General features: G+C 73.6%; 46 protein-coding genes and 1 pseudogene (1 of these 47 running past the window's edge). 22 read left to right on the forward strand and 25 right to left on the reverse strand.

Annotated elements, in window-relative coordinates; translation table 11 throughout:
* Window positions 1–79 carry the 5' portion of a helix-turn-helix domain-containing protein gene (locus ACFVXH_RS17425; RefSeq protein ID WP_387824463.1) on the reverse strand. 824 nt of this gene lie to the left of the window's left edge, so the window shows 79 of its 903 coding nt (coding positions 1–79); it begins with the start codon at window positions 77–79; the stop codon falls past the left edge of the window.
* Between the two features lie 117 nt (window positions 80–196).
* On the opposite strand from ACFVXH_RS17425, the gene ACFVXH_RS17430 reads away from it, so the two are divergent.
* A complete protein-coding gene (locus ACFVXH_RS17430) occupies window positions 197–1,261 on the forward strand; it encodes an aldo/keto reductase (RefSeq protein WP_387824466.1) in 1,065 nt (354 codons plus the stop codon).
* Between the two features lie 223 nt (window positions 1,262–1,484).
* On the opposite strand, the gene ACFVXH_RS17435 is transcribed toward ACFVXH_RS17430, so the two are convergent.
* Window positions 1,485–1,751 (reverse strand): hypothetical protein, encoded by a 267-nt coding sequence (locus ACFVXH_RS17435; protein WP_387824469.1) that lies wholly within the window; start codon window positions 1,749–1,751, stop codon window positions 1,485–1,487.
* A complete protein-coding gene (locus tag ACFVXH_RS17440; protein ID WP_387824472.1) occupies window positions 1,751–2,098 on the reverse strand; it encodes a glycohydrolase toxin TNT-related protein in 348 nt (115 codons plus the stop codon). Before ACFVXH_RS17440 ends, ACFVXH_RS17435 begins: the two co-directional genes overlap by 1 nt.
* 201 nt (window positions 2,099–2,299) lie before the next feature.
* Between ACFVXH_RS17440 and ACFVXH_RS17445 the strand changes: the two genes are divergently transcribed.
* Entirely contained in the window at window positions 2,300–3,448 is a 1,149-nt protein-coding gene (locus ACFVXH_RS17445; protein ID WP_387824475.1) for a protein-L-isoaspartate(D-aspartate) O-methyltransferase, read from the forward strand.
* A gap of 315 nt (window positions 3,449–3,763) precedes the next feature.
* Here ACFVXH_RS17445 and secD read toward each other — a convergent pair whose 3' ends face one another.
* Entirely contained in the window at window positions 3,764–6,097 is a 2,334-nt protein-coding gene (gene secD, locus ACFVXH_RS17450; protein ID WP_387824478.1) for a protein translocase subunit SecD, read from the reverse strand.
* A gap of 177 nt (window positions 6,098–6,274) precedes the next feature.
* A complete protein-coding gene (locus tag ACFVXH_RS17455; RefSeq protein ID WP_074003569.1) occupies window positions 6,275–6,709 on the reverse strand; it encodes a hypothetical protein in 435 nt (144 codons plus the stop codon).
* Window positions 6,710–7,229: 520 nt separating this feature from the next.
* On the opposite strand from ACFVXH_RS17455, the gene ACFVXH_RS17460 reads away from it, so the two are divergent.
* Window positions 7,230–8,018, forward strand: a complete 789-nt coding sequence (locus ACFVXH_RS17460) for a TIGR04222 domain-containing membrane protein (protein WP_079272350.1) — start codon at window positions 7,230–7,232, stop codon at window positions 8,016–8,018.
* A gap of 246 nt (window positions 8,019–8,264) precedes the next feature.
* On the opposite strand, the gene ACFVXH_RS17465 is transcribed toward ACFVXH_RS17460, so the two are convergent.
* The 3 genes from ACFVXH_RS17465 to ACFVXH_RS17475 are packed head-to-tail and all read right to left on the reverse strand — an operon-like array spanning window position 8,265 to window position 10,640.
* Window positions 8,265–8,837: a hypothetical protein gene (locus tag ACFVXH_RS17465; protein ID WP_074003567.1), complete on the reverse strand. Its 573-nt coding sequence runs from the start codon at window positions 8,835–8,837 to the stop codon at window positions 8,265–8,267.
* 52 nt (window positions 8,838–8,889) lie between these two features.
* On the reverse strand, window positions 8,890–10,296 hold the full coding sequence (locus tag ACFVXH_RS17470) for a hypothetical protein (RefSeq protein WP_387824482.1): 1,407 nt from the start codon (window positions 10,294–10,296) through the stop codon (window positions 8,890–8,892).
* Between the two features lie 17 nt (window positions 10,297–10,313).
* Window positions 10,314–10,640 (reverse strand): hypothetical protein, encoded by a 327-nt coding sequence (locus tag ACFVXH_RS17475; protein ID WP_159028505.1) that lies wholly within the window; start codon window positions 10,638–10,640, stop codon window positions 10,314–10,316.
* Window positions 10,641–11,082: 442 nt separating this feature from the next.
* Here ACFVXH_RS17475 and ACFVXH_RS17480 point away from each other — a divergent pair, with 442 nt between their 5' ends.
* Both ACFVXH_RS17480 and ACFVXH_RS17485 read left to right on the forward strand, forming a co-directional pair.
* Window positions 11,083–11,730 carry a transglycosylase family protein gene (locus ACFVXH_RS17480; RefSeq protein WP_387824485.1) on the forward strand — a complete coding sequence of 216 codons (648 nt, stop codon included), beginning with the start codon at window positions 11,083–11,085 and terminating at the stop codon, window positions 11,728–11,730.
* Between the two features lie 324 nt (window positions 11,731–12,054).
* On the forward strand, window positions 12,055–12,591 hold the full coding sequence (locus ACFVXH_RS17485; RefSeq protein WP_387824488.1) for a DUF4240 domain-containing protein: 537 nt from the start codon (window positions 12,055–12,057) through the stop codon (window positions 12,589–12,591).
* A gap of 215 nt (window positions 12,592–12,806) precedes the next feature.
* Here the strand turns inward: ACFVXH_RS17485 and ACFVXH_RS17490 are convergent, their stop codons facing one another.
* Window positions 12,807–13,382, reverse strand: a complete 576-nt coding sequence (locus ACFVXH_RS17490) for an RICIN domain-containing protein (protein WP_380743366.1) — start codon at window positions 13,380–13,382, stop codon at window positions 12,807–12,809.
* 33 nt (window positions 13,383–13,415) lie between these two features.
* On the reverse strand, window positions 13,416–14,057 hold the full coding sequence (locus ACFVXH_RS17495) for a hypothetical protein (protein ID WP_147409029.1): 642 nt from the start codon (window positions 14,055–14,057) through the stop codon (window positions 13,416–13,418).
* A gap of 256 nt (window positions 14,058–14,313) precedes the next feature.
* Here ACFVXH_RS17495 and ACFVXH_RS17500 point away from each other — a divergent pair, with 256 nt between their 5' ends.
* On the forward strand, window positions 14,314–15,318 hold the full coding sequence (locus ACFVXH_RS17500) for a S41 family peptidase (RefSeq protein ID WP_387824492.1): 1,005 nt from the start codon (window positions 14,314–14,316) through the stop codon (window positions 15,316–15,318).
* Window positions 15,319–15,361: 43 nt separating this feature from the next.
* Here ACFVXH_RS17500 and ACFVXH_RS17505 read toward each other — a convergent pair whose 3' ends face one another.
* Window positions 15,362–16,624 (reverse strand): beta-ketoacyl-[acyl-carrier-protein] synthase family protein, encoded by a 1,263-nt coding sequence (locus ACFVXH_RS17505; protein WP_387824495.1) that lies wholly within the window; start codon window positions 16,622–16,624, stop codon window positions 15,362–15,364.
* Window positions 16,625–16,692: 68 nt separating this feature from the next.
* On the opposite strand from ACFVXH_RS17505, the gene ACFVXH_RS17510 reads away from it, so the two are divergent.
* Entirely contained in the window at window positions 16,693–17,358 is a 666-nt protein-coding gene (locus tag ACFVXH_RS17510) for a TetR/AcrR family transcriptional regulator C-terminal domain-containing protein (RefSeq protein WP_387824498.1), read from the forward strand.
* 37 nt (window positions 17,359–17,395) lie between these two features.
* A complete protein-coding gene (locus tag ACFVXH_RS17515; protein WP_387824501.1) occupies window positions 17,396–17,830 on the forward strand; it encodes an SMI1/KNR4 family protein in 435 nt (144 codons plus the stop codon).
* Window positions 17,831–17,949: 119 nt separating this feature from the next.
* Here the strand turns inward: ACFVXH_RS17515 and ACFVXH_RS17520 are convergent, their stop codons facing one another.
* The 9 genes from ACFVXH_RS17520 to ACFVXH_RS17560 all read right to left on the reverse strand — a co-directional run bounded on the left by ACFVXH_RS17520 (window position 17,950) and on the right by ACFVXH_RS17560 (window position 27,476).
* Window positions 17,950–19,137 (reverse strand): hypothetical protein, encoded by a 1,188-nt coding sequence (locus ACFVXH_RS17520; protein WP_387824504.1) that lies wholly within the window; start codon window positions 19,135–19,137, stop codon window positions 17,950–17,952.
* A 458-nt stretch (window positions 19,138–19,595) separates the two neighbouring features.
* Window positions 19,596–21,719 carry a HEAT repeat domain-containing protein gene (locus ACFVXH_RS17525; protein ID WP_387824507.1) on the reverse strand — a complete coding sequence of 708 codons (2,124 nt, stop codon included), beginning with the start codon at window positions 21,717–21,719 and terminating at the stop codon, window positions 19,596–19,598.
* Between the two features lie 401 nt (window positions 21,720–22,120).
* On the reverse strand, window positions 22,121–22,549 hold the full coding sequence (locus ACFVXH_RS17530; protein ID WP_387824510.1) for a hypothetical protein: 429 nt from the start codon (window positions 22,547–22,549) through the stop codon (window positions 22,121–22,123).
* 346 nt (window positions 22,550–22,895) lie between these two features.
* Window positions 22,896–23,366 carry a hypothetical protein gene (locus tag ACFVXH_RS17535; protein ID WP_387824513.1) on the reverse strand — a complete coding sequence of 157 codons (471 nt, stop codon included), beginning with the start codon at window positions 23,364–23,366 and terminating at the stop codon, window positions 22,896–22,898.
* A complete protein-coding gene (locus tag ACFVXH_RS17540) occupies window positions 23,359–23,823 on the reverse strand; it encodes a DUF6228 family protein (protein ID WP_387824516.1) in 465 nt (154 codons plus the stop codon). The genes ACFVXH_RS17535 and ACFVXH_RS17540 overlap by 8 nt, the downstream gene beginning before the upstream one ends.
* 168 nt (window positions 23,824–23,991) lie before the next feature.
* Entirely contained in the window at window positions 23,992–25,188 is a 1,197-nt protein-coding gene (locus ACFVXH_RS17545; protein ID WP_387824519.1) for an ABC transporter permease, read from the reverse strand.
* Entirely contained in the window at window positions 25,185–25,895 is a 711-nt protein-coding gene (locus ACFVXH_RS17550; RefSeq protein ID WP_387824522.1) for an ABC transporter ATP-binding protein, read from the reverse strand. The genes ACFVXH_RS17545 and ACFVXH_RS17550 overlap by 4 nt, the downstream gene beginning before the upstream one ends.
* The gene (locus ACFVXH_RS17555) at window positions 25,892–26,983 is read right to left on the reverse strand and encodes an efflux RND transporter periplasmic adaptor subunit (RefSeq protein WP_387824525.1); all 1,092 of its coding nucleotides are present in this window, start codon (window positions 26,981–26,983) and stop codon (window positions 25,892–25,894) included. Before ACFVXH_RS17555 ends, ACFVXH_RS17550 begins: the two co-directional genes overlap by 4 nt.
* Complete coding sequence (locus ACFVXH_RS17560; protein ID WP_387824528.1) at window positions 26,973–27,476, reverse strand: hypothetical protein; 504 nt, start codon at window positions 27,474–27,476, stop codon at window positions 26,973–26,975. The genes ACFVXH_RS17555 and ACFVXH_RS17560 overlap by 11 nt, the downstream gene beginning before the upstream one ends.
* A 162-nt stretch (window positions 27,477–27,638) precedes the next feature.
* Here ACFVXH_RS17560 and ACFVXH_RS17565 point away from each other — a divergent pair, with 162 nt between their 5' ends.
* Together ACFVXH_RS17565 and ACFVXH_RS17570 are read left to right on the forward strand one after the other, a co-directional pair.
* Complete coding sequence (locus ACFVXH_RS17565; RefSeq protein WP_387824531.1) at window positions 27,639–28,304, forward strand: response regulator transcription factor; 666 nt, start codon at window positions 27,639–27,641, stop codon at window positions 28,302–28,304.
* Window positions 28,301–29,602: a sensor histidine kinase gene (locus tag ACFVXH_RS17570; RefSeq protein ID WP_387824534.1), complete on the forward strand. Its 1,302-nt coding sequence runs from the start codon at window positions 28,301–28,303 to the stop codon at window positions 29,600–29,602. Before ACFVXH_RS17565 ends, ACFVXH_RS17570 begins: the two co-directional genes overlap by 4 nt.
* 58 nt (window positions 29,603–29,660) lie before the next feature.
* Here ACFVXH_RS17570 and ACFVXH_RS17575 read toward each other — a convergent pair whose 3' ends face one another.
* The 3 genes and pseudogenes from ACFVXH_RS17575 to ACFVXH_RS17585 all read right to left on the reverse strand — a co-directional run.
* Entirely contained in the window at window positions 29,661–31,433 is a 1,773-nt protein-coding gene (locus ACFVXH_RS17575; protein ID WP_387824537.1) for a DUF4157 domain-containing protein, read from the reverse strand.
* 169 nt (window positions 31,434–31,602) lie between these two features.
* Entirely contained in the window at window positions 31,603–31,791 is a 189-nt protein-coding gene (locus ACFVXH_RS17580) for a hypothetical protein (RefSeq protein WP_387824540.1), read from the reverse strand.
* A 71-nt stretch (window positions 31,792–31,862) separates the two neighbouring features.
* Window positions 31,863–32,072 (reverse strand): annotated as a pseudogene (locus tag ACFVXH_RS17585) (DUF5959 family protein); the annotation flags it as partial.
* A gap of 289 nt (window positions 32,073–32,361) precedes the next feature.
* On the opposite strand from ACFVXH_RS17585, the gene ACFVXH_RS17590 reads away from it, so the two are divergent.
* The 4 genes from ACFVXH_RS17590 (at window position 32,362) to ACFVXH_RS17605 (ending at window position 36,275) form a co-directional block, all read left to right on the forward strand.
* Window positions 32,362–32,817 carry an archease gene (locus ACFVXH_RS17590; protein WP_049650929.1) on the forward strand — a complete coding sequence of 152 codons (456 nt, stop codon included), beginning with the start codon at window positions 32,362–32,364 and terminating at the stop codon, window positions 32,815–32,817.
* 49 nt (window positions 32,818–32,866) lie between these two features.
* Entirely contained in the window at window positions 32,867–34,294 is a 1,428-nt protein-coding gene (locus tag ACFVXH_RS17595; protein WP_369808284.1) for an RtcB family protein, read from the forward strand.
* A 209-nt stretch (window positions 34,295–34,503) separates the two neighbouring features.
* The gene (locus tag ACFVXH_RS17600) at window positions 34,504–35,445 is read left to right on the forward strand and encodes an ABC transporter ATP-binding protein (protein ID WP_387824544.1); all 942 of its coding nucleotides are present in this window, start codon (window positions 34,504–34,506) and stop codon (window positions 35,443–35,445) included.
* Window positions 35,442–36,275 carry an ABC transporter permease subunit gene (locus tag ACFVXH_RS17605; RefSeq protein ID WP_380741677.1) on the forward strand — a complete coding sequence of 278 codons (834 nt, stop codon included), beginning with the start codon at window positions 35,442–35,444 and terminating at the stop codon, window positions 36,273–36,275. Before ACFVXH_RS17600 ends, ACFVXH_RS17605 begins: the two co-directional genes overlap by 4 nt.
* A 54-nt stretch (window positions 36,276–36,329) precedes the next feature.
* On the opposite strand, the gene ACFVXH_RS17610 is transcribed toward ACFVXH_RS17605, so the two are convergent.
* Window positions 36,330–37,241: a LysR family transcriptional regulator gene (locus ACFVXH_RS17610; RefSeq protein WP_074003542.1), complete on the reverse strand. Its 912-nt coding sequence runs from the start codon at window positions 37,239–37,241 to the stop codon at window positions 36,330–36,332.
* A 249-nt stretch (window positions 37,242–37,490) separates the two neighbouring features.
* Here ACFVXH_RS17610 and ACFVXH_RS17615 point away from each other — a divergent pair, with 249 nt between their 5' ends.
* On the forward strand, window positions 37,491–38,171 hold the full coding sequence (locus ACFVXH_RS17615) for a type 1 glutamine amidotransferase domain-containing protein (protein WP_375874918.1): 681 nt from the start codon (window positions 37,491–37,493) through the stop codon (window positions 38,169–38,171).
* Window positions 38,172–38,325: 154 nt separating this feature from the next.
* Here ACFVXH_RS17615 and ACFVXH_RS17620 read toward each other — a convergent pair whose 3' ends face one another.
* Entirely contained in the window at window positions 38,326–39,879 is a 1,554-nt protein-coding gene (locus ACFVXH_RS17620) for a carboxylesterase/lipase family protein (protein WP_387824549.1), read from the reverse strand.
* Between the two features lie 128 nt (window positions 39,880–40,007).
* Between ACFVXH_RS17620 and ACFVXH_RS17625 the strand changes: the two genes are divergently transcribed.
* The 7 genes from ACFVXH_RS17625 to ACFVXH_RS17655 all read left to right on the forward strand — a co-directional run.
* Window positions 40,008–40,637, forward strand: coding sequence for a TetR/AcrR family transcriptional regulator (locus ACFVXH_RS17625; protein ID WP_387824552.1), 630 nt, complete (start codon window positions 40,008–40,010; stop codon window positions 40,635–40,637).
* A 92-nt stretch (window positions 40,638–40,729) separates the two neighbouring features.
* Entirely contained in the window at window positions 40,730–41,812 is a 1,083-nt protein-coding gene (locus tag ACFVXH_RS17630; protein WP_387824555.1) for a TIGR03617 family F420-dependent LLM class oxidoreductase, read from the forward strand.
* Window positions 41,813–42,045: 233 nt separating this feature from the next.
* Complete coding sequence (locus tag ACFVXH_RS17635; protein WP_074003538.1) at window positions 42,046–42,540, forward strand: hypothetical protein; 495 nt, start codon at window positions 42,046–42,048, stop codon at window positions 42,538–42,540.
* Window positions 42,537–44,408, forward strand: coding sequence for a GMC family oxidoreductase (locus ACFVXH_RS17640; protein WP_387824558.1), 1,872 nt, complete (start codon window positions 42,537–42,539; stop codon window positions 44,406–44,408). The genes ACFVXH_RS17635 and ACFVXH_RS17640 overlap by 4 nt, the downstream gene beginning before the upstream one ends.
* The gene (locus tag ACFVXH_RS17645; protein WP_387824561.1) at window positions 44,405–45,247 is read left to right on the forward strand and encodes a hypothetical protein; all 843 of its coding nucleotides are present in this window, start codon (window positions 44,405–44,407) and stop codon (window positions 45,245–45,247) included. Before ACFVXH_RS17640 ends, ACFVXH_RS17645 begins: the two co-directional genes overlap by 4 nt.
* Entirely contained in the window at window positions 45,244–45,945 is a 702-nt protein-coding gene (locus ACFVXH_RS17650; RefSeq protein WP_387824564.1) for a DUF402 domain-containing protein, read from the forward strand. The genes ACFVXH_RS17645 and ACFVXH_RS17650 overlap by 4 nt, the downstream gene beginning before the upstream one ends.
* A gap of 30 nt (window positions 45,946–45,975) precedes the next feature.
* Window positions 45,976–46,520 (forward strand): hypothetical protein (locus tag ACFVXH_RS17655; protein ID WP_387824567.1); only part of this gene is annotated, 545 nt, incomplete at its 3' end.

Consider the following 46,520-nt stretch of genomic DNA (forward strand, 5'->3'; position numbering starts at 1 on the left):
GATCCAGGCGTTCGCGCCGGCTGCGCAGGAACGCGGCCAGCTCCTGGGTCTGGGTCCTGTCCGGCGCGGAGGTCGTCATGACCGGCGCAACAGCCAGGGTGGGACAGATGTTCCCAGGAAGTCCCCTCCCTTATCCGTGCCCCGTCGCCGCCGCAGACTCGCTGTCGACGACGGATCACGAACACGGGAGGTCACCATGGCACTCACCCTCGACAGCTACCGGCTGCTGGGCCGTTCCGGACTGCGGGTCTCACCGCTCGCGCTGGGCACGGCCACGTTCGGCACCGAGTTCGGCTGGGGCGCGGAGAAGGCAGAGGCGCGCAGGCTGTTCGACGCCTACGTCGGGCGCGGCGGCAACTTCATCGACACCGCCAGCACGTACACCGACGGCAGTTCCGAGCGCCAGCTGGGCGAGTTCACCCGGGGCGGCCGCGAGGGCCTGGTGCTGGCGACGAAGTACACCACGCTGCGCCGGCCGGGCGACCCGAACTCCGCGGGGAGCCACCGCAAGAGCATGTTCGCCTCGGTGGAGTCCAGCCTCCGGCGGCTGGGCACGGACTACCTCGACCTGCTGTACCTGCACGTGTGGGACTTCACGACGCCGGTCGAGGAGATCCTGCGCGCCATGGACGACCTGGTCCGGCAGGGCAAGGTCCTGTACGTGGCGGTCTCCAACGTCCCGGCCTGGGAGGTCTCGCGCATGCAGGCGGTCGCCGACCTGCGCGGCTGGTCCCCGCTGGTCGCCCTGCAGATCGAGTACAACCTCCTCAACCGGGCGGCGGAACGCGATCTCGTCCCGATGGCACGGGAGATGGGCCTGGGCGTGCTGCCGTACTCCCCGCTGGCGGGCGGCCTGCTCACCGGCACGTACGGCCGCGCCGACCTGACCGCGGCGGCCGCCGACCCCGGGGAGGGCACCCGGAGGAGCTTCAACGCCGGGCTGGGCATGGTCACCGAACGCGCCCTCGCCGTCGCCGAGGTCGTGAAGGAGGTCGCCGCCGAACTGGGCCGCACACCCGCGCAGGTCGCGCTCGCCTGGACGCTGAACCGGCCGGGCGTGACGGCGCCCGTCGTCGGCGCCCGCACGCTCACGCAGCTGGAGGACAACCTGGGCGCCCTGGAGGTCGAACTCAGCGCCGCCCAGTCGGACCGCCTCGACGAGGCCGGCCGCATCGAACTCGGCTACCCGCACGACCTGCTGGCCGGTCCCCACATCCGCCAGGTCACCCGGGGCGACCTGAAGATCGCCCCCCGCCCCTGAGACCCGACGGCGCCCCGAGACGCCACCCACCTGACTCCCCGAGCAGACCGCACAGGCCATCCTGGGAGCGGTGCCGCACCGGACGATCAACACCTAAACCCCGTACGGCAGTTAGATGAGGACATGAGCACCACCGAAACCAGTCTCACCCCGCTCCCGATCGTGGACGTCCACGTCGTCCTGCACCACCAGGACCCGGCGACTCTGCGCTCGATTGTTCACCTCACTGAGACCCGTAGAGCTCCCACTGCCTCGTGACCTCTGCGTAGAGGTAGGAACACGCCTCTTCCTCCGATTCGAAACTCGCTTCCTCCCAGTGCTCGCCACGCTCATAGACGTCGATCGTCCATCGACCATCGCGGCCCTCGGTGAGGACGGGGGCCGCCTCGTGTAGATGGTTGGACGTCGAGAGACCTTGCGTGCTGATCCCGTAGAAGCGGTCGCTCACTCCTGCCTCGGTGAGGCGCGTCAGAAGTTGGTGACGATCCATCAGCAGGATTTTCCATTCTCGAAGAAAAGGTATTCCGCGGCGCAGAGTACCTTGACGGGCTTTTCAAGGGAGAACTGAGTGGCGCCTCCGGGTTGTTCGAACCACGGTGCGGCCTTGGTTGCCGTAGGAATCCACTGCATGCGAATTCCAGCACTTCCCGACGAACTGCTCCCTCGCCAGGTTGTCGTATCGCTCCCACTCCTCGGCAAGGCGCCCGGCGTCGGCGTGGGTGGCGCCGCGCGCGCTCCCCGGCTGCTCCTGTGCGCTGTACCACCCGAAGCGTTGGCCCGCCCGGGATGGTCGGCCAGCCGTGCCTGTCCCGCGAGGAGGAGCGGTGGGACCGCCATTTACTTTGGGTGTTCGTTCACCTACGCTCTGCTCTGAAATTCTCGGAGCGTCGCACAGAAGGGGGAATCACCCGTGGGTGACGAGAACAAGGGCGGCCCGAACGACGGTAGGGGCGGCTCCCACGCCAAGCCCGGTGGCCCGCAGATCGGCCCCAAGCCGAATCCCGACGGACAGGGCCCGACTCCCGATCCGAAGCACAAGTGACGGCGATCGCCGACCTCCAGGGCCGGCTCGTCGACCGGTTGGAGGCCTCGGGTGCGCTGACCCCGGGCTGGCGTCAGGCCTTCCTCGACATCGGGCGCCACCTGTTCCTCCCGGACGTCGTCTGGGCGAGCACCAGCGACGGCTACGAGCGCTGCGACCGGACGGAGAACCCCGGGAGGTGGCTGGAGCTCGCGTACTCCGACGTGGCGATCGTGACGCAGTGGGAGGACGACGCGGACGGCGGGCAGCGGGAGCCGACGTCGTCGGTCTCCATGCCGACGATGGTGGCCTCCATGCTGCGCGACCTGGACGTCCACGAAGGCCACACGGTCTGGGAGGGCGGGACCGGCCCGGGCTGGAACGCCGCGCTGCTGGCCCGGCGCCAAGGCGCGCAGGCCGTGGTGACCGTGGAACTGGACCGGGAGGTCGCCGCCCAGGCCGAGGCGAATCTCCGGGCCCTCGACGACGCCCCGACCGCGGTAGTGGGCGACGCCGCCGACGGGTACCCGCCGCGGGCCCCGTACGACCGGGGGATCCTCACCTGCTCGGTACGGGAGGTCCCCGCGGCCGTGATCGGGCAGATCCGGCCGCAGGGAGTGCTGGTGCTGCCCTTCGCGCCGCTCTTCGGCGGCGGAGCCGTCGCCCGCCTCACCGCCGCCGGCCGCACCGCCGAGGGGCCGTTCACCGGGTCCTCGGCGTTCATGCGCATGCGTCAACAGCGCTACCAGGGCCCGCCCGTCGACGACTACCTGCCCGGTGACTGGCCCGGCGACGCCGCGCAGGAGTACACGACCCTCAGCCCGCTCGATGTCGTGGACGACTGGCTGGCGTCCTTCGTCGTGGGCCTGGCCGTGCCCGATGCGTACTACCGGCGCAGCGACGGCGACGGGATGACCACCCTGTGGCTGTTCGACACCGGCGTCACGTCCTGGGCCACGGTCGACTTCGTGAACGGCGCGGAACGGTACGAGGTCCGCCAGTCGGGTCCTCGCCGGATGTGGTCGGAGGTCGAGGACGTCGTCCACTGGTGGGAGAAGCAGGGCCGCCCGGGCTTCGACCGGTTCGGGCTGACCGTGGACACGGACGGCGGGCACCGGGCGTGGCTGGACGAGCCGGCCAACCCGCTGCCGTCCGTACGGGGGTAAGGCTGGGCCCGGCCGGACAGCGGCTTCCCCCGCCGTCCGGCCGGCACGTCTCCCGATACCGGATCGGCCGGGAGACGAGACCTCCCGTGCTCCTCGGCGGCGCGCCGCCCCGCGCCCTGCGGCGCCCGAACGTCCCGCTGTACGGCGGCCGTTGACCAGCAGGTCGGCGTCTCATCGTGCGTCAGGACGGCGCTCCGCCGTCCGATGGCGCTGACGTCCAGCACCAGCACCAGCACCTGCTCGCCCGCCGGCCGGCCGACCGCGAGCAGCCGGCCGGTCGCGGAACGCACGGCCTCCCGGCCGAACCAACGCCGCTCAGACCACCGCCCCGTTGTGGTCGCGCGCCCGGGCCGCGCCCGCCGAGTGAGGTGCCGGTGCCTCCTCGGCCTCCTGCGGCCGGTCCGGGAACCGCTCCTGAAGCAGGACGACCACCGGCATCGCGGTGAACACCGTCGACGCGGTGCCCAGCAGGACCCCGGCCAGCAGCGCCACCGAGAAGTCGGCGAGCGAGTCGCCGCCGAAGGCCGCCAGGGCCACCAGGACGAACAGCGCCCCCATGCCGGTGTTCACCGTCCGAGGGAGGGTCTGCGCCACGGCGCGGTCCGCGAGATCCGCCCAGTTCGCCTTCGTCCCGGTCCGGCGCAGCTCGCGCAGCCGGTCCAGGACCACCACCGTGTCGTTGACCGAGTACCCGACGATGGTGAGCAGCGCGGCGAGGAAGACGCTGTCCACCGGCTTGCCCAGCCAGGCGAAGAGGCCGAGGACGAGCAGCAGGTCCTGCGCCATCGCGATCACCGCGGCCGCCGCGAAGGCCCACCGGAAGCGGATCGTGAGGTAGAGCAGTTGGGCGGCGACCGCGAGCCCGAGCGCGGCCAGCGCGTAGCCGCGCAGCTCGCTGCCGAGGCTCGGCCCGATCAGCTCGTCGCGCTCCACGGACAGCTCGCCGGTGACGCCGGTGAGCGCTTCCCGGATGCGCTGCTGCTGGTCGTCGCCGGTCTCCTTGGTGCGGACGGACACCCCGGTGTCGCCGGTGGTCTGAACCACGGCCTGCGGGAACCCGGCGCCGACCACCGCCGCGCGGGCGGCGTCCGCGTCGACCCGCTGCGCGGCGGTGTACTGCGCCACCCGGCCGCCGGTGAACTCGACGCCGAAGTCCAGGCCGCGCCCGCCGATCCCGGCCACGGCGAGCAGCAGCAGCCCGGCGCAGACGCCCAGCCAGCGCCGCCGGTGGCGCATCAGCCGGGGCGGCCGCCGGGTCAGCCGGGTCCGGAGCCGGCCGACGGTGGCCATGCCGGTCAGGGCGGGCCGCCGGGCGACGGCGGGCCGGCGCACCGCCCACTCGGCGAGCAGCCGGGTGATCAGCATGGCCGAGAACATCGAGGCCAGCACGCCGATCGAGAGCGTCACCCCGAAGCCCTTGACCGGGCCGGTGGCGAACACGAAGAGCAGACCGGCGGCGAGCAGCGTCGTCACGTTGGAGTCGGCCACCGCGCTCCATGCCTTCGCGAAGCCGACGCGCAGCGGGCGCCGAAGGTCCCGTTCCCTGCCGGGGCCGGCCGCCCGAGGCGCGGTGTACTCCTCCCTGGCCCGTTCGAAGACCAGCACGTTGGCGTCCACCGCCATGCCGATGGCGAGCACGAAGCCGGCCAGCCCGGGCAGGGTGAGCGTCGCGCCGAGCGCGACCACGGCGGCGTACGAGATCAGTCCGTAGAGGGCGAGGGCGACGGTGGCCAGCACACCGAGCAGGCGGTACACCGCGATGACGAAGGCCCCGGTGCAGAGCAGGCCGATGGCCGCGGCCAGGGCGCTGGCCCGAATCGCCTCGGCGCCGAGGGTGGGGCCGACGGTGCTCTGCTCGATCACCGTCACCGGTACGGGCAGGGCACCGCCCTTGACCAGGGCGGCGAGATCGCGGGCCTCGTCGGCCGAGAACCCGCCGGTGATCTGGGTCGAACCACCGGTGATCCCCTGCCCGCAGGGCACGCTGTCCTGGACGCCGGGGGCGGACAGGACGCGGTCGTCGAGCACGATGGCGACCCGGCGGGTGGGGTCGGCCGGCGCGGCGCATGCGGCTTCCCCGGTGAGCCGGGCCCAGGCGTCGCCGGCCGAGCCGCGGAAGGAGAGGTCGATGCTCCAGCCGAGGCCCGTCCGGGTGTCGAGCACGGCCGAGGCGTCCTTGACGCCGTCGCCGGTCAGCACCGGCGGACCCAGCCGCAGGTGGCCACCGGGGAGGCCGGGATCGGCGAGGACCCGGGAGCCGTCCGCCGCCGGGGGTCCGGCCGGGCCGTCGGCGTTCGCGGTGACGGCGTGGAAGGTGAGCTGGGCGGTGCGGCCGATGACCCCGGCGGCCTCGCGGGGGTCCTGGATGCCGGGGAGTTCGACGACGATGCGCCGTTCCCCGGCGCGGGCGAGCGAGGGTTCGGCGACACCGAGACCGTCGACCCGGCGGCGCAGTACCTCCAGCGCCCGGTCGGTGGCGTCCGCGTCGGCGCGGACAGTGGGCGAGTCCTGGGTCTCCAGGACGATCCGGGTGCCGCCGCGCAGGTCGAGCCCGAGGCGGGGCGGGGTGGTCAGGGCGACGTAGAACGAGACGCCGACGACGGCGAGCGCGACGAGCGCGCGCCAGAACGCGGCACGGCGAATAGGCATGGGTACTCCACGGGCGGTCCGCGGGAGCCGGGCGTCCGCGGAGGGACGCCGCACCCGGGACGGGCGGACGCGAGGGGACGGCGCGCCGCCGGGAACGCTCCGGGCACGGTGGCCGGAGCCCTCCCGTCCGGGCCGCGGGCAGGCCGCGGCACCCGGGTCGGCGGGCGCGGTGGAACGTCAGCTGGACCGGGTGGAAGGGGGACCGCGGGTGTGGCGGGGGTCGTAGCGATCGGACGGCGGCGCCCGCTCCTGGCGCGGCTCCGGGGCGTACATCCCGGGCCGGGGCCGGGGGGCGTCCGTCCTGGTGGACGGGAGCGCGACCGGCGGCAGCGCGGGCAGCCGGGCACCGGCCTCGGCGGCGGCCGTCTGCCGCTGGGCGACGTCGTGGCGGGGGCGGTCCGCAGCGCGCCGGGCCTCCGCGCCCGCCGGGCCGAGCCGTGCGACGGCGGGGGCCGCCGGGGCGGCGACGGCGGGCGGCGTGCCGGGGGCCGGCTGCGCCGCGCCCGTCGCCGTGGCCGTCGTCGTGCCGAGGAGGACCTGGCAGACGGCCCAGGCCGTGAGGAACGCCCAGGACAGCGCGGCCGCCGCGGTCCGACGTACCCGTCGCTCCACTCCAACCCCCTCCCCGCTCGTGCCGTCACCAGGCCCCGCCCGCAAGAAGCTCTCACTGTAGGCGACGACACCGTCGTGCGGGGAGGCCAGGGCGGCGGAGCGGCCCGGCCGAGGCCGGGGTCACGGTCCGGCGGGGACCTGCGCGGTGGCGTGAGGGCGCCCTCCCGAAGGACGGCGCCCTTGAGCCGGCGTCCTTGATCCGGCGTCCGCGGATCGGTGCCGCCGGCCGAGGAAGTAGCCGATCTCCAGCGTGCACCCGCCGTACGATCGCTCGCTCCGCCTGCGCGGGGAGGCCCGAACCGAGGACGTCGACCCCTTGGACTTCCACGCGTCCGCCTCGCCCATGGACAGACGAAGGCCGTCGGCACGCTCGACGGGATCGCCGTTCGCGCTCTCATCGCGCTCCGGCGGCATGGCGGTCGGGCTGGTCGGCCGCTTGGCGTCGCCTTCCCGCTCTGTCATCCTGCGGGAACGGTGGCCGGGGGAGGGCCGTCGGGTGGTCCGTGCTTCAGGGGGTTTGATGGGATCGGTCGGTGTGGTGTGCGCGGTGGCCGCGCTCCTCGGGGCGGCGCTGCTGCGATGGCAGCCGGCCCGGGGGAGGGCTGACGGCCTGACAGCCGCGGCGATCGCGGGGGTACGTGGGGGGTCGAAGGCCGCACTGGTGGTGGCCGTCGTCGAGCTGCACCTCGCGGGGGTGCTCGACACCGACCGACGGGGCCGCCTGCGGCGGGTGGTGCACGCCCACTCAGGGCAGGACGCAACTCCACTGCACCGGGCAGCGCGGACGGCGTTCGGCCGGGACCTGTCCTGGGCCGACGCCGTGACCACCCCACCTGTGCGGCGGGCCCGCGAGGAGACCCGCACCGACCTGGTCCGCCGCGGCCTGCGCTGCGGTCCGGCCCGGCTGGCCACATCCAGCGTGCTGGCTGCGGCCACGTGCGCCACGGGCGCGTTCGCCACCGCCCGGGGCGCCTGGTGGACAGGACTGCCCATGACCGTACTCCCGCTCATACTGCTCTGCGCTCCGGCCCGCACCCTCGCCGGACACAGGCTGCTTCGCGAGCTGCGCCGCCGGCACCCCCTGAACGGGGCGGCGACATCAGGTGGCACACCATCGGAGCCTGACGGGGCAGGACTGCTGACCGCGCTGTACGGACGCCGGGCGCTGCGCCTGCTGCTGCCGGACTTCGCCGCGCGGGCCGCGCTCCTCGGCGGGCGCGGGGCCCGGGAGACCGTCGCCCGCACCGGCAGCGACTACGGCCCGTACGAGGGGTCCGGCGACGCCGCGATCTACGGCGGCGACCTCTGATCTCGGGTGACCCCGAATGCCGCTGCCGGTACAGGCGCCCGTCGGCGGACTGCGGCTCAGCACCGCTGCCGGGCCCTCCCGCCGCGGTGCGCGCCAGCGCGGACCTGTGGCCCGCCGGTCCGCACACCGCACCGACCACGACGCCCCATCGGCCCCGCCAGTGCGGAGGCTTGCCTGCGGCCTTCTCCGCACCGCATGTGGCTCATGCGGCCCGATCCTGTCAACAGCCGGTGGTGGCAGGTGTGTTCAGCAGGGGACGGCCTGGGCGCCGATGAGGCCCTGGCCGGTGGCGGCGGCTCTTCGCCAGACCGGTACGAGGTCGTCGAGCAGGGCGGCGGCGTCCTCTTCCGAGACTTCGTCCAGGATGTCGTACAGGCGCTGCTCCACGGTGCTGCGCTGGTCGGGTGTCAGGTCGAGTGCGGCCTGGACGGCGGGGAGCGTGGCGCGGACCTCCTGCGGGGTGAGGACGAAGTGGCCGAACCAGCCGGGCAGGGCGAGGAACCGCTCGGCTCGGAGCGCGTGGGCGAGGCCGACGGCGGGGTAGGCCTTGCGGCAGGAGGACTTCAGGAACGGGCCGGCCGCCTCGTGGGTGCCCCAGATCCCGAAGAGCACGTCGAGGTGGTCGTCGAGGAGGTAGGGGGCGGCCAGGTCGTGGAGCTCCGTCACGTCCGGTCGTCCCGGGCTTTCGTGGCGCCACCGCTCCAGCCCCTTGCGGCCTGCTGTTGCCTGGGCGTCGATCAGGGGCGTGAACACCGGGGCCACGTCGGCGACCACGTCGACGGGCACCGGCATCACGACCCAGTACCCCCTGAAGCTCATACCGCGAGGATAGGCGGACCGTGTGACACCCGGGCCGTTGTTCCCGGGGCCGTTACCGGCGCCCGACGATGGCGTTGGCGGCGGTGTGGCGGGAGGGCGGGTCGTCGGGGCCGCCAGGTGTCCTGGCGACGATGGAGTCGGGGGTGAAGTTCCACCCGGGCTTGCCCGTGTCGGCGAGGGGGGTGCTGGCGACGGCGAACCCGGAGCCGTCGGCGGGGGCGGCGACCTCGCTCAGGGTGGCGTTGCCGTCGCGGTGGGAGGCCCGCAGTCCGTTGTACGTGCCGTGGATGGTCTGGCCGCCGTCGCGCAGCGGGCTGAGTGAGGCGGTGGGGGTCTGGTACGGGTCGCCGGCCGGGCCGAGGTTCGTGAAGACGATGCTCGCGGTCGGTTTCGTCGGGTCCGCCTTCCCAGCTGCGACGGCCAGGTTGCGTGCGGCGGCGGCGTCCGCGGGAAGGGTCCCCACCGCCGGGTTGGGCGGGACGTAGGCGGCGATGTGGGTGGCGGTGTCGGGGTTGCCGTAGGCGAGGACGGCGCCCGGGACGTGGGACACCGAGCGGGGGTCGTCCACGCTGAGCAGGAGCTGGGGCGGTACGCCGGGGGTGTCGATCTGCTTCTGGAGGGCGTCGAGGCCGTCCAGGTTCGCCTGGGTGATGTTCTGCGAAGGGGGGCCGGTGAGTTCTCGGGCCATCTCCTCGCGGAGCTGGGGCAGCCAGGCCCGGTTGGCCTGGTCACGGACCTCGGCGGGCACGCCGTCCAGGGACCCGATCCAGCTGGGGCGGTCCTGGATGAGCTGCTGCCGGGTGGCCTCGGGCAGGGAGTCCCACCACGCCCGGTTGGATTCGGGGTTGCCACCGCCGCTCCCCACGCCGCCGCCCGGCATCCGGTCGAGTTCGGCGACGGCCTTGGTGATCTCGGCGACCTTCTCCGGGTAGTAGTCCCCGTCCTGCTTGGCGATGTAGTCGAAGGCGGCCAGGGCACGGGCGAGGCGGTCGTCGTCGCCCCGGGCGGAGGTGCACAGGGCGTCGATGTCCGTCACGAGGCGGTCCCGGGCGGCCTCCACCTCCTTGCGCCACTCGGGGTCGTTGCGGGAGTGCTGGTCGGGCGGCAGGACGCGCACCACCGGTGTGGCGTTCACGTCGGCGGCGACGATCTCCAGGCAGTTGCCGGTCGCCCGCGTGATGAGCGTCTGCTGGCGTGCCTGCAGGAGGAGGACGCTGTCGATGCCGTCGGTCAGCATCCGGCGCAGGTCCTCGATGAACTGGTCGACGAGCAGCAGTTGGTTGGTGCGGTTCTGGAGTGCGGTGGTGGTCGCGTCCGACGCCTGGCCGTGCCAGGACGAGGAGGCGAGGGTGCGCTGCATCGTCTGCCAGGCGGTGACCTGCTGCTTGTACCTGCCCTCGAAGGTCGTCAGGACCTGGACGGCCGTCCTGAGCGTGCCGACATCGGCTTCCTTGATCATTCCCCAGTAGTGCGGCATCAGCCCTGCCCCCCTGTCCCGGTCTGTGCCCCGGCGCCGTCGACCGTCGAGGCGGCGCCGTTGTCCGTGTTCTCGTAACTCCTGGCGATGATGGACAGGTTGCCGGCCGCCTCCGCCAGGGTTCTGGTGGTGATGCGGTCGATGTGCTCGCCCAGGTCGTGGAGGGCGGCCTGGGCCGCTCCTTCGAAAGACCAGTTCGGCAGGCCCAGGGCCGGCGGCGCGTGGCCGAAGGCCTCCGCCCAGTCCTGCTGGATGCCCTTCGCCACCGCGTAGCCGCTCTTCGACGCGTCGCGCAGGTCCTGCGGATTCACTCGGAACCCTGCCATCGTCTCAGCCCCCTCAGACACACCAGTTGCGTGATCGAACCGCCGCCCAGCGTAAACGACGAGCCCGAACAAGCCCAATGCGTCAGGGTTTTGACGGATAGCCAGCAAGAGTGCTATCCACCGTTCCCGGGGCCCGACCGCAGAGCCGAGCCCCGGGCGGCGCCCGGCTCCCGACCGCTGCCCCGTCCTTGGCCCCAAGGGCGCGGCCGCGGGTCGGAGCCCCGCCGTGGATCACGAGTGGCCCACCCGGACGGCCCGAGGAGGCGTTCCGGGCCCCCCTCGGGCGATCGCTCGGCCCGGTAGCCCGGTCGCGCGTTCGAGTGGTGTCGAGCCGCCGGTCGAGCGAGATCGGCGCTGCGCTCCTGCTCGTCGAGGGCGTCAGGTGCATGGGTGGGAGGGGCACTTCGGTGCCCGGTCCCTGTTCCCGGAGTACGGAGCGTTCATGTCACCGCTGTCCGTGGCCCGTCGCCTGGTCGTCGTTCTGCTGTCCCTGCTCGCCGTCGCCATCGCCGGCGGTACGGCAACAGCGTCCGCCGCCGCGGCGAGTGCGGGGGTCCGAACGGGAGTGGACTGGGATGCCGTCGCCAGGTGCGAGAGCGGAGGGCGCTGGCAGGCCGACACCGGCAACGGCTACTACGGGGGGCTGCAGTTCGACAGCGGGACCTGGCGCTCGAACGGCGGCCTCGCCTACGCGCCGCGCGCGGACCGGGCGACCCGCGAACAGCAGATCGCCGTGGCCGAACACCTCGCCGAGCGCCGCGGCCTGACCCCGTGGCCGGCCTGCGGAGCCCGTGCCGCACACGGCGGCGACCACTCGGCCGCTCACACCGGCAGCCACCGGCCGGAGCACACTCGGCCCCATGCCTCCGCCACCCCGCCATCCCACGCCGACGCCCCCGCTCCGGTCTGCACGGACGACGAGGAGGACTGCCCGGACACCTGGACCGTGGAACCCGGCGACACCCTCGGCGGCATCGCCGAGGCCTTCGCTACGGACGGCGGCTGGCCCGCCCTCTACGAACTCAACCAGGACACCATCGGCGACGACCCCGACCTGCTCCTGCCCGGCCAGGTCCTCGCACTGCGCTGACGCCCGTCGGTGGAGCGGGCCCGTACGAGCGGCGGCTCGACCCGTAGCCCGGGCGCCTCATGGTCCACCTCGCCACCCGCGCCATGCCATCATCACCCCGCCTGTGAAGGAGCGTTCCACCGCGGCACTGGTGTGGAGTCGCCAACGACTCAGGACCGGACGGAGATTCACGAACCAGCCTCCCGTGACGTCGGGAGCCGGACACCCGGTCGGACGGCTTCCAGCCCTTGGAGAGGCGCCCGCTCCTGGTCGGGCGGTCCGTCGCGGCGGGCACGGTCCGTCTCCTGGCCGTGCTGTCAGAGTCCGGTGCGATGCTCGACCACCATGGACACCCAGCAGTTCTGGAACCTGATCGAGGAAGCCCGCTCGCGAGTGCCGGCCCCGGACAACGGCCACGCTGTTGCGATCCGGGCCGGCGCGCTACTCGCGCTTCGCCCCGCCGGGGAGATCGTCGCCGCCGAGCAGGTCCTGCGGAACCTGATGGCCGACTCGTACCGGGCTCCGCTGTGGGGCGCCGCCTACCTGATCAACGGCGGTTGCTCCGACGACGGTTTCGACTACTTCCGGGGTTGGCTGATCACACAGGGCCGCACGACCTTCGACAGCGTCATCACCGACCCGGACCGGCTCGCCGCGCTCCCGGCCGTACAGGCGTACGCCGCCGACGGGATCGACATCGAATGCGAAGAAGCCCTGAGCATCGCCTGGAGCGCTTACCGGGAAGCCACCGGTGAAGACCTCCCCGACGAGGCCCTCACCGTTCCGTACCCGCCGCTGGACCCGGCCTGGAACTTCGACTTCGGCGACGGTGACCAGCTGAGCCGACGGCTGCCACGCCTGGCGGCGTTGTATTCGGAGTGACGAAGCAGACAGCGCGGCGCCGCTCGAGGTCCGAGCCGACGGGCCGCCTCCCGTGGGCTACTGGATGCTCCAGCGGTGCGGATGTCCGGGATCGTTCGGGCAGGTGAAGATGTTGAGTTCGCCGAATCGGCCGACGGTGATTCCGGTGCAGCCCGTGGGGACCTTCCGGCCGGGGTCCGTTGCCGGAAGGCCCCCACGGGCGCTCGGGCGGGTGCCTACCAGACCTTGTGGAGCTCGAACAGGTCGGCCTTGAAGGAGCCCTGGGTGACGTGGGATCCGGAGTTGGAGCCGTCCACCGAGAGCCAGCGGTTGCTGTGCTTGGCCATGATCGCCTTCAGGTTGGTGCCCGGCACCGGCTGGATGAAGAAGATCTCGCTCTGCGAGTAGTTGCAGGGCTCGTCGATCAGCCAGTTGCCGTCGTCGGTCATGGCCCGGTCGATGCCGAGGCACCAGTGGCGCGCATGGTCCATCAGCTTGTAGTACTTACCGTCGGTCCGGGTCGGATTGTTCTCGCCGCACAGTGTCCACTGCTGGTGGGCGGCGTCCTGCCACGGCTCCTGGATGATCGAGCCGTTGTCCCACGACGCATGGGACCAGCCGAGCACCATCCGGTCGCTCGCATAGGTGTACGGGGTGAAGATGCGGTACCCGCCGCTCTCGCAGGTGAAGCCGTCCAGCGGATTCGCCGCGTGCGCGGCCGGCGCCGCGACGGTCAGCAGTGAGCCGACGAAGGCGACGCTGCCGAGCACGGCTCCGAGTCGGCGGGTGGAGCGCTTGCCGGACTTCGCCATGGTCTTCCCTCCTGGGTGGGACGCGGTCACGGGTCAGTGCTTGCAGAGTTCGAGGCGGGCCGCCTCGCGGACGGTCCCGGCCGGCTCGGGGTACGAGCAGAGCACCACGCCCTCGCTCGCCGCCCCGTACGTCGTGTAGTAGCCGGTGCCGTTCGGGTTGGCTTTGATCCAGTACCCGGTGCCCTGGCCCGAGCGGGCGCACAGGTAGCGGGTCCACTCGCCGTCGACGCGCAGGAACCCGCGGAAGATCCCGTAGTTGCCCGGCGCGTTGATGTTCACCGTCCGGGAGGTGTCCGTGGTCCGGGTGTTGGCCCGGCTGGTCTCGACCTGGAATCCGGTCTTGAGGCCGACCTGCCCCAGGGCGGAGCTGTAGCTGAGGTTGAAATCGGCACTGTTGTTGATCTTGGTGGTGATCATCGCCACCTGGGTGAGCCGTTGCTGCTGCTGCCCCGTCGTCCCGGGGACGACGTTGAAGGACGTGAACTCGGTGACCACCGGGGTGACGGTGGCCGTCACGATGTCGTCCCAGACCTGCTCGATCTCGGGGTTGCAGGTGGCGCGCGGCGGCGCGTCGGCCTGCGCGGGGGCGGCGGTGAGGCCCAACCCGGCGACGGCGAAGAGGGCGGCCAACCCCGAGGTGAAGACGGTCCGTCGACGCCTGGGTGATGCTGTCATGAGGAGATCCCTCCGGTAGGGGGAATGGTTCCGGTCCGACCTCCCGGAAGCCTCGCGCGCGGCCTGACGCCCTGTCCATCCGAGATATCTAGGGGGGTCCTGCGCACACGATGGTTTTCGGCCGGGCGGGACCCGGCGGGCCTGCGGGACGGCATCGGGGATCGGCAGCGGCGGTCGAGGCGGGGCTCCCAGCCGTCGCCGCTCGCCGGTTTGTGGGGTAGGAATGGGGCCTGTACGAACCGGGGGAGGGGTGCGGATGAGAGCGGCGCGAATCGCCGTGGTGGTGGCGGGCGCGGTGGCGCTGGTCGCGGGGTGCGCTTCGGGAGGTTCGGGGGGTTCCGGGGAGTCCGGGGGGATGTCGGCGCAGGCGCACGGCTACCTGTCGGAGGCGCTGGACCTGTTGCAGCGGGAGTCGTTGAACACCGCGACGGTGGACTGGCCGAAGCTGCGGGGCGAGGCGTTCGCGCGGGCGGCCGGGGCGCGGACGGCGGCCGACACCCATCGGGCGGTCGGCGGCGCGGTGGCGGCGCTCGGGGACGGCCACAGCCGGTTCTACCCGCCCGGTGAGGCGGCGGCCGTGGACGCCGACCCCGCAGCGGTCGACGCCCCGACGGTCGAACAACTTCCCGGCGGCATCGCCAGGTTGAACCTTCCGGCGGTGAACGGCTCGGAGCGCACCTACGCCGAGTACGTCGCCCGCGGTCGCGCCGCCGTCGCCGGGGCGAGCGCCTGCGGCTGGGTGGTGGACCTCCGCCGGGAGAGCGGCGGCGGGATGTGGGCGCCGCTGGCCGTGGCGGCTCCGCTGCTCGGGGACGGTCCGGTGGGGGCCTTCGTCACGGCGGACGGCACCCGCAGCGTCTGGTCGGTGCGCGGGGGCGTGCCGTTCCTGGACGGGTCCCCGCAGGTGGAGCCCCCCGGGGACGGCGCGGACGCGTGGCCGAGCGCGCCCGTCGCCGTCCTCACCGGCCCGGGGACGGGCAGCGCGGGCGAGGCCGTCGCCATCGCGTTCATCGGCCGCCCGGAGACCCGCAGCTTCGGTGCGCGCACCTACGGGGTGCCCACCGGCAACGCCGTACACCGGTTGTCGGACGGTGCGGTCGTCCTGCTCACGGGCGCCGCCGAGGCGGACCGCACGGGCCGGATCCACGCGGGGCCGATCGAGCCGGACGAGGCCGTGGACACCCGTAAGGAGGGGGATCCGTCACTCGCCGCCGCGACCGGCTGGCTCGGGCGGCAGGCGTCCTGCCAGGGCACCCCTTAGGACCCCGTTGTCCCGTGGCGGCCGGAGCGATTGTCCGTGTCCGTCATGGCGCGGCCGGGGCCGTACGGGACGCGCGGTGCCGTGCGCCGGTGACGACGAGGGAGACGTTCTGCCCGCCGAAGCCGAAGGAGTTGCTGAGCACGGCCTGCTGGGGGACGTCCCGTCGCTCCGCGACGACGTCGAGGCCGATGTCGGGGCCGATGCCGGCCGCGGTGAGGTTGCGGGTCGGCGGGATGACGCCGTGCTCCACGCTGAGGACGGCGATGAGCGCTTCGATCGCGCCGGCGGCGCCGAAGAGGTGGCCGAGCGCGGCCTTGGGGGCCGTGACGGTGGCGCGGCCGAAGACCTCCCTGATCGCGTGCGCCTCGGCGGCGTCGCCGACCGGCGTTCCGGTGGCGTGGGCGTTGATGTGACCGATCTGCCCGGGAGTCAGACCGGCTTGGGCGAGGGCCTTGCGCATGGCGGAGACCTGACCGGCGCCGTCGGGGGCGGGCGCCGTGATGTGGTGGGCGTCGGCGGCGATGCCGGCGCCCGCGAGCACCGCGTGGACGCGCGCGCCCCGGGCGGCGGCGTGCTCGGCGCTTTCGAGCACCAGGACGGCGGCGCCTTCGCTGAGGACGAATCCGCTGCGGTCCGCCGCGAACGGCCGGGACGCCGAGGCGGGATCGGCGGTGTGCCCCGACAGTGCCTGGGCCCGGGCGAACCCGGCGACGGTGATCGGGGTGGTCGCGGCCTCGGTCCCGCCCGCGATGACCACGTCCGCCTCGCCGGCCCGGATGAGACGGGCCGCCAGCGCGATCGCCTCGGCCCCGGAGGAGCACGCCGAGACGGGCGTGTAGACCCCGGCCCGCGCGCCGTACTCGATGCTGATCAGCGCCGCCGCCGCATTGGGCATGAGCATCGGCACCGTGCGGGGTGAGACGCGCCGGGCTCCGGCCGTCTCCAGGACGTCGTCCTCCCTCAGCAGCGTGCCCACGCCGCCGATGCCCGTGCCGATCGCGGAGGCGAGCCGGTCCGGGTCCACCTCCGGGGCTCCGGCGTCGGCCCAGGCTTGGGCCGCCGCGGCGAGGGCCGCCTGCTGCGAGCGGTCGAGCCGCCTCGCCTGTACCGGCGGCAGCAACGTGGCGGGGTCCACCGCCATCGTCCCCGCGACGGTGTCGGGGAGGCCGAGTCCCTCGTGGCCGCGCAGGACGTCCCCGCGGAGGCCCGACGCGCCGGCGAGCAGGGCCTCCCAGGTAGACGCCACGTCGGCCCCGAGCGGGGTGATCGCGCCGAGTCCGGTCACGACGACTTCAGTCCGGTGCATGCTCCTCGGCCTTTCTTGTATGCGATACAAGTGAACGCGGGGCAAGTTGTATCACATACAATTCCGGGATGGAGAACGAGCGAGTGGAGAAGGAGCGCGTGGAGGAGACGGGGCGCGTGGAGAAGAAGCGAACCGGAGCCCGACCGGCCCCGGGCCGCTCGCGGGACCGCGGTCGCGCGACGAGGATCCGGCTGATCGAGGCGACCGCGGAGCTCTGCAAGGAGCGGCCCGGCGCCGAGCTGAGCGTCGCGGAGATCGCGGGCGCGGCAGGCGTCTTCCCCAACCAGGTCACCTACCACTTTGGTTCCAAGGACTCACTGCTCGTGCACGCCGCCTTCCTCGGCCTGCTGCACGACGCCCGACGGATCGAGCGCATCGGCCGCCAGGCCCCCGACGCGGCGACGTTCCGGCGCAACATCGCCCGCGCCGTCCTGGCCATGCCCTCGCTCCCGTCCGTCACGCGGGCACTCGCCGCCGGGATCTCCAAGCCCGAACTCGCCCCCGTGGTCGACCGGCACCTCCAGCTGCTGTTCCGGCAGTCCGAACGCTTCGTCGGCCAACTCGTCGACAGCCGCGGCTGGACGGCCCGCCGGTCGCTCGCCGTGGAGGCCAGGACGTTCTGGAGCACCGCGCTCGGCGCCGTGCTGCTCGTCCGCGCCGGCGCGCACGGCACCGTCGCCGACCTCGACCTCGCCGGATCGCTGACCATCCACGACGAACCCGGTCCCGGCTGAGCGGGCGTGTCGTCCGGGACGGCTACGCTTCCGGACCATGTGGAGACAAGCGGCCCGCGAGGCGTTCCCCGACGCCGGTTTCGCGGAGCCCGCCGACGAGTCGGTCCTGGCGGAGACCGAGCGCAAGCTGGGGGAGGAACTACCGTCCGAGCTCAGGCAGTTGCTGCTGGAGAGCAACGGAATCGTCGGGCGGACCAGCGTGGACACCGTCTGGACCGTCGAGCAGATCGCCGAGCAGAACCTCCACTTCCGTACGGACGGTTCCTTCGCCCGGCTGTACATGCCGTTCGACGCACTCCTGTTCTTCGGGGACAACGGTGGCGGCGACCAGTTCGCCTTCGTGCGGACGCCGCGGAGGCCGGACGCCTTCGTCTGGGAGCACGAGACCGACAGCCGCCGCTGGGTGGCCGGCGGTCTCCGGGACTACCTCGGACGCTCGCTCGCCGACGGCGGAGACGACTGGTACCGGTAGCCCTCCGGCTCACCGGGGCATCGGCGTCCCGGCGCCTCTTCCCCAACGCCACCGCCCCGGCCTCCCGAGTGGTGGGAGGCCGGGGCGGTGGTGCGGTGCGGGTGCGCGGGTGCGCGGTGTCAGCGCGCGTCGCGCAGGAAGACGGACCGCTGGACGGACTGGTGGCCGTTCGACTCCGCGCTCACCCGGATGTCCACGTCGGCGCCGTACTTCGGGGCCTCCTTGAACGTGGCCCGGAAGGTGTACTCGACCGTGTTGCCGTCGCGGACGCCCGGCACGTTCGGGTCGACCGTGACCAGGCCGCACTCGTCCTTCAGCTCGACCGGCTTCCACACGTCGCCGACCCGGGCCTCCACCGTGACGTCGTTCGGGGTCGGCCCCTCGGAGCTCCAGACGGTCACCCGGGAGCGCAGGCCCGCGGTGCCGTCCGGCGAGGAGACCCGGAAGCTGAACGGGATCGGGTCCGTGGTGATCACGCCCTTGGCCGGCGGCATCACCGAGAGCATCTCCGGGCTGTGGCTGTCGACGACCGTGGCGTTCAGCTCGGCCTTCGCCATGTCCAGGTAGTTCTTGGAGTGCGGCACGGGGGCGTCCGCCTCGATCGTGATCTGCCCCGGGCGGTTGGCCAGGGACAACCGCATCCGGAACTCGATGGTCCGGCTCTCGCCGGCGGCCAGGGTGAAGGCCGCGTCGTCGGCGGTACCCGCGTAGTCCATCCCGCCGCCCTGGCTGAGGTGGTCCAGCGTCTTCCAGCCGGAGGCGTCCTTGCGCTCCAGGGTGCCGTCCGCCATCGCGAGCACCATGGTGCAGGGCGCGCCTTCGTACTGCTGGGTGGCCACCACTGGGGCCACGCTGCGGGTGCCGGTGGCGTCGTTGTTCTTCCAGGTGACGGTGAAGGGGACCAGGTCGTTCAGCCCGATCTTCCCGCCCTCGCTCAGGCCGCCGAAGGTGATGCCGATACCGCTTCCGCCGGAGGGGGCGGGGGCCTTCGGCGCGGTGGGCTTGGCCGCGGCCTTCGCGGCGGCCTTGACGTCGGTCTTGGCCGTCGCGGCCCCGGCGGCGGGGGCCTGCCCGGCCGGGGCGGCGGCGGTCGGGGCCGCCTCGGCGGTCGGCGCGGCCGGGGCGGGGACGGCCGGGACGGCGCCCGCGCCGGGGGTGGCCGAGGAGGCAGCGGCCGGGGCGGAGGCGGGAGCGGAGGCGGCGACGGAGGCCCCGCCCTCGGTCGGGCCGCAGGCGGTGACGCCGACGGCGGCGACAATGGCCAGCGGGACGATCTTCGCAATACGGGCGATAACGGACGCGTTCATGTGGCAGTCCCCCCAAGGACATGGTGATGGTGGTGATCGAATGAGCGGGCGCCTACTGTCACGCCCCGAGGAGTCGGCCCGAGCCCCCCGGCTCCGCCGGCTCGCTCTCCCCGCCTCTCACCCTGATAGACGTCCATCCCGCCGGGGGGTTGCAGCCGGGTTCGAAGAAATTTTTCCCGGCCCCGCACCCGCCCCCGCCCCTGGACCGAGGGCGGCGTCCAACGCCCCGGCCCGCGAATCCCGGCGCGAGTACCTGGTGCACGTAGGAGCGGTCGGCCCAACTGGTGAGAGTGCTGTTGACGGTCGAAATGATCGGCGTCTGCGGATCGTCGAACAGCACCACCGGCTCCAGGGAGGAGTTCATGATCGAGCCGGAGTCTGCGGTGATCGGCACCCACCCGATCACCGGGACGACAGGCGAGATCGGAGTGAGAAGGTCAAGCGACTACCTGATCCGATCAGGCCAGGTGCTCGATGACGGCCCGGGCAGCGCGCAGCAGTGCCTCGTCGTTCTTGATATTCCCGAAGAAGCCGCTGCTTCGGCGGGCGAGGGCGAGTTCGGCGTGGATCCGTGGAAGGGCGGGTGCGGCGGCGGGGCCCATCCGCTGGAGGCAGTCCACGACGGGGCCTGTGGTCGAGTCGTTCGCTTCCCATGCCTCCAGCAGCACAGGTAGGACGGCTGCGGCCTCGGCTGGGCCGCCGATGTCGTGGATCGCGGCGGCGGCGTGTACCCGGATCCCGATATGGCCGGTTTCGGACAACTGCCGCAGGCGGGGCAGTGCTGCGGCCGCAGACCCTCCCATCCGGCCGAGGACGTCGGCGGCGTCCTGGTCCTTGCTGGTGTCGAGCAGGGCGGTCAGCCGCGGCACGGCAGCGGCGGGGTTGCACTCGATGTCCCACAGGGCCTTCACGGCCGCGAAGCGCAGGTCCGTGTCCTCGGCGTCGAGGAGCGGCCGGACCGTCTCCAGCGCTGACGCGGCGCCGGTGCCGATGGATCCCAGCGCGTAGAGGGCCGCGCCGGCGGTCTGCCACTGCTCCTGCTCGACGGCGGTGGTGAGGGCCGTGGTGAGCGCGGGTACAGCCGCCGGGTCGCCGAGCCCGTTGAGAGCGGCCATCAGCGCGGTGGCGGATCCCCAGGGCCAGGAGAAGTCCGCGTCGGCCAGGCGCCGGGTCAGCCTCGGCAGCAGTTCTCCGGCGGCCTGCGGGAGGTGTCCGGCGACCTGCACGGCGCGCCAGTCGTCGATGCCGGTGTCGAGCGCCGTCAGCAGGCCGGGCAGGGCTCGCTCGTCACCGAGGCCGGCCAGCGCCGTGACCGCCTGCTGGTGGGCCCTGCGCAGCAGCGGGTGTCGTGCGGCCCAGACGTTCGCGCCGTGGGTGGTGCGGTGTGCCTGGACGAGGGTGGCGAGGGCTTCACGTGCGGGTTCGGCGAGGGTTGGGGGGAGCTTGCCGAGGGTTTCGGCCGCTTCGGCGGTGGTGTACGGGTCGTCGGGGAGCAGGCAGGCGGCGAGCAGGAGGACGAGGCTGGTGTGGTTGCCGCGCCAGGAGCGGATCAGGTCCCAGGTCATGGTGACGGCGTCGTAGCGGGTGGCCGCGTCGGGGCTGCGGAGTTGGGCGGTGAGCAGGGCGGTGCGTTCGGGCACCCGCGCGTCCAGCACCCGGTGGAAGGTGGTCAGCAGCTCGGTGGTGGGGGCGTGGACGCGGCCGTGGCGGTCGAGGTCGTCGAAGACGGCGGCTATCTGCGGCGGGACACCTCGGTCCGGTGCGGGTTCGGTGGCGATGCCTGTGCAGGTGCACTGCCCGCAGTCAGCCGGTCGGGCCTCGTCCTCGGGCTCGGGTTCCGGTTCGGGGGTGAGCTGCCGGAGCAGACCGGTCGCCGTCGGGACGAGGCTGTCGTCGATCGCCTCCGGTGTGCAGGCGGCCTGGTGGACGAGGGCGGCGAGCCGGATGTCGGCGTCCAACGCGGGGTCGGCCGCCAGCACGGCGAGCCAGGTCGTCACCGGGCCGAGCGCGCCTGGCAGTCGTTGGGCCAGCGTCGCGGCGGTCTCGATGACCAGGAGCCGCTCCAGAGTGCCGCTCTCGGCCGCCAGCCGCTCACGCAGCAGGGCGAACGCCCGCTCGGCGTCGTCGAGGAACAGCCCCAGGGCCGGGACGGCGGCCTGTCGTACCTGCGGATCCGGGTCCGCCGCGTGCCGAACGAAGTCCTCGATGCGCCCACGCATCCGAGGCACGACATCCGCGTGGGGCGTCGACGCGTGGCCGGACGGACTGTAGTAGACGCCGTCGGGGTCGCAGTCCAGTGCCGCGCTGCCGATGCTGAGCATGAGCCGGATGACAGCTGCGCGGTCGGGTACCTGTGGGTCGTCGGCGAGCGCGAGGAGGAACGGAAGGCTCGCCGCCGTACACGAGTAGACGTCGCCCTGGTGATGGGCCGAGCTGTAGAAGCGGCTGAAGGCCCGCTCCCGGACGTTCGGGTCCGGCGAGGCCATCTGCTCCAGCCACAGCGGTACTTCGTCAGCCGGACCATAGGCGTGGCCCATCGACGACCAGTCGACGCGGTCGAGGCCCTCCAGATTGTTGATCATGGGTCACACGGTGACACGGGGGACTGACACCGCCACCAGCGCGGCCGATCGCTGGTCAAGGTCGAGGCGGTGCCGGGATCCCCGATGATCATCGACGGGCCGGTAGCACCGTTGGGGCAAGTGAGCGTTCTTTCCCCCAGCTGGGATGGAGGTTGAGTTATCCCCGCGAGCGCGGGGCCGACTTCGCGGTGCGGATCTGCATCTCGAGGGCCAGGGAGTTATCCCCGCGAGCGCGGGGCCGACACTTCCTGACCTGCTGTGATTGGGATCAGAGCGCGCCAATTCATTCAGTTCGGTTTCGGAGCTCCGCGGGCGCGGGGCCGGTGTCCCGGAGGCCGTCTTTCCGAGGTGCGCCCTGGCAAGCCGGCTTTGAGCCTTCGAAGGCGTGGTACGGGCTGTTGTCAGGCGTGGGTGTAGGGGACGGGTTCGCCGGTGAGGACGTCGGTCAGGGAGCGGGAGCGGAGTGGCTGACGCAGGACGACCGTCAGCTCGGCGATGCCGCCGTCCTCGCAGCCGATGTTCGGGCCCGAGGCGTCGCGGCGCTTGAGCAGCAGTGCGACCTGCTTGTCCGTTTCCCGTGCCACCAGGTCGGGCTTGTAGTCGCAGCCGCTCCAGGAGACCTCCATCGTGATCGTGCGGTCGTTCGCCGCCACGGCCGTGTTCTTCGTGGACGGGTCGGCGAGCGCGATGCGGCGCAGGACCGATGCGTCCCGCCGCTTGTACGGCAACGGATAGTCGGATCCGCCCGCCCCCTCGGAGCATGCCGACACCGCCACCGCGATCAACCCCACCGTGACCGTCCAATGTCTGTGGCGCACCGTCAAGTTCACGTCCCCGCCCTCCCCTTGTCGTGGGCCACGATAGGTCCGCTTCAACGGCGGCACCACACACGGTGTCGGCACGTGGCACGCCGACGGGTGATGCCGCCGCCCACCGTGCCCAGACCCGCCCAAGCAGCGGAGCCGACCTCAGCCGGGCAGCCGGGCGCGGGCGGACCGTCAAGCCACCTGCGATGTGGGCCCGTACGGGCCCGGCGTCGGCCGTTTCGGCGGGACCTGCCACTTCGACTGGCAGCACGCCACCGACGGGAACGGCCTGTTCCTGGCACTCGGTGAAGCCCTCATCGGCCCCTGCGGCACCGACGGCAGCAGCACCGCAGACCGACGGGGTCGGGGGTCAGGCCGCCGGGTCGGACCGGTGCGTGCGCCAGAGCGACCTGAGGGCTTCGAGCTCGGTGCGGGGGAAGTGCTCGCCCCATTTGCCGCGGTATCCGCTCTCGCCGTACTTCGTGGCGGCGTCGTCGAAGCAGCGGATCACCGCTCGCGCCACGGTGTCGACGTCCTGCTGGGTCGACCAGATCTCGGTGCCGGCGTTGTCGTGCCGGGCGCCGTCCGGTAGTCGGAGGAGGCGGATCCACACGTCGTCGCCTTCGCGGTAGAAGATCCACCGGAAAGCGGTGGGTTCCGCCTCGAACTGGGCCCGTGTCTCGGCTTCGCCGCTGACCAGCCGGGCGATCGCCGTCAGGAGGTCCTCAGGGGCGTTGGTGATGTACGAGGCTGTGACTTCGGCATCGTTCTGCCCGTCCGTGACACGGCAGTCCGCCCACCCGGGTCCGTCGAGGGTCCAGATGAGCCGCAGGTCAGCCACGGGCGCCGTCCTGCTGGGTGAGGAAGCCACGGACGTCGGCCGCGAGGGCGGACGTCTGCTCGCCGGCGTCCAGCCAGGTCGTGACGGAGGCCTCCCAACCGCCGGCCGCACTCCTCCAGGGGCGAAGGGTCCAGGTCAGTCCGACGTGACCGCCGGAGCGGAAGACCGCGCTGACGGTGAGGTCCCGGTCGTCGGTCTGCCAGACCCGTTGTCCGTCCCAGCCGCGGAAGTCGGCGGCCAGTTCCTCGAGGAAGGCCGCCAGGCCGGCGCCCCGGTTCCAGGCGACCACCTCGTCGACGCGGATGGCCAGCCCCGGTGCGGAGGCCTCGACCGCGTACCGCACGCGGTCCTCGTCGGGCCGGGAGGGGTCGCGGAGCCGTACGGTGACGGCGCGGTTGTCCTGGCAGCGGACTGTCACGGCGGCCGGTGTGTCGGGTTCGGTGTCGTGGGAGCTCACCGGGTGAACGGTAGATCACGGAGGCCCTGCCCGTCGCGGGGGTTGCGCGTCGGGGAGGCGTCCCGCGCGAGGATGAGGATCAAGTGACACCCTGCGTATGGGAGTTGCCTCACCCGCCGCGGACCGGAGGGTGGGGCGCCCGGAGGGGTGCCCCACCCGTGCGGCCCGCTAGCCGGCGTGGAGGGCGAGGGTCGGGGAGAGGCGGGCGGCCCGGACGGCCGGGTAGAGGCCGGCGACCGTGCCGATGAGCAGGGTGGCGGCGAAGCCCCCGGTGACGGCCCACGGGGGGACCACCCAGGGCAGGCCGCCCGAGGCGGCGAAGGCGTAGGTGGCGGCCGCGCCCAGGGCCACGCCGGCCAGTCCGCCCAGCCCGGAGAGCAGGAGGGACTCCGTCACGAACTGGAGGCGGATCTGGCCCCTGGTGGCGCCCAGGGAGCGGCGCAGTCCGATCTCGTGGCGCCTCTCCAGCACCGAGATGATCATCGTGTTGGCGACCCCGACGCCGCCGACCAGGAGCGCCACCCCGCCCAGTCCGAGCAGGAGGTCGGTGAACGCCCCCTCGGTGGCGGCCTTGGCCTGGAGCGCCGAGGAGGGGTCGGTGACCTGCACGTTGTGCGGGTTCTGCGGATCGACGGTGCGGGGGATCAGCTCGCGGACCGCGCTGACCGTCCGGTCCGTCGACCGTTCGTAGATCTGGGTCGGGTGGCCGTCGAAGCCCAGCAGCGTGCCGGCGCCGTCCCAGCCGACCAGGGCGGCCCGCTCGATCTCGGGAGCCAGCGGCAGCGGGTCGAGGATGCCGATGACGGTGAAGTACCGGTCGCCGATGTGGACCTGCTGACCGGGGGCGGTGATGCCCAGGCGCTGGGCCGCGACGTGTCCGAGCACCGTCGACGGGTAGCGCCCGTTGGCCTCGTTGAGCCAGGTGCCCGAGCCGACCGCGCCGCGTACGACGTCCAGCAGTCCTTCGGTGGCGGCCTTCACGGTGATGCCGCCGGTCTCGTCGTCGGGGATCTTCTCGCTGCGCCGGACGGACTGCGCCAGGTCACCGGTCGCGCCGACCTGCTCGACCCCGGGGACGCGGCTCAGCATGCCGACCGACTCCTCGGGCAGCTTCACCTTCTCGCCGAACAGCCCCTGGCCGGGGGAGGCCACCAGCAGGTTGGTGCCCAACCGGTCGAGCTGCCTCAGGAGTTGGGCCTTGCTGGAGGAGGAGATGCCGACCACCGCGATCATGGTGGCGATGCCGATGGCGATGCCCAGCGCGGACAGCACCACCCGCAGTGGCCGGGTGCGCAGGCCGGCCGAGCCGACGTGGAGGACGTCACGGGGGCCGAGCCGGCCCGGGGAGAGCCGTGTGCGGCTCATCGCTCCCCACCCCGATCGGCCGGGACGGCGGCGCCGGTGCGCAGGTCCGCCACGACGCGGCCGTCGCGGATCCGGACCTGGCGGGGCAGGCTGTCGGCGATCTCGCCGTCGTGGGTGATCACCGCGATGGTGGCACCGTCGGCGTTGAGGTCGTGCAGCAGCTCCATCACCGCTTCGCTCGAGGCGGAGTCCAGCGCGCCGGTCGGCTCGTCGGCCAGCAGCAGGTCCGGCTCGCCGACCACCGCCCGGGCGATCGCCACCCGCTGCCGCTGGCCGCCCGACAGCTCGTGCGGCCGGTGGTGCATGCGGTCCGCGAGCCCGACCCGCTCCAGGGCCAGGGCCGCGCGCCTGCGGCGCTGGGCGCGCGGCAGGCCCGAGTAGAGCAGGCCCTCGGCGACGTTGTCCTGGGCGCTGACCCCGGCCACCAGGTGGAAGGACTGGAAGACGAAGCCGATGTGCCGGGCGCGCAGGGCGGACAGCCTGCGGTCGGAGAGGGCGGCGACGTCGTGGCCCGCCAGGGTGACGGATCCGGCGCTGGGCCGGTCCAGGGTGCCGACGATGTGCAGCAGGGTGGACTTGCCCGACCCCGAAGGGCCGACGATGGCGAGCAGTTCGCCGCTTCCGATGCGCAGGTCCACCCCCTGCAGCGCCACGACCCCGCCCGGATACTCCTTGGTGACCTGGTTCAACTCGACCACCGCGCTCATGACGTGGGCACCCCGACCTTCATTCCCTCGGCCAGACCGGTCCCGCTGACCTCGACCCGGCCCTGTCCGAACATGCCGAGCTCGACCGGGACTTCGCGCACCTTCCCGTTCTCCACGACCTGGATGCCGAAGCCCCCGCCGGTCAGCGCGAGCAGGGCGTTGACCGGTACCGTCAGCACGTCCTCGCGGACCTCGCCCTCGAGCTCGACGGTGACCGGCGCCTGGTCGAAGCCCTCGGCCTGCCCCGGGTCGTCGAAGACCACCCGGGCGGTGATCTTGGCGGGCTTGTCCGGGGAGCCCTGCTCCTTGCCGTCCTCACCGATGGTGCGGTCGACGGAGGCGACCTTGCCCTTGGCCCTGCCGCCGCCGGGCAGAGCGACCTCGACCCGGGTACCGGGCTTGGCGAGGTCGGCCCGGGAGACGTCGATCCTGATCTGCACCTGCCGTTCGGAGCCGGTGGTGGTGAGGACCGGCTTGCCGGGAGCGGCCTGGTCGCCGACGGCCGCGTCGTTCTTCTTGATCCGCACCGGACCGGGCGAGAAGGCGATCTGCTCGGGGCCGATCTCGCCGGTCTGGGCCAGACCGTGGGCCTTCTGCCAGCGCTTGACCGCCTCCACGGTGCCGGGGGTGAACTCCTCGTCCGCGGCCAGCCCCTTGCCGTGGCCCAGGGCGCGGAGGTTCTCCTTCAGCTGTCTGACGTCCGGCCCCTTGTCGCCGGCCTTCAGCGTCCGGTACACGGGGCGCTCGCCGACCATGAGCCGGACCTTCCGGCCGTCGACCTCGTAGAGGACCCCGTCGCGCTCCACCACCGCGCCGGGCTCCGGGAGCCAGGTGAGGGTGCCCGTCACACCGGCGTTGAACCGGCGCTCCTCGGCGTACCCGAGGGTCCCGTCCACCTGGGTCCGGCTGCTCAGGTCCTGCCGTTCCACCGAGCCCGTGCTCGGCGGCAGCCCGTCCGTGCGCTCCGTGCCGGCGCTCGCGCCGCCGCCGGTCTGCGACAGGGCCGTGACCCCGCCCACCAGCGAGACCGAGGTGACCAGCGCGGCGATCAGGTACGTTCGGCGGCTCCGCCCGCGCTCACTCCGCATTCTGACCACTGCACGCCTTGTTCGCCTTGTCGAACCTGTCCTTGTCGGGGCCCTCCGGGACCTTCATCGCCTGTCCCGACATCGCCGAGTCGCCGTCGAACTTCGGGTCCGGCATGTCCACACCGTTACCGCGCATGCACTGGGCGAACTTGAGCGCCCTGTCCTTGTCGGCCTGGGACATCTTCGCGCCGCCCGCGCCACCGGCTCCACCGCAGGCCTTGAGGGCTTCCGCCATCTTGTCCTGGCCGCCCTCGAGGACCATGCCCCGCGGGTCCTGGCCCGGCTCCGGCTCCTTCACCTGGGCGCCGTGTTCGCGCAGGCACTTACGGTGCTCGTAGGCCTGGTCCGCCGCCGCGCCCCTGCCCGACGAGTCCGAGCCGCCGCCCCCGCCGGAGCCCGTGGCGCCTCCGCCACAGGCCGCGGTGAACAGCGCCATCCCCGCCACCAGCACGGCCGCCGCGCCGTACCTGTGGTTCCGCATGTGGTTCCGCATGGAATTCCTCCGTGTCCGATTGCGAGCGGCCGGCCACCGTGTCCGATACGTCTCCGATACCGGGTGACCGACGACGCAGAGGCTGGCACGCACCCGCGTTTCGCCGCTGTCAGCCGAGACCTTTACGGCGACGAAAGGTGGCTTTCAGGTACACCTGATGTCATGCGTGTACTGATCGTGGAGGACGAGGAATTCCTGGCGGACATGATCGCCGAGGGATTGCGGCGCGACGCCCTGGCCGTCGACGTCGTGTACAACGGCGCCGACGCGCTGGACCGGCTGCGCCTCACCGACTACGACGTGCTCGTACTCGACCGCGACCTGCCCGGAGCGCACGGCGACGAGGTGTGCCGGAGCGTCGTCGAGCAGCGGCTGCTGACCCGGGTGCTGATGCTCACCGCCGCCGGCACCGTCCGCGACCGCGTCGACGGCCTGGACCTGGGCGCGGACGACTACCTCACCAAGCCGTTCGCCTACGAGGAACTGCTGGCCCGGGTCCTGGCCCTCGGCCGCCGCACCCACCCCGCCCTTCCGCCGGTCATCGAACGTGCCGGCATCACCCTCGACACCGCCCGCCGCCAGGCCTTCCGGGAGGGCCGCTACCTCGCCCTGTCCCGCAAGGAGTTCGGCGTCCTGGAGGTGCTGATGCAGGCCGAGGGCGCCGTGGTCAGCGGTGAGGACCTGATCGACCAGGTGTGGGAGCGGAACATGGGATACCGCACCAACGCGGTCCGGGTCGCCCTCAGCAAGCTCCGCGCCAAGCTCGGCGAGCCCTCGGTCATCGACACCGTGCCCGGCCACGGCTACCGCATCGGCGTCCCGGCGTGAGGCGCTCCGCCCCGATCGGCCCGAACCGCCTTCCGCTGCTTCCGCTGCTTCCGCTGCCGGGCAGAGCACGCCCGCGGCTGCCGGGCGGGGAGCGGGGCCGGCTGACCATGCTCTACGGCGGGCTGCTCGTCCTCGCCGGGGCCATGCTCATCGTCCTGGTCAACTTCCTGGTCCGGGAGGGGCTGTACACCTCGATCAGCACGGCCGTCGCCGTCGAACCGCGACTGGCCACACTGGCGACCCCGGACCCCGCCGCGGCGGCGAAGACCCTCACGGTGGGAACCGCCGCACCCGCGAACGCCCCACCCGGGAGCGCCCCCGCCGGAGCCGACCCCGCCGACGGCGGACAGTCCCACTTCCAGGCCGTCAAGGTCGTCACCCAGGCCGCCGAGCAGGCCGCCCAGAACCAGCTGCTGACCGTCTCCCTGATCGCCCTGGCCGCCTTCGCCGTCATCTCGATGGCACTGGCCTGGTGGATGTCGGGACGGGTGCTGCGCCCGGTGGCGGTGATCACCAACACGGCGCGGCGGCTCTCGGGTGAGAACCTGCACGAGCGGATCGCCCTCGACGCACCCCCGGGCGAACTCAAACAGCTCGCCGACACCTTCGACGACATGCTCGACCGCATGGAGCAACTGGTCGGTGCGCAGCAGCGGTTCGCGGCCAACGCCGCACACGAACTGCGCACTCCGCTCGCGGTGCAGCGGGCCGCGGCCGAGATCGGGCTGGCCACCGGGGACCCGGCCGCCGTCGCCCGGGTCCGCCGCAAACTGATCGAGGTCTCCGAGAGCAGCGAACGGCTCATCGAGGGCCTGCTGTTGCTGTCCGTCTCCGACCAGAGGCTGGACCACCGCGAACCGGTCGCACTGGACCAGCTGGCCCGCGCGGTGGCCGCCGAGTGCGCCGCCCCGGAGGAAGCCCGGGCGAACGGCGTCACCGTCCGGACCGACACCGCCCCCGTGTCCGTCGACGGTGATCCGGTGCTGCTGGCACACCTGGTACGCAACCTGGTCGGCAACGCCCTGCGCTACAACCACGACGGCGGCCGGGTCGACGTCGACGTGCGCGACGGCGTCCTGGAGGTCGCCAACACCGGCCCCCAGGTGCCGCCGGAGACGGTCCCCTACCTCTTCGAGCCCTTCCGCCGCCTCCAGGAGCGTCGGCACAGCCCGCGTGAGGGCGCGGGCCTCGGCCTGTCCATCGTCGCCTCCATCGCGCGCGCCCACCACGCCACCGTCACCGCCGACCCCGGCAGCACGGGCGGACTGCGCGTCCGGGTCGAGTTCCCCACGGCCTGACCCGGCGGGCGGCGGCACCCGCAGGGCACGCGATCGGCCTCGCCCACCGCCCCGGCGCCTACTGGGCGCTGGGTTCCCGGGTCGCCGTGCGGTAGAAGTTCAGCGAGACCGGTCCCTTCGTGCTGGTCGCCTCCGGGCTCTTGCCCGTCATCTTCCGCTTCTCGGCAGCGTGGTACCGGAGGTCCTCGACGCTGTCCGCCGGCGGGACCGGATTGTCGGCCTCGAAGAGCTGGGAATGTCCCGAGTCGGCCACGACGAAGGTGTCCCCGTGCATGTTGGCCTGGCTCTCGCCCGCGTCGCCGAAGTTCGCCGCCACCAGGATGTGGACGCCTTCGTACGGCTCGTTCCAGAGGCTCTCCGCGGCGTTGTCCGAGCATATTTGGAGACGGACCTGAACGCCCTTCACCGTGGTCTCGAAGTTCTCCTGCCCGATGGCGAAGAAGCCTTGCTCCATCTCCTCCGGTGAACGGTCCGGAGCTCCTCCCCAGTCCGGCGCCTCGAAACGCTTCGTGTAGGTCTTCGGATCCTGGCCGCCCTGGAAGACACGCGCGTAGTTGTCGAACACGGTCACGTTGCCCGACCCGTCGGGGTCAGGTCCTTGCTCCCAGATCTCCTCCAGTTCCGCTACCGAGTCCTTGGCGTATCCGTTGTCGGCACCCATGTTCTCCTTGAGCCGCTTCCGGCCCTCCCGCTGGTCGGCGCGCGCCTGGTCCGATTCGTGCGCGTCGAGGGAACGGCGGCGGCCGATGGTTCCCGGCACCACCAGGTAGTTGCTGGGCAGGATCGCCAGGCGGTCGGCGAGCCACTCGTCCACGCCGGCCGCCTGGTCCCCGCTCAGGAAGTGGGTGCCCTGGCCGCTGAAGTAGTACTCCGGCGCGGTGAAGATGTACACCTGCTCGGGGTCGTACCGCTTGCTCCATTCGAGGAACGCGGTGTCCAGCGCCTCGCCCAGGAGCTTCTTCTTCTTATCCAGCTCGACGGCCGACCACTGCGCACCCGCTTTCATCACCTTGTCCGTGGGGGCCTGGACACTGGCGATGTGGACACCGGTCCTGTCCGCGCCGATCTCCGTGTCATGGGGATCGAACGTCTCGCGCGCCCACGGCTCGGTGCTCCCGAGGCGCCCGCCGGCGGCCTCCGCGAGGTTCGCCGCGACCTCGCGGTCCTCCTCCGCCGTCGCGCGCTGCACCGCTACGTCGGTACGGGTGCCGACGGCGGCTCCGCCCTCGGCCCGCGTCGACGGAAGCACCGACCGCCGCATGACGCGAACGGCGTTGGCCTCGGCCTCGCGTTCGAAGCGGTCGGAGGGGTCGGAGACCTTCAGCCCGGTGCCGTCGTCCGTTCCGGCGACGGGGCCCTGGCGCTGCTGGATGACGTGGGTGAGTTCGTGGGCGAGGGTGCGCTTGTCGCCTCCGCCCTCGCCGATGACGACATGGTGGCCGGAGGTGTAGGCGCGGGCGCCCACGTCCACTGCCGAGGCCCGCGCGGCGGCGTCCGTGTGGATGCGGACGTCCGAGAAGTCCGCGCCGAGCCGGCCTTCCATCTCGGCGCGCGTGCCGTGGTCGAGCGGACGCCCCGGGGAGCGCAGCACGTCCTGGACGGTGGAGCGCTGAACGGCGTGCTCGGCCTGCCCGTAGTCGAATTCGTCGCCCTGCCTGGGCTCTTCCTGAGCCCCTGGCCGTCCGGTCCGGCGGAGCATCCGGACGACCGCCGCGTTGCCGACGCTGCGCTGGAGGGCCAGGAGAGGCGGCGCGCCCCCGATCGCGGGCTTGCTCGCCGGTGGACGGCTGCGCTCGGCCTCATCGGTCTTCGCGCTGTGCTGGGCGTGCATGGTCTCCCTCTCGCACGGCAGGCGGTCACCCTCCTGACTAACAGACGGGCAGGAGCTCCACCAGAGGCGCGAAGGCAGTCCGGACTGCCTGATCGGGCACGACGCGCTGCCCGTCGCGCAGACACGGCCACCGTTCGGCCGCACGGGGACGGCCCCGATCCGCCACCGGTCAGTCCGTGGCCGGCCGGTCCCAGCCGAGCTGGACGAACACGCCGAGGCGGTCGCCCACGGCGCGGATCCCGACGATCCGCCCGGCGCGGACGACGCCGAGCGGTTCGCCGTCGCGCTCGACGCCCTCCTGCTCGGCTTCGAGGCGCTGCGCTCGGGCTGAGGCGGGGCCGGGGTGCCTGGCATCCACCAGGTGCCAGGCCAGGCCGATGGGCGACGAGGCCGTTGCCGGGTGGGCGGACGACCGGTGTCGGCAGGGCGTCAGCCTGTGAGGAGCTGTCGTGCCTTCACCAGGCGCGCTCGATGCTCCTCGATCCACCCGACCGGCGGGGACATCGGCAGGCTGACCGTCACCTGCGAGGACGGGTCGTCGCTCACCGTCACCCCGATCGCCCCTGAAGGGAGCGGCTTGATCCTCAACCGGACCGTCCGGCCGGAGTCCAGCCACGAGACGAACCTGGCACCGGCAAGACCGTCGAGGGCAGGCCTGCGGCGCGGTGGACGTCCGACGGCCGTCCGCTATGCCCGTAGACGATCGGTGTCCGTCGTGGTCGGGCCCTGGCCATCAGGGAGAAGCCGGATTCGGCGGGAGTCTCCCGCAACTGCCCGACATCCACCGTGGCAGGCCGAAGCGTGGCGTGTGCGGACCACCGAGGTCCCTGGGTCGAGAAAGGCCTCCGGTGCGGGCCGCACTTGCCCCCGGGTGGGCCGCGGGACGAGGCTGGAGGGGAGAGGGAAACGGGTGCGGGAGGCGTCGCTCGTGGACGGAGACGAGCCTGCCGGCCGGTCCGCCGGCGGGCACCGGAGTGTGCCGCACACGGCCGACCTGCGGGTCGAGGCCTGGGCGCCGACGGCGGAGGGCTGTATCGGCGAGCTGGTGCACGGCGTCGTCGGCAGTTTCGCCGACCTGGCCGGCGCGCGGATCGTCGGTGAGCGCGGCTGCACGGTCCTCGCGGTGAGCGATCCGGACCTGCTGGCGGGCGTCCTGGAGGAGGTCGTCTACCGGATGGACGTCGACGGCGAACTGCCGGTGGCGGTGGCGGTCGGTCCGATCGAGGGCCTGGACGGCGCCCGTCGGGTGGCGGTCCGGTTCCGGATGGCCGACGCCGCCACGGCCGCCCTGGTCGGCGCCGTGCCGAAGGCCGTCTCACTGCACGACCTGGACCTGAGTGCCGGGCCGGACGGCTGGACCTGCCAGGCCACGGTGGACGTCTGAGCCCGGTCCCGGCGCGGTGGGCCGGAGCCGCGGGAGCGGGGTGAGCGAGGTGGAGATCGCACTGACCGAGGCCGGCCGGTACCGCTGGCGGATCGAGCCGCGCCCGCCGATGCGGGTGCCCGGGGTGGTGTTCGCGAGCGCCGCGCTGCTGCCGCAGGCCGCCGGGGACAAGGCGCTGGAGCAGGTGGCGAACGTGGCGACGCTGCCCGGGATCGTCCGCGCCTCCTTCGCGATGCCGGACGTGCACTGGGGCTACGGCTTCCCGATCGGCGGGGTCGCCGCGACCGACGTCGAGCGGGGCGGGGTGGTCTCGCCGGGCGGGGTGGGCTTCGACATCTCCTGCGGGGTCCGGCTGCTGGCGGCCGGGGTCGGCCGGGACGAACTCGACCCGGAGCGGATCGGCCGCCTGATGGACCTGCTGGACCGCACCGTCCCGCGCGGCCTGGGCCGGGGCGGCCTGTGGCGGCTCGGCGGACCGGAGGAGCTGGACGAGCTGCTGATCGGCGGTGCCCGCTACGCGGTCGAGCACGGCCACGGTGTGCCGCGCGACCTGGAACGCTGCGAGGACCGCGGCGTGCTGGCCGGCGCGGCTCCCGGGGAGGTGAGCACCCGGGCCGTCGAGCGCGGGCTGCAGCAGGTCGGCAGCCTCGGATCGGCCAACCACTTCCTGGAGGTGCAGGCCGTCGACCGGGTGCACGACCCGCGGACCGCCGCCGCCTTCGGACTGCGGCCGGGACAGGTCTGCGTCATGATCCACTGCGGCTCGCGCGGCCTCGGCCACCAGATCTGCACCGACCACGTCCGCGCCATGGACCGCGAACTGCACCGCTACCGGATCGAGCTCCCGGACCGCCAGCTCGCCTGCACCCCGGTCGACTCCCCGCGCGGCCGTGCCTACCTGGGCGCCATGACCGCGGCCGCCAACTACGGCCGGGCCAACCGGCAGCTGCTCGCCGAGGCGGCCCGCCGCGCCTTCGCCACCGTGCTCGGCGTCGGGCTGGAGCTGGTCTACGACGTCTCGCACAACCTCGCCAAGCTGGAGACCCACGAGGTGGACGGCGAGCTCCGGACGCTGTGCGTGCACCGCAAGGGCGCCACCCGGGCGCTGCCGCCGGGCGACCCCGACCTGCCCGCCGACCTGGTGGAGGCCGGGCAGCCGGTGCTGGTGCCGGGCACCATGGGCACCGCCTCGTACGTCATGGTCGGACTGCCCGGCAACGAGGCCTTCCGCTCCGCCTGCCACGGCGCCGGGCGGGTGCTGAGCCGCCACCAGGCGCTGCGCACCGTACGCGGCGAGCGGCTGAAGAGCGAGCTGGAGGCGCGGGGGATCGCGGTGCGGCCGGCCTCCTGGCGGGCGCTGGCCGAGGAGACCCCCGAGGCGTACAAGGACGTCGACGCGGTGGCCGCCGTGACCGAGGCCGCGGGGCTGGCCCGGCAGGTCGCCCGGCTGGTGCCGCTGGGGGTGTGCAAGGGGTGAGACACCCTCCGTTTCGGCCGCGTCCCTCGACTCGCCCGGCCGGGCGCGCTTGGATGTCGGACGCGTCCGTCACCGGGGCGCGTCCGGCGACGGATCGCATCCCGTCGCTGGAGCCCGTCCGGCACCGTCGGGCGCGTCCCTCACAGGAGGTGGTCATGCCGGGAAGCCCGGATCCAGCCGTCGACCGCCGGGGCACCGGAGGCGGTCCGGTGATCGAACTGCGTGCGCTCACCAAGCGCTACGGCAGTACGGTCGGCATCGAACAGCTGGACGTGTCGGTCGAGGCCGGCGAGGTGTTCGGCCTGCTCGGCCCCAACGGCGCCGGCAAGACCACCACGCTGCGCTGCCTGGTCGGCCTGCTCGGCCCCAGCGACGGGCAGGTGCGGGTGCTCGGCCTGGACCCGGTGGCCGACCACGGCCGGCTCGCCCCCTCGATCGGCTACCTGCCCGGCGAACTGCGGCTCTACCCCGAGCTCACCGGGCAGCAGACCCTCGACCTGCTCGCCGCCCTCCAGGGTGCCCCGGTCCCGCGCCAGCGCGAGCTGTGCGAGCGGCTGAAGCTCTCCCGGGCCGACCTGGCCCGGCCGGTGGGGCAGTACTCGCGCGGCATGAAGCAGAAGCTCGGACTCGTCCAGTCGCTCCAGCACCGGCCGCCGGTGGTGGTGCTGGACGAGCCGAGCGAGGGGCTCGACCCGCTCGTCCAGGAGACCTTCTACGAACTGCTCGCCGAGGAGGCCGAGGCCGGACGGACCGTCCTGCTCTCCAGCCACGTGCTGCCCGAGGTGCAGCGGACCTGCGGCCGGGTCGCCATCGTCCGCCACGGCCGGCTGGTCACCGTCCGCTCGGTGGCCGAACTGCGCCAGGCCCGGGCCCGCCGGGTCCGGCTGCTCCTCGACGACGGGCGGGGCGCCCGGCCGCTGGGCGCCGCCGAGCGGTGGTCCCCGCGCTGGGACGGCCCGCGGGTCGAGCTGCTGGTGCCGCCGGACGAGGTGGTCGCGGCGGTGCGCAGCCTGCTCGCCGAACTGCCGGTGGCCGACCTGACGGTGGAGGAGGCGGGCCTGGACGAGGCCTTCCTCGACCTCTACCGGTCCGTCGGGGCCGAGGAGCGATCAGCCGGCGGCAGCCGGCCGGAACCGGAGGAGCGGCCGTGAACCCGGGCACCGTCAACCGCCGCCTCCCGCTGGTCTGGCTCGCCCTGCACCGGCGGCGCCGGATGCTGCTCTCCCTGCTGTTCGGCATGGTCGTCTTCGAGGCCCTGATCGTGGTGATCGCCGGGACCATCCCGCCCGGCGACCTGTTCGGCGGCGGCCGCACCCCGCCCGGCGCGTTCAAGGCCTTCAGCGGTTCCAACGGCGACGTCTCCATCGCCAGTTACCCCGGCCTGCTCGGCGCCGGGCTCACCCACCCGTTCTGGATCGCCCTCCAGCTGACCGTGATCGGCTCGCTCGGCGCCGCCGCCGTCGCGGCCGACGTCGAGTCCGGCACCATCGAGCTGCTGATGACCCGCCCGGTCTCCCGCCGCCGGCTGCTCGCCGAGCGGACCGGCGCCCTGGTCGCCGCCTCGGTGCTGCTCAACGCCGCCGCCACGCTGACCCTCGCGCTCGGGGTGGCCGCCTCCGCGCCGCTGCGCGAGGCCGTCCCGGAGGGCGCGGTCTTCACCGCCGGACTGCTCGGCTGCGCCCTCGCGTTCTGCCTGACCGGACCGGTGCTGGCGGTCTCCGCGGTCAGCCGGCGGCGGGCCCATGTGGTCGGCGCGGCCGTCGCCTTCGGCGCGGTCGGCTTCGCGCTCAACTTCGTCGCGCTGGCCTGGTCCCCGGCCCGGCCGTTGCGCTACCTCAGCCCGTTCCACTACTACGCGCCGGGCGACGTGCTCGGCCACGGCGGGGTGCCGTGGGCGGCGTTCGGCGTGCTGCTCGGGGTGGGGCTGCTCGGGCTGGTGGCGGCCTTCCGGCTGCTGGAACGGCGGGACCTGGCGGTCTGATCCCGGGGCGCGGTGTGTGGCAGGTGGGCGGCCGGTCGGTGGGGGTGCGGCCGGTCAGCCCCAGGTGCGGGCCGCGGCCAGCAGGTGTTCGCGGACCAGGGCCACGTGCGGGTTGGCCGAGCCGGCCGGACGGCGCACCAGGTAGGCGGTGTTGATCGGCGGATCGGCCGGCTCGTGCAGCAACCGCAGGGCCCCGGAGGCGAGTTCGGCCCGGCACAGGTAGCCGGGCAGCACGCTCCAGCCCGCGCCCGCGGTCACCGCCGAGAGCAGCGCCCGCAGGTCCGGCACGGTGACCGCGGCCCGGGCGTGCAGCCGCCGGTCGAAGACGTGCCGCCAGTAGCGGCGGGCGATCGGCAGGTCCTCGGCGTAGCTGAGCAGCGGTGCCTCGGCCAGCGCGTCGGGCAGCTCCCGGCCGGCCAGCCGCTCGGCCCAGACCGGGGCCGCGACCAGGACGAACTCCTCGTCGGCGAGCGGTTCGGCGAGCAGCGTCCGGCCGCGCGGACGCCGGGTGGCGACCACCAGGTCGTGCTGCCCGGCGCGCAGTTCCGCCAGCAGCGGGTCGGTGAGCCCGCCGGTCACCCGCAGCTGGACGCCCTGCGCGACCAGCGGGGCCAGCTCGGCCAGCAGGACGGTGCCGAGGAACTCGGCCGGCCCGGCCAGGTGCACCGGCTCCGGCGCGCCGCCGCCGCGCCCGTCGGCGAGGCCCGCGAGCCGGTCCAGGGGCCCGGCCAGGCGGGCGGCGAGGTCGTCGGCGTACGGCAGCGGGCTGACCCCGCGGGCCCGGCGTTCGAACAGCTCCCGGCCGAGCCGCTGCTCCAGTGCCCGGATCTGCGCGGTCACCGTGGACTGGGAGAGGCCCAGCAGGTGCGCGGCCGCGGTGAAGGAGCCCGCCCGGTGCACGGCGAGGAAGGTTCGCAGCTGGTTGAGGTCCAGCGGGCCGGAGCCGGTGGCCGGGCGATCGCTCATGCCCGTGAGCGTACGGGATCCCGATGGCTCGGCGGTGGGCCCTGGGGTAGGCCCGATGGTGGATTCCGTGGTCAGTTCGGTGCTGAGCTTGGCGACCGGCTCGACGGTCCGGGTGAGGTATCGGAATTCCGATGCCTCGTATCGCGTGGCCCATTGGTTCCCGTGGGCCGGGCGCGTCTAGCGTCGACCGCGTGAGCGCCGCGGCGGACCGTCGTGGCGGAGACCGCGGCACCCCCGGAGGCACACCCCATGGCCGACATCCTGTTCGTCCTGACCGGTTCGAAGGTCTGGACCCTGAACGACGGCACCGAGCACCCGACCGGCTTCTGGGCGGAGGAGGCGGTCGTCCCGTACCGCGCCTTCACCGAGGCCGGCCACCGGGTCGCCGTCGCCACCCCCGGCGGTGTCGTCCCGGTCGCGGACCGGGCCAGCCTGACCGACCCGGCGATGGCCGAGGAACTGGCGGGGATCGCCGAGTTCCGGCAGCCGCTGGTGCTGGCCGAGGTCGACCCGGCCGACTACGACGCCGTGTTCTACCCCGGCGGCCACGGTCCGATGGAGGACCTGGCGGTCGACGCCGACTCCGGCCGGCTGCTCACCCGGGTGCTCGCCTCCGGGCGCCCGCTCGGAGTGGTCTGCCACGGCCCGGCCGCGCTGCTCGCCGCGCGGACCGAGGACGGCGGCTCGCCCTTCGCCGGGTACCGGGTGACCGGCTTCACCAACGCCGAGGAGACCCAGGCCGGCCTGGCGGACCGCGCGCCGTGGCTGCTCCAGGACCGGCTGGTCGGGCTCGGCGTGGACTTCGAGGAGGGCGAGCCCTGGGCGCCGCACGCGGTGGTCGACCGCAACCTGGTGACCGGTCAGAACCCGGCCTCCTCGGCCCTGGTGGCGACCGGGCTGCTGCGGCTGCTGAAGGACGCGGGGAAGTAGAAGTAGGGGAAGTAGCGGGTCCGTGCGGTCGCCCGTGCACGGGAGCTGCCTGAACGGGTGAGGAGCCCACGGCGGGTACGGCGCGGGCATGCGCCCGCGCCGTACGGCCGTCCACGGCACCCGCCCTCGGACTCCCCGTCCGGCCGGGCCCCCGTCAGTGCAGGTCGTAGGCGGTGAGGGGGTGCCCCGCCCAGATCCGGCGGGCGGCCTGTTCCGGGTAGCGGACGGTCTCCGAGCGGGCGTCCAGGACGCGGGTGAGCTGCTCGTCCGGATCGAAGGCGGGCCACCCCGGGTCGCCGGTGGTGGCGAACCGGACCCAGGCCCGGCGCAGCTCCGCCGACACCCGGACGGCCTCCGGCGGGGGCGGGTCGCCGAGCGACTGCCGCGCCGTCGGGCTGTCCAGGCTGCCGAACGCGAGCGGCACGTCCAAGCCGTGGCAGGCGCCGAGGACGCCGCCGAGGGCGGGGGCGGGCAGGGCGAGCTCGAAGAGGTACGAGGTGCCGCCGGCGGCCGCGTTGGCCTCGGCCAGCCGGAGGGACGGCACCCGGAACAGGGCGTCGGAGCCGACGGCTTCGAGGAGTTCGGAGGGCGTCGCGCCGGGGAGGGCGGACCGGTAGGCGTCCGGGCCGCCCGGCGTCGGCGCGAACGCCTTCAGCATGCGCTGCGCCTCCTCCTCGGTGAAGCCGCCGTGTCGGCCGCTGAGGACGCTGAACAGCCGGAACTCGTCCCGGGTGTGACCGACCAGCAGGTCCACGCCGGCGGTCAGCGCCGACCACGGGGAGCCCGGCAGGATCTCGCCGTCGACCACCGGGACGGTGGCGATGCCGCTCCGTGCCAGTCGGCCCCAGCGTGCGACGTGGTCCGGCAGCGCGGCATTCAGCTCGGTGACCGCCGAGGCCAGGCGCCAGGGGTGCACCTCGGCCAGCGCGGCGGCGGTGGGGACGGTGCCGAGCAGCTTCGCGAGCTCGGCGGTGACCTCGGCGGCCAGTGCGGGCGTGCAGTGGTTGCCCGGCACCGAGTGGGCGACGGCCCGCCGGAACAGGCCGCGGGCCGGGTCCATCGCCAGCAGGGCGGCGACCGAGCCGGCGCCCGCGGACTGCCCGGCGACGGTCACCCGGGCCGGGTCCCCGCCGAACCGGGCGATGTTGCGCCGCACCCAGTGCAGGGCGGCGATCTGGTCCAGGAAGGCCCGGTTGGCCGGGGCGCCCTCCAGCAGGGCGAAGCCCTCGGCGCCCACGCGGTAGTTGACGGCCACCACGACCAGCCCGGCGGAGGCCAGGGCGGTCGGGTCGTACAGCGGGTCGCCGGCGGTGCCGGACATGAATCCGCCGCCGTGGATCCAGACCAGGACCGGCAGCCCGGCCGCGCCCGGATCGGGCGTGCAGACGTCGAGCGTCAGCCAGTCGGTGTCCTCGGACGGCTCGCCGGACCCGGCGGGCATCGGCCCGGACTGGGGGACGACGGGGCCGAAGGCGACGGCCTCGCGGACGCCGTCCCACGGCTCGGGTACGGCGGGGGCGGCGAAGCGGAGGGCTCCGACGGGCGGCTGGGCGTAGCGGATGCCGCGGAAGACGGCGAGTTCCCGGCCGCCTCGCTGCTCGTGGTGCTGCTCGTGGTGCTGCTCCGAGTGCTGTTCCGGCTCGCGCCGCGGCTCCCAGCGGCCGCGGACGAGTCCTTCGGTGGTGCGGATGACGGGCTGCTCCGACATGTGGACGCTCCTCCCTCGGAAGGCTTCCCACGTTATAGGTCAGCTGTATTATGTCAAGCGTATGGAAAAGATCCCGCAGGGTCCGCGGCCTCCGCGGCCCGCGGGGAGAATCCGAGGAGCCGCCGCCGATGCCCAAGCAGGTCGACCACCGGGAACGCCGCGAGACGATCGCCCGTGCGCTGTGGCGGGTCGTGGAGCGGCGCGGCGCCACGCACCTGACGATGCGCGAGGTCGCCCAGGAGGCGGGCATCTCGCTCGGGCAGCTCCAGCACTACTTCGGCTCCCGGGCGCAGATGCTCACCTTCGCGATGGATTTCGCCGGCGAGCAGAGCGGGTTGCGGGTCGGCCGGGCACTGGCGGAGCTCGGCGAACGGCCGCACCCGCGCGACGTGCTGCGGGCGATGCTGGTCGAGCTGCTGCCCCTGCACGCCGACGCGCGGGCGACCAGCCGGATGAGCGCCGCCTACGTGCTGGAGGCGCTGCACGACGAGGAGGTCCACGCGCGGGCGCGCGACGGACTGCTCCAGGGGCGGGCGATGGTCGAGGGGATCGTCCGGCAGGCGATCGCCGACGGGCAGCTCGCGGCCGACCGCGACCCGGTGGTGGAGACGGACCTGCTGCTCGCGCTCACCGGGTTCACCACGCTGCTGGAGCTGGACGTGGTCGAGCCCGCCGCCGTGCTCACGGCCGTCGACCGGCACCTGGACCGGCTGTTCGCGGCGCCGGGTGGTGCGGGCGGTGCCGTCGGCGGTCGGTGAGGGGGCGGCGGTCGGTCCGGGGCCCGGGGGCCCGGGGCGGGGCGTGGCAGGCTACCCGGGTAGCACCGCCGCCCGCGACCAGGAGCACCGCCATGGACCGACCCGCCGCCCTCCGACCCGCCGCCCTGCGCCTCGACGCCACCGCCTCCGGACACCCGGCGGGCATCCTGGACGCCGCCGAGCGGGCCGAACGCCGGGGCATGGACCGGCTGGTGGTCGCCGAGACCGCGTACGACCCGTTCCTCCAGCTCGCCCGGGCGGCCGACCGGACCGAGTCGATCGAGCTGGCCACCGGCATCGCGGTGGCCTTCGCGCGGACCCCGATGACGCTCGCCTACCAGGCCTGGGGGCTGCACGCGGCCTCCGGCGGACGGGCCGTCATCGGGCTGGGCTCGCAGGTCAAGCCGCACATCGAGAAGCGCTTCGGGATGCCCTGGGACCGCCCGGCCGCCCGGATGCGCGAGTACGTGCACGCGGTGCGGGCGATCTGGCACAGCTGGCAGACCGGCGAACGGCTGCGCTTCCGGGGCGAGTTCTACACCCACACGGTGATGACGCCGGTGTTCTCGCCGGATCCGGTCCCGTCCGGGGTGCCGCGCATCCTGTTGGCGGGCGTCGGGCCGCTGATGACCCGGACCGCCGGGGCGGTGGCCGACGGCTTCCTGAGCCACCCGTTCTCCTCCACCGCCTACCTGGCCGAGCAGGTGCTGCCGGGCCTGACCGAGGAACGGGCCCGGGCCGAGGCGGAGGGCGCCGCGTGGACGAAGCGGCCGTTCGAGATCGTCGGCAACGTGCTCACCGCCACCGGCCGCACCGAGGAGGAGCTGGCGGCCAACCGGGCCGCCACCCGCGAGCGGCTCGCGTTCTACGCCTCCACGCCGGCCTACCGCCCGGTGCTGGCGCAGCACGGCTGGGAGGGGCTCCAGGAGGAACTGCACACCCACTCGGTTCGCGGGCGCTGGGCGGAGATGGCCGCGCTGATCGACGACGAGGTGTTCGACGCCTTCGCGGTCTGCGGTCCGGTCGAGGAGGTCGCGGGGAAGATCCACCGCCGCTACGCGGGGCTGGTCACCCGGCTGTCCGTCAGCCTCCCCGAGGACGCCGACCCGGAGCTGGGCCTGGACGTCCTGGCGGCGGTGCGGGCGCTGGGCCGACCGGAAGCGGACGCCGGATGATCGGGATGGACGGCCGACCGGGCACAGGGTGATGAAGTCCGGGCAGATTCGTGCAACGCGTTTCCGGTGGTGAGGGCGGGCGGCAGGATCGCGGTGGCAGGCAGGGCCGTCCCCGCGAGGATCGGCGGCCCCGGACCTGCCGCGTTGTGCGGGGCCTGTCGTGCCGTGCGGACCGTTGCGCCGTAAGGCCTGTCATGCCTCGGCCACCCGTTGCCGATCGTGGGGGTGTCCGCGTGTCCGTGTCCGACAACCGTCCGGCCGACTACGACCTGGCGGAGCGCTGGGACCCGGGAGCGAAGGCGTACGTCGACGCCCTGGCAGACCCGGACGAGTTCCTCCGCGTCTGCGCCGAACTGACCGGGTTCGACGTGCCCGAACTGCGCTCCACCGGCATGGCGGACGAGCACCACCGCACCACGCTGGCCCACCGGGTCCGCGACGAGCACGCCCTGGTCCACCTCTGGTACGTCGGCGCCTGGCCGGGCGAAGCGCCCTCCTCCGCCCGCGCCCACGACCAGGGGCTGGTCTGGCGGACCTTCCACGCCGTCCCGCCCGGCGCCGCCGCCCCCGGGCACGGCAGCTGGGCCGGCGCGCCCCGGGGCGCCGAGGTTCCGGGCCCCGAGGTCCGGGGAGGGGCGGAGATCCTGGGCGGGGCCGCGACGTCGGGAGGCACCGCATCGCGGGGCACCGGGGCAGTGGCACCGGAGAACGGCGGTGAGGGCCGGTGACCGCCCGTTGGGACGCCGTCGTGGTCGGCGCGGGCTTCGCCGGGACACTGGTCGCCCACCGCCTGGGCGCACAGGGCTGGCGGGTCCTCGTCCTGGAGGCCGGACGGGCCGCGCCCACCGGCGCCGAGGCCGCCACCGCCCACCGCGCGGCCGGCGGCGGACCGCCCACCTCGCCCTACCCGCACAGCCCCGAGGCGCCGTCACCCGACGTCACCGACCTCACCGGGAGCCCGGACGGCGGCTTCACCGCCACCGGCCACCTCCGCCAGTACGGGCCGCTGCCCTACGCCAGCGGCTACCTGCGCGCCAACGGCGGCACCGGGCTGCTCTGGACCGGACTCACCCCGCGCATGCACCCCGAGGACTTCCGCACCGGCGACCTCGGCCACGGCCGCAACTGGCCGATCGGCTACCACGACCTGGAACCCCACTACCGCGAGGCCGAACGGGAACTCGGCGTCGCCGCCGACGCCGAGGAGCAGCGCCGTGCCGTCGGACTGCCCATCCCGGACGGCTACGACTTCCCGATGCGGGCCATCCCGGCCAGCTACCTCGACCGGCAGCTGGCCCGGGCCCTCGACGGCCGGACCGTCCGCGACCCCGCCGTACCCGGCCCCGCCCGGCTCGCCGTCACCGCCACCCCGCACGCCCGCAACGGCGTGCCGACCAGGCCCGGCTCCGCCGACGGGCCGCTCTGCTCGGGCAGTTCCAGCTGCGTCCCGGCCTGCCCGAGCGGCGCCAAGTACACCCCGATGCGTACCCAGGCCCGCTGGGCGGCCGGGGTCGAACTGCGCACGGAGGCCGTCGTCAGCCGGGTGCTGGCCGACCCGGAGACCGGGCGGGCCCGGGAAGTCGAGTACCTCGCGGGCGGCACGACCCACCGGGTGACGGCGGACCTGGTCGTCCTCGCCGCGCACGCGATCGAGAACGCCCGGCTGCTGCTCCTCTCCGGTCTGGCCGACCGCAGCGACCAGGTCGGCCGGAACCTGATGGACCACCCGGCCCTGCTCACCTGGGGGCTGATGCCCCGACCGGTCGGCCCCTACCGGGGGCCCGGCTCCACCAGCGGCCTGGAGGCGTTCCGCTTCGGACCCGGGCGGGACCGCCGGGCGCCGTTCCGGATCGAGATCGGCAACTGGGGCTGGTCCTGGGCGGGCGGCGCGCCGGAGGCCGAGGCGGCGTCGCTGCTCGCGGCGGGCCTCCGGGGCAAGGAGCTCCGGGAGCGGCTCGGCGACCGGCTGGGCCGTCAGTTCTCGCTCCAGTTCGAGCTGGAGCAGCCCGCCGACCCGGCCAACCGGGTCACCCTCGACCGGGACCGGCGCGACCCGCTCGGCCTGCCGAGCCCGGCCATCCGCTACGACGTCTCCGAGTACGTCCGCGAGGGCATGGCCTCGGCCCGGGCCGTCTCCGACCAGCTGTTCGCGCTGCTCGGCGCCGAGGACCACACCGCCTACCCGGCGGCCGGATGGCCGGGACGGCTCGAACACCGGGGAACCGTCCACGGCTACCGGGGCGCCGGCCACGCCGGTGGCACCCACATCATGGGCGACTCGCCCGCCAACTCGGTGGTCGACCACTGGCAGCGGTGCTGGGAGCACCCCAACCTGTACGCCGTCGGCTGCGGGTCGATGCCCTCCCTCGGCACCTCCAACCCCTCGCTCACCATGGCCGCCCTCGCGCTGCGCAGCGCCGAGCGGATGCACCGCGACCTGCTGGAGCTGCACCGCCCGGCGGCCGTGGCGCCCCCGGCCGCCAGCCGTGTCCCCGTACCGCCCGTGTTCTCACCCGCGTTGTCCCCGTCGTCGTCCCCCTTGCCGTTCTCCTCTCCGTTCTCCTCTCCGTCCTCCTCGTCCTCGGAGCCCTCATGACCGGCCTGCCGCTGCCGCCCGTACCGGAGCCGTACCACCTGCCCTTCCACTACGGTGCGTTGCACAACATCGGTGTCGACTACCTGGTCGACCGTGCGCGGGCGAGTGAACTGCTCGCCAAGCGCCACCCCGGGCTGAGCGTCGCCGCCTTCGACGGCGGGGCCTGCGTCTCGCTCAACTTCCAGCTCTACTTCGCCCAGTATCCGAACGGCGGCGGCATCACCCAGGAGCTGGAGATCAACCTGATCGCCCACCCGGTCTTCGCCGAGGAGCGGATGCCGGTGGTCAACTACGGCCAGTACGCCCGGGGTTACGACCAGACCAAGCTGCTCGGCATCGCGCGGCTGCACGTGCTCTGCGACAACCCGCTCGCCATCGACGCCGGGCGCCGGCTGTACGCCGAGCCCAAGCACCCGAGCTGGTTCGAGACCACCCTGCCCTCCCTCAACGCGCCCGACGTGTGCGAACGCTGGTCGGTCTCCTGCCGTCGGGCCGCCCTCGGGCCGGACGGGCTGAGCCGCCACGACGAGGAACTCCTCGCCCTGGACGTGAACCTGGTGGGCCTCACCCCCGAGTCCGTCAACAACACCCCGATCACCGGCTACGGCACCGACGACGAGGGCAAGCTGCTGGCCGGACCGCTCAACGTCTACCAGCCCTACCGCTACTACGCGCTGGACGACCGCACCGCCGACCGCGTCCGGCTCGACCTCGGCAACCCCGCCGAGGAGTCCGCCCGCGACCTCGCCCACCTGATCGCCGACGCCCCGGCCGCCGGGGTCTGGACCTACCAGTCCCCGCCCGTCGCCGCCCACAACCGCGCCTACTACGTCCGGTGACGGCCCCGGGCTCGGCTTGCCTCTTCGCCCCGGGCGGCACCGCCGTACGGCGGGACGTCGCCCACGGCCGGGTCTGGTCGGCCATGCCCTACACCGTGCTCGCGGACGACGGTGACGTCCTGACCCTCACCGCCCGCCCGGGGACGGAGAGCCTGGCCCCGGCCAGCTGGACCGTCGCCGCGCACGCCGGAGACGACGCCCTGCGCCTGGACTGCGTCCACGACCTTGCCTCCGGCCGGTGGGAACTCGACCACTGGACCTGGCGCGACACCGTGGTGCTCAGCCGCTTCACCGCCGGAGTGCCGTTCAGCGTGCACCGTTTCCTGACCCCCGACGGCCGGCCGCTGCGCTGGTACGTCAACTTCGAGCGCCCGTACCGCCGGACGGCCATCGGCATCGACACCCTCGACCTCTTCCTGGACCTCGTGATCACCCCCGATCTGTCGTCGTACAGCTGGAAGGACGAGGACGAGTACGCCCAGGCCCGGCGCCTCGGCGTCGTTGACGAGGCCACCCACCGGCAGCTGGACCGGGCCCGGGAGCTCGCCCTCGCCCAGCTCCGGGACCGCGCCGGCCCGTTCGCCCCCGACCCGGACGCCTGGACGCTCCCGCCGGAGGGACCGCTGCCCACCCTCCCGGCCACCGCCCTCAGCACCCCCGCCGGAAAGTGGAATGAGGGCGGATCGGCGGGCTGTTAGGGCCGCGCCCCTGCACGAAGGACGGCGAGGGTGCTGAGGGCGGTGGCCGCGGCGGACACGACGGACGACATGGAGGCGCTCAAGCACCTGCATGACGGCGGCGACTACCGGCGGCTCGCCGAACGGACCTCGAATCCCGACGTCCTGCGCCGACTGGCCATTGGCGAGTACCCGTTCGTCTGGCACGCGATCGCCGACAACCCGGCCGCCCCCACCGACCTGCTGGCGGCCTTGGCCGGGCGCCGGCAGCAGGTGTGGAACGACAATCGCCTCCTTCGCTTGCTCGCGGCTCACCCCGCCCTCACGGGCGAGGCGTTGGACGGCCTGGTCGATCTCGTCGGGGACCGCCTGCGGGAGGGCGACCGTCCGTACGCGGCCGTCCTGGAGCTGGCCCGCCGACCGGAGCTGTCGGGCCCGCGGCGGCGCCCCCGCCGCCCCCACCCCCCGGGCGCGGGCCGGCGGCGGCCGGGGGTGACCCCCGCGCGGGGGGGGCGCCCCGCCCCGGGGGGGGGCGGGGCCCCTCCGCCGGATGGTGCGGTGGTCACAGGGTGGTCACCGGCGGGGTCAGGTCGTCG

The organism is Kitasatospora sp. NPDC058184 (assembly GCF_042883725.1).
Classification (GTDB): domain Bacteria; phylum Actinomycetota; class Actinomycetes; order Streptomycetales; family Streptomycetaceae; genus Kitasatospora.

Coding starts and splice junctions, on each gene's coding strand:
- ACFVXH_RS17430 (WP_387824466.1), top strand. CDS start 197: ATGGCACTCACCCTCGACAGCTACCGGCTGCTGGGCCGTTCCGGACTG.
- ACFVXH_RS17435 (WP_387824469.1), bottom strand. CDS start 1,751: ATGGATCGTCACCAACTTCTGACGCGCCTCACCGAGGCAGGAGTGAGC.
- ACFVXH_RS17440 (WP_387824472.1), bottom strand. CDS start 2,098: ATGGCGGTCCCACCGCTCCTCCTCGCGGGACAGGCACGGCTGGCCGAC.
- secD (WP_387824478.1), bottom strand. CDS start 6,097: ATGCCTATTCGCCGTGCCGCGTTCTGGCGCGCGCTCGTCGCGCTCGCC.
- ACFVXH_RS17460 (WP_079272350.1), top strand. CDS start 7,230: ATGGGATCGGTCGGTGTGGTGTGCGCGGTGGCCGCGCTCCTCGGGGCG.
- ACFVXH_RS17465 (WP_074003567.1), bottom strand. CDS start 8,837: ATGAGCTTCAGGGGGTACTGGGTCGTGATGCCGGTGCCCGTCGACGTG.
- ACFVXH_RS17470 (WP_387824482.1), bottom strand. CDS start 10,296: ATGATCAAGGAAGCCGATGTCGGCACGCTCAGGACGGCCGTCCAGGTC.
- ACFVXH_RS17475 (WP_159028505.1), bottom strand. CDS start 10,640: ATGGCAGGGTTCCGAGTGAATCCGCAGGACCTGCGCGACGCGTCGAAG.
- ACFVXH_RS17480 (WP_387824485.1), top strand. CDS start 11,083: ATGTCACCGCTGTCCGTGGCCCGTCGCCTGGTCGTCGTTCTGCTGTCC.
- ACFVXH_RS17485 (WP_387824488.1), top strand. CDS start 12,055: ATGGACACCCAGCAGTTCTGGAACCTGATCGAGGAAGCCCGCTCGCGA.
- ACFVXH_RS17490 (WP_380743366.1), bottom strand. CDS start 13,382: ATGGCGAAGTCCGGCAAGCGCTCCACCCGCCGACTCGGAGCCGTGCTC.
- ACFVXH_RS17495 (WP_147409029.1), bottom strand. CDS start 14,057: ATGACAGCATCACCCAGGCGTCGACGGACCGTCTTCACCTCGGGGTTG.
- ACFVXH_RS17500 (WP_387824492.1), top strand. CDS start 14,314: ATGAGAGCGGCGCGAATCGCCGTGGTGGTGGCGGGCGCGGTGGCGCTG.
- ACFVXH_RS17505 (WP_387824495.1), bottom strand. CDS start 16,624: ATGCACCGGACTGAAGTCGTCGTGACCGGACTCGGCGCGATCACCCCG.
- ACFVXH_RS17510 (WP_387824498.1), top strand. CDS start 16,693: ATGGAGAACGAGCGAGTGGAGAAGGAGCGCGTGGAGGAGACGGGGCGC.
- ACFVXH_RS17515 (WP_387824501.1), top strand. CDS start 17,396: ATGTGGAGACAAGCGGCCCGCGAGGCGTTCCCCGACGCCGGTTTCGCG.
- ACFVXH_RS17520 (WP_387824504.1), bottom strand. CDS start 19,137: ATGAACGCGTCCGTTATCGCCCGTATTGCGAAGATCGTCCCGCTGGCC.
- ACFVXH_RS17525 (WP_387824507.1), bottom strand. CDS start 21,719: ATGATCAACAATCTGGAGGGCCTCGACCGCGTCGACTGGTCGTCGATG.
- ACFVXH_RS17545 (WP_387824519.1), bottom strand. CDS start 25,188: ATGAGCCGCACACGGCTCTCCCCGGGCCGGCTCGGCCCCCGTGACGTC.
- ACFVXH_RS17550 (WP_387824522.1), bottom strand. CDS start 25,895: ATGAGCGCGGTGGTCGAGTTGAACCAGGTCACCAAGGAGTATCCGGGC.
- ACFVXH_RS17555 (WP_387824525.1), bottom strand. CDS start 26,983: ATGCGGAGTGAGCGCGGGCGGAGCCGCCGAACGTACCTGATCGCCGCG.
- ACFVXH_RS17560 (WP_387824528.1), bottom strand. CDS start 27,476: ATGCGGAACCACATGCGGAACCACAGGTACGGCGCGGCGGCCGTGCTG.
- ACFVXH_RS17565 (WP_387824531.1), top strand. CDS start 27,639: ATGCGTGTACTGATCGTGGAGGACGAGGAATTCCTGGCGGACATGATC.
- ACFVXH_RS17575 (WP_387824537.1), bottom strand. CDS start 31,433: ATGCACGCCCAGCACAGCGCGAAGACCGATGAGGCCGAGCGCAGCCGT.
- ACFVXH_RS17610 (WP_074003542.1), bottom strand. CDS start 37,241: ATGAGCGATCGCCCGGCCACCGGCTCCGGCCCGCTGGACCTCAACCAG.
- ACFVXH_RS17615 (WP_375874918.1), top strand. CDS start 37,491: ATGGCCGACATCCTGTTCGTCCTGACCGGTTCGAAGGTCTGGACCCTG.
- ACFVXH_RS17620 (WP_387824549.1), bottom strand. CDS start 39,879: ATGTCGGAGCAGCCCGTCATCCGCACCACCGAAGGACTCGTCCGCGGC.
- ACFVXH_RS17625 (WP_387824552.1), top strand. CDS start 40,008: ATGCCCAAGCAGGTCGACCACCGGGAACGCCGCGAGACGATCGCCCGT.
- ACFVXH_RS17630 (WP_387824555.1), top strand. CDS start 40,730: ATGGACCGACCCGCCGCCCTCCGACCCGCCGCCCTGCGCCTCGACGCC.
- ACFVXH_RS17645 (WP_387824561.1), top strand. CDS start 44,405: ATGACCGGCCTGCCGCTGCCGCCCGTACCGGAGCCGTACCACCTGCCC.